54 protein-coding genes, 2 tRNA genes and 2 pseudogenes are annotated in these 54561 nt (G+C 71.6%); 20 read left to right on the top strand and 38 right to left on the bottom strand.

The features are described from left to right. Positions 1-79: 79 nt before the first annotated feature. On the bottom strand, positions 80-1042 hold the full coding sequence (locus G6W55_RS09950; RefSeq protein WP_175520429.1) for a GlxA family transcriptional regulator: 963 nt from the start codon (positions 1040-1042) through the stop codon (positions 80-82). Between the two features lie 94 nt (positions 1043-1136). Between G6W55_RS09950 and G6W55_RS09955 the strand changes: the two genes are divergently transcribed. Further along, the gene (locus tag G6W55_RS09955; RefSeq protein WP_085207574.1) at positions 1137-1586 is read left to right on the top strand and encodes a hypothetical protein; all 450 of its coding nucleotides are present in this window, start codon (positions 1137-1139) and stop codon (positions 1584-1586) included. A 134-nt stretch (positions 1587-1720) separates the two neighbouring features. On the opposite strand, the gene G6W55_RS09960 is transcribed toward G6W55_RS09955, so the two are convergent. Together G6W55_RS09960 and G6W55_RS09965 are read right to left on the bottom strand one after the other, a co-directional pair. Further along, complete coding sequence (locus G6W55_RS09960; protein ID WP_175520430.1) at positions 1721-3241, bottom strand: MFS transporter; 1521 nt, start codon at positions 3239-3241, stop codon at positions 1721-1723. A gap of 109 nt (positions 3242-3350) precedes the next feature. After that, the gene (locus G6W55_RS09965; RefSeq protein WP_175520431.1) at positions 3351-4667 is read right to left on the bottom strand and encodes a DUF445 domain-containing protein; all 1317 of its coding nucleotides are present in this window, start codon (positions 4665-4667) and stop codon (positions 3351-3353) included. Between the two features lie 236 nt (positions 4668-4903). Between G6W55_RS09965 and G6W55_RS09970 the strand changes: the two genes are divergently transcribed. Then, positions 4904-6229 (top strand): SGNH/GDSL hydrolase family protein, encoded by a 1326-nt coding sequence (locus G6W55_RS09970; protein ID WP_175520432.1) that lies wholly within the window; start codon positions 4904-4906, stop codon positions 6227-6229. A gap of 17 nt (positions 6230-6246) precedes the next feature. Here G6W55_RS09970 and G6W55_RS09975 read toward each other — a convergent pair whose 3' ends face one another. The 4 genes from G6W55_RS09975 to G6W55_RS09990 form a co-directional block, all read right to left on the bottom strand. Then, positions 6247-7044, bottom strand: coding sequence for a DUF1707 domain-containing protein (locus G6W55_RS09975; protein ID WP_175520433.1), 798 nt, complete (start codon positions 7042-7044; stop codon positions 6247-6249). A 9-nt stretch (positions 7045-7053) separates the two neighbouring features. Then, complete coding sequence (locus tag G6W55_RS09980; protein WP_244368460.1) at positions 7054-8076, bottom strand: ATP-binding cassette domain-containing protein; 1023 nt, start codon at positions 8074-8076, stop codon at positions 7054-7056. A gap of 12 nt (positions 8077-8088) precedes the next feature. Further along, positions 8089-8853 carry an ABC transporter permease gene (locus G6W55_RS09985; protein ID WP_175520512.1) on the bottom strand — a complete coding sequence of 255 codons (765 nt, stop codon included), beginning with the start codon at positions 8851-8853 and terminating at the stop codon, positions 8089-8091. A 67-nt stretch (positions 8854-8920) separates the two neighbouring features. Beyond that, complete coding sequence (locus G6W55_RS09990; RefSeq protein WP_175520434.1) at positions 8921-9721, bottom strand: ABC-2 family transporter protein; 801 nt, start codon at positions 9719-9721, stop codon at positions 8921-8923. A 276-nt stretch (positions 9722-9997) separates the two neighbouring features. On the opposite strand from G6W55_RS09990, the gene G6W55_RS09995 reads away from it, so the two are divergent. Next, positions 9998-12388, top strand: a complete 2391-nt coding sequence (locus tag G6W55_RS09995; protein ID WP_175520435.1) for a transglycosylase domain-containing protein — start codon at positions 9998-10000, stop codon at positions 12386-12388. A 17-nt stretch (positions 12389-12405) separates the two neighbouring features. Here the strand turns inward: G6W55_RS09995 and sugE are convergent, their stop codons facing one another. The 3 genes from sugE to G6W55_RS10010 form a co-directional block, all read right to left on the bottom strand. After that, the gene (sugE, locus tag G6W55_RS10000; RefSeq protein ID WP_030780191.1) at positions 12406-12726 is read right to left on the bottom strand and encodes a quaternary ammonium compound efflux SMR transporter SugE; all 321 of its coding nucleotides are present in this window, start codon (positions 12724-12726) and stop codon (positions 12406-12408) included. A 195-nt stretch (positions 12727-12921) separates the two neighbouring features. After that, entirely contained in the window at positions 12922-13224 is a 303-nt protein-coding gene (locus G6W55_RS10005; RefSeq protein WP_179123375.1) for a co-chaperone GroES, read from the bottom strand. Between the two features lie 106 nt (positions 13225-13330). Continuing rightward, entirely contained in the window at positions 13331-13660 is a 330-nt protein-coding gene (locus G6W55_RS10010) for a DUF3618 domain-containing protein (protein WP_175520436.1), read from the bottom strand. Positions 13661-13772: 112 nt separating this feature from the next. Between G6W55_RS10010 and bcp the strand changes: the two genes are divergently transcribed. Together bcp and G6W55_RS10020 are read left to right on the top strand one after the other, a co-directional pair. Then, positions 13773-14240, top strand: a complete 468-nt coding sequence (bcp, locus tag G6W55_RS10015; RefSeq protein WP_175520437.1) for a thioredoxin-dependent thiol peroxidase — start codon at positions 13773-13775, stop codon at positions 14238-14240. A 194-nt stretch (positions 14241-14434) separates the two neighbouring features. Further along, positions 14435-14519 (top strand) — tRNA-Leu (locus G6W55_RS10020). Between the two features lie 50 nt (positions 14520-14569). Here the strand turns inward: G6W55_RS10020 and rdgB are convergent. The 4 genes from rdgB to G6W55_RS10040 all read right to left on the bottom strand — a co-directional run bounded on the left by rdgB (position 14570) and on the right by G6W55_RS10040 (position 16879). Next, entirely contained in the window at positions 14570-15172 is a 603-nt protein-coding gene (gene rdgB / locus G6W55_RS10025) for an RdgB/HAM1 family non-canonical purine NTP pyrophosphatase (RefSeq protein ID WP_175520438.1), read from the bottom strand. 75 nt (positions 15173-15247) lie between these two features. Beyond that, positions 15248-15661 (bottom strand): hypothetical protein, encoded by a 414-nt coding sequence (locus G6W55_RS10030; protein ID WP_175520439.1) that lies wholly within the window; start codon positions 15659-15661, stop codon positions 15248-15250. A gap of 127 nt (positions 15662-15788) precedes the next feature. Beyond that, positions 15789-16526 carry a ribonuclease PH gene (gene rph / locus G6W55_RS10035; RefSeq protein WP_175520440.1) on the bottom strand — a complete coding sequence of 246 codons (738 nt, stop codon included), beginning with the start codon at positions 16524-16526 and terminating at the stop codon, positions 15789-15791. A gap of 119 nt (positions 16527-16645) precedes the next feature. After that, positions 16646-16879 carry a glucose PTS transporter subunit EIIB gene (locus tag G6W55_RS10040; RefSeq protein ID WP_030780209.1) on the bottom strand — a complete coding sequence of 78 codons (234 nt, stop codon included), beginning with the start codon at positions 16877-16879 and terminating at the stop codon, positions 16646-16648. A 187-nt stretch (positions 16880-17066) separates the two neighbouring features. On the opposite strand from G6W55_RS10040, the gene G6W55_RS10045 reads away from it, so the two are divergent. Both G6W55_RS10045 and G6W55_RS10050 read left to right on the top strand, forming a co-directional pair. After that, positions 17067-18359 carry a PTS transporter subunit EIIC gene (locus tag G6W55_RS10045; RefSeq protein WP_175520441.1) on the top strand — a complete coding sequence of 431 codons (1293 nt, stop codon included), beginning with the start codon at positions 17067-17069 and terminating at the stop codon, positions 18357-18359. A 218-nt stretch (positions 18360-18577) separates the two neighbouring features. Further along, positions 18578-19831 (top strand): PTS transporter subunit EIIC, encoded by a 1254-nt coding sequence (locus tag G6W55_RS10050; RefSeq protein ID WP_175520442.1) that lies wholly within the window; start codon positions 18578-18580, stop codon positions 19829-19831. A gap of 83 nt (positions 19832-19914) precedes the next feature. Here G6W55_RS10050 and G6W55_RS10055 read toward each other — a convergent pair whose 3' ends face one another. After that, complete coding sequence (locus G6W55_RS10055) at positions 19915-20667, bottom strand: MBL fold metallo-hydrolase (protein WP_175520443.1); 753 nt, start codon at positions 20665-20667, stop codon at positions 19915-19917. Positions 20668-20902: 235 nt separating this feature from the next. Here G6W55_RS10055 and G6W55_RS10060 point away from each other — a divergent pair, with 235 nt between their 5' ends. Further along, complete coding sequence (locus G6W55_RS10060) at positions 20903-21400, top strand: type II toxin-antitoxin system PemK/MazF family toxin (protein WP_175520444.1); 498 nt, start codon at positions 20903-20905, stop codon at positions 21398-21400. 12 nt (positions 21401-21412) lie between these two features. On the opposite strand, the gene G6W55_RS10065 is transcribed toward G6W55_RS10060, so the two are convergent. From G6W55_RS10065 to clpS, 7 genes are all read right to left on the bottom strand, one after another. Continuing rightward, complete coding sequence (locus tag G6W55_RS10065) at positions 21413-22363, bottom strand: PLP-dependent cysteine synthase family protein (protein ID WP_175520445.1); 951 nt, start codon at positions 22361-22363, stop codon at positions 21413-21415. Between the two features lie 15 nt (positions 22364-22378). Beyond that, positions 22379-22657, bottom strand: a complete 279-nt coding sequence (locus G6W55_RS10070; protein WP_057574449.1) for a MoaD/ThiS family protein — start codon at positions 22655-22657, stop codon at positions 22379-22381. 91 nt (positions 22658-22748) lie between these two features. Further along, positions 22749-22844, bottom strand: coding sequence for a putative leader peptide (locus G6W55_RS39530; RefSeq protein ID WP_323181625.1), 96 nt, complete (start codon positions 22842-22844; stop codon positions 22749-22751). A gap of 103 nt (positions 22845-22947) precedes the next feature. Continuing rightward, positions 22948-23370, bottom strand: coding sequence for a Mov34/MPN/PAD-1 family protein (locus tag G6W55_RS10075; RefSeq protein ID WP_175520446.1), 423 nt, complete (start codon positions 23368-23370; stop codon positions 22948-22950). Between the two features lie 79 nt (positions 23371-23449). Next, a complete protein-coding gene (locus tag G6W55_RS10080; protein ID WP_175520447.1) occupies positions 23450-24898 on the bottom strand; it encodes an amino acid permease in 1449 nt (482 codons plus the stop codon). Between the two features lie 331 nt (positions 24899-25229). Next, positions 25230-25838: a DUF2017 domain-containing protein gene (locus G6W55_RS10085; protein ID WP_175520448.1), complete on the bottom strand. Its 609-nt coding sequence runs from the start codon at positions 25836-25838 to the stop codon at positions 25230-25232. Between the two features lie 11 nt (positions 25839-25849). Then, on the bottom strand, positions 25850-26167 hold the full coding sequence (gene clpS, locus G6W55_RS10090; protein ID WP_030780237.1) for an ATP-dependent Clp protease adapter ClpS: 318 nt from the start codon (positions 26165-26167) through the stop codon (positions 25850-25852). A 56-nt stretch (positions 26168-26223) separates the two neighbouring features. On the opposite strand from clpS, the gene G6W55_RS10095 reads away from it, so the two are divergent. Then, positions 26224-27564, top strand: a complete 1341-nt coding sequence (locus G6W55_RS10095) for a nicotinate phosphoribosyltransferase (protein ID WP_175520449.1) — start codon at positions 26224-26226, stop codon at positions 27562-27564. An 847-nt stretch (positions 27565-28411) separates the two neighbouring features. Further along, complete coding sequence (locus G6W55_RS10100) at positions 28412-28996, top strand: nicotinamidase (RefSeq protein WP_030780261.1); 585 nt, start codon at positions 28412-28414, stop codon at positions 28994-28996. A 33-nt stretch (positions 28997-29029) separates the two neighbouring features. Here the strand turns inward: G6W55_RS10100 and G6W55_RS10105 are convergent, their stop codons facing one another. Both G6W55_RS10105 and G6W55_RS10110 read right to left on the bottom strand, forming a co-directional pair. Beyond that, a complete protein-coding gene (locus G6W55_RS10105) occupies positions 29030-29362 on the bottom strand; it encodes a hypothetical protein (protein ID WP_175520450.1) in 333 nt (110 codons plus the stop codon). Between the two features lie 145 nt (positions 29363-29507). Beyond that, positions 29508-31859, bottom strand: a complete 2352-nt coding sequence (locus G6W55_RS10110) for an immune inhibitor A domain-containing protein (RefSeq protein ID WP_175520451.1) — start codon at positions 31857-31859, stop codon at positions 29508-29510. A 352-nt stretch (positions 31860-32211) separates the two neighbouring features. Here G6W55_RS10110 and G6W55_RS38550 point away from each other — a divergent pair, with 352 nt between their 5' ends. Beyond that, positions 32212-32502 carry a hypothetical protein gene (locus G6W55_RS38550; protein ID WP_175520256.1) on the top strand — a complete coding sequence of 97 codons (291 nt, stop codon included), beginning with the start codon at positions 32212-32214 and terminating at the stop codon, positions 32500-32502. 45 nt (positions 32503-32547) lie between these two features. Here G6W55_RS38550 and G6W55_RS10120 read toward each other — a convergent pair whose 3' ends face one another. Further along, positions 32548-33213 (bottom strand): RDD family protein, encoded by a 666-nt coding sequence (locus G6W55_RS10120; protein ID WP_175520452.1) that lies wholly within the window; start codon positions 33211-33213, stop codon positions 32548-32550. A 1297-nt stretch (positions 33214-34510) separates the two neighbouring features. Further along, complete coding sequence (locus tag G6W55_RS10125) at positions 34511-35680, bottom strand: RDD family protein (RefSeq protein ID WP_175520453.1); 1170 nt, start codon at positions 35678-35680, stop codon at positions 34511-34513. A gap of 238 nt (positions 35681-35918) precedes the next feature. Between G6W55_RS10125 and G6W55_RS10130 the strand changes: the two genes are divergently transcribed. Continuing rightward, positions 35919-36395, top strand: coding sequence for an SsgA family sporulation/cell division regulator (locus G6W55_RS10130; protein WP_175520454.1), 477 nt, complete (start codon positions 35919-35921; stop codon positions 36393-36395). Positions 36396-36440: 45 nt separating this feature from the next. On the opposite strand, the gene G6W55_RS10135 is transcribed toward G6W55_RS10130, so the two are convergent. Then, the gene (locus tag G6W55_RS10135; protein ID WP_175520455.1) at positions 36441-37847 is read right to left on the bottom strand and encodes an FAD-binding oxidoreductase; all 1407 of its coding nucleotides are present in this window, start codon (positions 37845-37847) and stop codon (positions 36441-36443) included. A gap of 92 nt (positions 37848-37939) precedes the next feature. Between G6W55_RS10135 and G6W55_RS10140 the strand changes: the two genes are divergently transcribed. Next, complete coding sequence (locus G6W55_RS10140) at positions 37940-39361, top strand: tetratricopeptide repeat protein (protein WP_175520456.1); 1422 nt, start codon at positions 37940-37942, stop codon at positions 39359-39361. A gap of 21 nt (positions 39362-39382) precedes the next feature. On the opposite strand, the gene hppD is transcribed toward G6W55_RS10140, so the two are convergent. Next, entirely contained in the window at positions 39383-40528 is a 1146-nt protein-coding gene (hppD, locus tag G6W55_RS10145; protein ID WP_078633637.1) for a 4-hydroxyphenylpyruvate dioxygenase, read from the bottom strand. 123 nt (positions 40529-40651) lie between these two features. Here hppD and G6W55_RS10150 point away from each other — a divergent pair, with 123 nt between their 5' ends. The 5 genes from G6W55_RS10150 to G6W55_RS10170 all read left to right on the top strand — a co-directional run bounded on the left by G6W55_RS10150 (position 40652) and on the right by G6W55_RS10170 (position 44847). Continuing rightward, positions 40652-41128, top strand: coding sequence for an Lrp/AsnC family transcriptional regulator (locus G6W55_RS10150; RefSeq protein ID WP_030780285.1), 477 nt, complete (start codon positions 40652-40654; stop codon positions 41126-41128). Positions 41129-41149: 21 nt separating this feature from the next. Then, positions 41150-41797 carry an ABC transporter permease gene (locus G6W55_RS10155; protein ID WP_175520457.1) on the top strand — a complete coding sequence of 216 codons (648 nt, stop codon included), beginning with the start codon at positions 41150-41152 and terminating at the stop codon, positions 41795-41797. A 145-nt stretch (positions 41798-41942) separates the two neighbouring features. Beyond that, a complete protein-coding gene (locus G6W55_RS10160) occupies positions 41943-43043 on the top strand; it encodes a betaine/proline/choline family ABC transporter ATP-binding protein (protein ID WP_309243667.1) in 1101 nt (366 codons plus the stop codon). Further along, entirely contained in the window at positions 43040-43837 is a 798-nt protein-coding gene (locus G6W55_RS10165; RefSeq protein WP_175520458.1) for an ABC transporter permease, read from the top strand. The genes G6W55_RS10160 and G6W55_RS10165 overlap by 4 nt, the downstream gene beginning before the upstream one ends. 128 nt (positions 43838-43965) lie before the next feature. Next, the gene (locus G6W55_RS10170) at positions 43966-44847 is read left to right on the top strand and encodes a glycine betaine ABC transporter substrate-binding protein (RefSeq protein ID WP_175520514.1); all 882 of its coding nucleotides are present in this window, start codon (positions 43966-43968) and stop codon (positions 44845-44847) included. Between the two features lie 21 nt (positions 44848-44868). Here the strand turns inward: G6W55_RS10170 and G6W55_RS10175 are convergent, their stop codons facing one another. The 7 genes and pseudogenes from G6W55_RS10175 to G6W55_RS10205 form a co-directional block, all read right to left on the bottom strand. Continuing rightward, the gene (locus tag G6W55_RS10175) at positions 44869-45660 is read right to left on the bottom strand and encodes a S16 family serine protease (protein ID WP_175520459.1); all 792 of its coding nucleotides are present in this window, start codon (positions 45658-45660) and stop codon (positions 44869-44871) included. Positions 45661-45965: 305 nt separating this feature from the next. Next, positions 45966-46607, bottom strand: coding sequence for an IclR family transcriptional regulator (locus tag G6W55_RS10180; protein ID WP_175520460.1), 642 nt, complete (start codon positions 46605-46607; stop codon positions 45966-45968). A 368-nt stretch (positions 46608-46975) separates the two neighbouring features. Then, positions 46976-48778 carry a DEAD/DEAH box helicase gene (locus tag G6W55_RS10185; protein ID WP_175520461.1) on the bottom strand — a complete coding sequence of 601 codons (1803 nt, stop codon included), beginning with the start codon at positions 48776-48778 and terminating at the stop codon, positions 46976-46978. A 139-nt stretch (positions 48779-48917) separates the two neighbouring features. Beyond that, positions 48918-49319 (bottom strand): type II toxin-antitoxin system death-on-curing family toxin, encoded by a 402-nt coding sequence (locus G6W55_RS10190; RefSeq protein WP_175520462.1) that lies wholly within the window; start codon positions 49317-49319, stop codon positions 48918-48920. Positions 49320-49321: 2 nt separating this feature from the next. Then, positions 49322-49543, bottom strand: a complete 222-nt coding sequence (locus G6W55_RS10195) for a hypothetical protein (RefSeq protein ID WP_175520463.1) — start codon at positions 49541-49543, stop codon at positions 49322-49324. A gap of 44 nt (positions 49544-49587) precedes the next feature. Then, positions 49588-50820, bottom strand: a pseudogene (locus tag G6W55_RS10200) (MFS transporter); the annotation flags it as partial. Positions 50821-50838: 18 nt separating this feature from the next. Next, positions 50839-52083, bottom strand: coding sequence for an RNA-guided endonuclease TnpB family protein (locus G6W55_RS10205; RefSeq protein WP_175520465.1), 1245 nt, complete (start codon positions 52081-52083; stop codon positions 50839-50841). Positions 52084-52133: 50 nt separating this feature from the next. Between G6W55_RS10205 and G6W55_RS10210 the strand changes: the two genes are divergently transcribed. Next, positions 52134-52292, top strand: coding sequence for an Arc family DNA-binding protein (locus G6W55_RS10210; RefSeq protein ID WP_030309782.1), 159 nt, complete (start codon positions 52134-52136; stop codon positions 52290-52292). A gap of 26 nt (positions 52293-52318) precedes the next feature. Here the strand turns inward: G6W55_RS10210 and G6W55_RS38555 are convergent. Beyond that, a pseudogene (locus G6W55_RS38555) lies at positions 52319-52603 on the bottom strand (MFS transporter); the annotation flags it as partial. A 212-nt stretch (positions 52604-52815) separates the two neighbouring features. On the opposite strand from G6W55_RS38555, the gene G6W55_RS10215 reads away from it, so the two are divergent. Further along, positions 52816-52887 (top strand) — tRNA-Cys (locus G6W55_RS10215). Between the two features lie 80 nt (positions 52888-52967). Here the strand turns inward: G6W55_RS10215 and G6W55_RS10220 are convergent. Next, positions 52968-54245, bottom strand: a complete 1278-nt coding sequence (locus G6W55_RS10220; protein ID WP_175520466.1) for a tyrosine-type recombinase/integrase — start codon at positions 54243-54245, stop codon at positions 52968-52970. Positions 54246-54329: 84 nt separating this feature from the next. Then, positions 54330-54548 carry an excisionase family DNA-binding protein gene (locus tag G6W55_RS10225; RefSeq protein WP_175520467.1) on the bottom strand — a complete coding sequence of 73 codons (219 nt, stop codon included), beginning with the start codon at positions 54546-54548 and terminating at the stop codon, positions 54330-54332. Positions 54549-54561 lie beyond the last annotated feature (13 nt).

The raw sequence follows: 54561 nt of genomic DNA on the forward strand, positions 1-54561 counted from the left end.
CCGGCCCGGCCGTACCCCAGGTCGACTCGCGCTCGCCTTTCGGGCCGTGGCCGACCGGCAGGGGTGACTCAAGGCCCCGTCACATCGGCACCCGCCCCGAGCGGAAAGCCCTGCGGTATGTCTGCGGGCTCGTCCCCGTCACCTTGCGGAAGCGTTCGCGGAACGCCGTCGGGGAGCCGAAACCCGTGCGGGTGGCGATCAGTTCGACCGGGTGGGCCGTCGTCTCCAGGAGGTGCTGGGCGCGGCGGACGCGGGCCCGGTGCAGCCATTGCAGGGGCGTCGTGCCCGTCTGTTCGCGGAAGCGGCGGTTGAGGGTGCGGGTGCTCATGCCGGCGCGGTCGGCGATGCGGTCCAGGGTCAGGTCCTCGCCGCAGTTGTCCTCCAGCCAGGTCAGCAGCGGCTCCAGGGTCGCCCCGGCGGGGGCCGGCGGGATGTCGTGGGCGATGAACTGGGCCTGGCCGCCCTCCCGTTCGAGGGGCATCACCGCCATCCGCGCGGCCTGTGCGGCCACCGCCGAGCCGTGGTCACGGCGGATCATGTGCAGGCACATGTCCAGGGCCGCGGCCGCGCCCGCCGAGGTGAGGAACTGGCCGTTGTCGACGTAGAGGACGTCCGGGTCGACCGTCACCCTCGGGTAGCGCGCCGCCAGGTCCGGCGCGGCGATCCAGTGCGTGGTGGCGCGCAGCCCGTCCAGCAGGCCCGTCGCGGCGAACAGGAACGCGCCGACGCACACCGAGGCGATCCGGGTGCCGTCCGCCGCGGCCGCGCGCAGCGCCTCCGTGACGCCCGGCGGCAGCTCCGGCGGGGGCTCGGCGACCCCGGGCAGGACGATCGTGTCCGCCTCCGCGAGCGCCTCCAGGCCGTACGGGGCGCGGATCGTGAAGCCGCCCGCCCGCACCTCGCCCCCGCCGTCGGCCGAGCAGACCTTGACCCGGTACGCCTCACCGCCGTCCGGGAGGCGCGCCCAGCCGAAGGTGTCCACCGGGGCGGAGAGGTCGAAGGGGATGACTCCGTCGAGGGCGAGTACGGCCACCGTGTGCATCCCACGATCCTAGGCCGCCCCCTGGCGAGAATCCGTCGGACCCTGGCACTCCTGCCACTTCTGCCCTCCACCGGTGCCGCCTAGCGTCGGGGCCGTGACCAAACTGCTCCTCGCCCTCCATGTCCTCGCCGCGATCGTCGCGATCGGACCCGTGACCGTCGCCGCCAGCATGTTCCCGCCCGCCGCCCGCCGGGCCCTGGCCGCGCCCGACGACGAGCGGGCCCAAGGGACCGTGCATCTGCTGCACCGGATATGCCGGGTGTACGCCGGTGTCGGCATCGCCGTGCCCGTCCTGGGGTTCGCCACGGCGAGCGCGATGGGGGTGATGGGCGACGCCTGGCTGATCGCGTCGACCGTGCTGACGGTGCTGGCCGCCGGGGTGCTCCTGGTGCTGGTGCTGCCCCGGCAGGAGGCGCTGGCCGAGGGCGGCGGGGACGCGGCGGTGACCGTGCGGCTCGCCATGTTCACGGGGGTCTTCAACCTGCTGTGGGCGACCGTGACCGTGCTGATGATCGTACGACCGGGGTCCACGACCGGGGCCTGAGCGCCCCCCGGCCTAAGTCGCCCACCGGGGCCTGAGCCCCCCACCCCAGTCGACCACCGGGGCCCGAACACCCCCGACCCCACTCGCCCACCGGGGCCCGAGCGCCCCAAAAAAACACCCCGCCCCCGAAGTCCTCAGGCCCGGCCCCCCTCCGCCGAAGCCGAGGCCGAAGCCGCAGTCGCAGTCGAAGCCGCAGCCGGCGCCGGCGCCGCCGACAGCGGACGCGCCACGTCCTCCAGCGACCGCCGCTCCGCCTTGACCGCCAGGAACGCCGCCACCAGACCCGCCGCGCACATCAGCGTCGCGCCGATCTGGAAGGCGAGGACCGTGTCGCCGACCTTGCCCGTGCCGGTGAGGTCGGCGAAGAGCAGCGGGCCGCTGATGCCGCCGGCGGCGGTGCCGAGGGCGTAGAAGAAGGCGATGGACATGGCCCTGGTCTCCATCGGGAAGATCTCGGAGACCGTGAGGTACGCGCTGGAGGCGCCGGCCGAGGCGAAGAACAGCACCGCGCACCAGCAGGCCGTCATGGTGCTCGCGCTCAGCGCGCCCTGGTCGAAGAGCCAGGCCGTGAGGAAGAGCAGCACGCCGGACAGGAGGTACGTCGAGGAGATCATCACGCGGCGGCCCAGCGTGTCGAACAGCTTGCCCAGCAGCAGCGGGCCGCAGAAGTTGCCGATCGCGATGACGGCGAAGTAGTAGCCGGTGTTGCCGCTCGGGACGTCGAAGAACGTGGTCAGGATCGCGCCGAAGCCGAAGGTGATCGCGTTGTAGAGGAACGCCTGGCCGATGAAGAGGGAGAAGCCGAGCACCGCCCGCCTGCGGTACGTGCCGAACACGGTCCGCGCGATCTCGGCGAACGTCGTGCTCTCCCGCTGGTGGATCACCAGCTCGCCCTCGGCGCGCGGCAGGGGCTCGCCGCGCTCGGCCGTGACGCGTTCCTCGATCGAGGCGACGATGTCTTCCGCCTCCCGGTCCCGCCCGTGGATCAGCAGCCAGCGCGGGCTCTCCGGGACGTGCCGCCGTACGAGGAGGATCACCAGCGCGAGGACGGCGCCGAGCGCGAAGGTCAGCCGCCAGCCGACGTCCGCCGCGAAGAGGTCGGTGTTCAGCGCGACGACCGAGAGCAGGGAGCCGGCCACCGCGCCCAGCCAGAAGCTGCCGTTGATCATGAGGTCGACGCGGCCGCGGTACTGGGCCGGGATCAGCTCGTCGATCGCGGAGTTGATCGCCGCGTACTCGCCGCCGATGCCGAAGCCGGTGAGGAAGCGGAAGAGCAGGAACCACCAGGTGTCGAAGGAGATCGCGGTCAGCGCGGTGGCGCCCAGGTACACCGCGAGGGTGATCATGAACAGCCTCTTGCGGCCCCAGCGGTCGGTCAGCCGCCCCCAGAACAGGGCGCCGATACAGGCACCGGCCACATAGAGGGCGGCGGCGATACCGGTGACCTGGCCGGAGGTGATCGGCAGACCGCTGCCGGGCTCGGAGAGCCGGCCGGCGATGTTGCCGACGACCGTGACCTCCAGGCCGTCCAGGATCCATACGGTGCCCAGGCCGATGACGATGGTCCAGTGCCAGCGCGACCACGGCAGCCGGTCCAGCCGCGCGGGAATGTCGGTGGTGACGGTGCGGCCGGTCCCGGCCCGGGCGGTGGTCATGGGGCGCCCCTCCTCGTCGAGAGCGGAACGCAGACCAGGTTCCCCGGACCGGACCGATCACGCCCCCCGAGCCCCCCCGACGCCCCCGACACCATCGCCCTTCACACGTTCACGCCCCCAGCGCCCGCGCCACCGTATAGATCAGCAGCCCCGCCAGCGAACCGACCACCGTGCCGTTGATCCGGATGAACTGGAGGTCGCGGCCGATGTGCGCCTCGATCTTGCGGGTGGTGTGCTCGGCGTCCCAGCCGGCCACCGTGTCGGTGATCAGGGAGGTGATCTCCTTGCGGTACGTCGTCACGACGTGCACCGCCGCGCCCTCCACCCAGCGGTCGACCTTCTCCTGCACCTTGGGTTCGGTCGCCATCCGTGCCCCCAGGGAGAGCAGCGAGGCCCGTACCCGCAGCCGCAGCTCGCTGCGCTCGTCCTCCGCGGCGGCCACGATCATGGAGCGTACGGCGGTCCAGACGGAGGCGATCAGGTCCTGCACCTCGCCGCGGCCCAGCACCTCGCCCTTGAGCCGCTCCACCCGCGCCCGTGTCTCGGTGTCGGACTGGAGGTCGGAGGCGAAGTCGGTGAGGAAGCGGTCCAGGGCGGCGCGCGCCGGGTGCGAGGGCATGTCCCGCATCTCCGCGCTGAACCGCAGCAGCTCCTTGTAGACGCGCTCCCCGACCCGCTTGTCCACGAACCTCGGCGTCCAGCCGGGCGCGCCGCCCTGTACGGCGTCCATCACGGAGTCGCCGTGGAACACCAGCCAGTCGTGCGCCCGGGACACCACCAGGTCGACGGCCCTGCGGTGACCGCCGTCGGCGACGATCCGTTCCAGCAGCTTGCCGAGGCCGGGCGCGATCTCCTGGGCGTCCGCCCGGCGGGTGATCGCCTCGCCGACGACCGCCTGGACGTCGGTGTCGCGCAGCACGGCCAGGGCGCCGCGCAGGGCGGTCGCCAGCTCGGCCGTCACCCGGTCGGCGTGCTCGGGCTCCGCCAGCCAGCCGCCGAGCCGGCTGCCGATGCCGACGGTGCGCAGCCGCTGCCGTACGACGTCCCGGGAGAGGAAGTTCTCGCCGACGAACTCGCCGAGCGAGACGCCGAGCTGGTCCTTCTTGTTCGGGATGATCGCGGTGTGCGGGATGGGCAGGCCCAGCGGGTGGCGGAACAGGGCCGTGACCGCGAACCAGTCGGCGAGCGCGCCGACCATGCCGGCCTCGGCGGCCGCCGCCACATAGCCCGCCCAGGGGCCCGCGCCCTGGTGGGAGGCCCATTCGGCGAGGGCGTAGACGAGCGCCACGAACAGCAGCAGGCCGGTCGCGGTGATCTTCATACGCCGTACGCCGCGGCGTTTCTCCTCGTCGGCGGCGCTGAAGACGTTCATGGTGCGGGGCGCCCCCGCCACGGCGGGTTCGGCCTGCGCTTGCGTGCGTTCCATCGGTTCCACCCGTTCGACTCCACCCGTTCGACGCCACACGTTCCGGTGCCCGCGGGCGGTCCGCGGCCATTGTCCCCACTTGGGGTACCCCGTGAGGTACTCCATGAGGTCCCCACTTGAGCGACTCCTGGAACGAATCAGGAGTTCCCGACGTCTGTCAGACGGGGGCTCAACGGCGAACTCCTGATCTGTTCCCGGAGCCCACCGCTCCCCTCACCGAGGAGACCCGCACCCGCATGACCAGGCATCGCGGTGGTTATGCCCTGCTGTCCGCGCTCGTCGCCGTGATCGTGGCCGTGTCCGCCGGGATCTACGCCGCCGCGGACGCGGGGACGGCCCGCCCGGACACCTTCGCCGCGCCCCCCGCCCCGCACAACCCGGCCCAGCCCGCCTCCACCGGCGTCTGGGCCACCACCTGGGCCGCCGCCCCGGACGGCGCCGAACCCGGCACCGGGACCCTCGGCACGGCCGGCCGCACCGTCCGCAACCTCGTGCACACCAGCGTCGGCGGCACCGGCGCCCGGGTCACCCTGTCCAACCTGTACGGCACCCGCCCGCTGACCGTCACCCACGCCACGCTCGCCGTCGCGGCCGCCGACGACAGCCCGGCGGCGGCCGCCGGCACCCTGCGCCGGCTCACCTTCGGCGGGGCCGGCACGGTCGTCGTGGCGCCGGGCGGGCAGACCGTCAGCGACACCGTCGCCGTGGCGCTGCCGGCCGACTCCGACGTCCTGGTCAGCGTCTACACGCCCACCTCGGCCGGACCGGTCACCTTCCACCGGCACGCCCGGCAGACCGGCTACACCGCCGACGGCGAGCACACCGAGGACACGACGGGCGCCGCGTTCACCGCGGCCGGCACGCACTGGCGGTATCTGACCGCGCTGGACGTGCTCGGGCCCGAGGCCGACGGCACCCTGGTCGCCCTCGGCGACTCCATCACCGACGGGATCACCGCCACCGAGGGCGCCGACCGCCGCTGGCCCGACATCCTCGCCGAACGGCTGCGCGCGGCCGCCGCCACCGGCGCGGACGTGCCCCGCTACGGCGTCGCCAACGAGGGCATCAGCGGCAACCAGGTCCTCGCCGACGGCCGGGAACGCGGCGGCCCCAGCGGGCTCTCCCGGCTCGACCGGGACGTCCTTGGCCGGACCAACGTCAAGGTCGTCGTGATCGACCTCGGCGTCAACGACATCCTGCGCAACCAGCGGCTCGCCGACCCCGACGCGATCGTGACCGGCCTGCGCGCCCTGGTCGAGCGGGCCCACGCGCGCGGCGTCCGGGTGATCGGCACCACGCTCACCCCGTTCGGCGGCCACCGCGGCTACAGCGGCGCCCGCGAGGCCGTGCGGCAGCGGGTCAACGCGGCGATCCGGGACGGCGGGGTGTTCGACGCCGTCGTCGACTTCGACAAGGCGCTCCGCGACCCCTACGACCCGCGCAGCCTGCGCCCGGAGTACGACTCCGGCGACCGTCTCCACCCCAGCGACCTGGGCTACCGCAGGCTGGCCGAGGCGATCGACCTCACGAAGCTGAAGGGCTCGACGACGGCCGCGCTCTGACAGCGTCAGGGACCCGGTCAGTCCTCGTAGCGCGGCTCGTGCCGCCGTTCCTCACGCCGGCCGCGCAGCAGGTCCTTGTGGCCCTCCAGCATCCGGCGGTGGGCCTGCTGGACGTCGTCGCGGAAGTCGGCGTGCAGCTCGCGCAGCGCCGCCTTGCGGTCCAGCTTGGCCTGCCGTCGCGCCGCCTTCGTCAGCTTGCGCTCGACACCGACCCCGCCCCAGAAGGCGAACCCGGTGACCACCACGCGCGGCGCGCCCGGGTCGCCCGGGATCCCGGCCTCCCGCTGGTCGAAGCCGCCCATGACCCCGATGCCGCGGACGACGACCTCCACGCCCGGCGGCACCACGATCTGCATCCCGCCCATGATGGCGACGCAGTTGATGACGACCTCGCCGTCGGCGAAGTTCGCCTCGCGCAGGTCGAGTTCACCGCCGCCCCAGAAGGCGAAGCAGTTGAACCGCCGGGGCACCGTCCAGCGGCCCCGGCGCTGGAAGCCCGACATGACGGCGACGGCCCAGGTCGAGGAGCCCTCGCCGCCCACGATCCGGCCGCTCCAGTCGCCGTCCCGGCCGCCGTCCACGGCCGCGTCCTTGTACAGCGAGACCACCGGCGGCGGGGTCACCCCGGGGGCCGGCAGATCGCGGGTGATCGGGGTCAACTCCCCGTAGGTGCGCGCCTGGTACGTCTGCTCCAGACGCTCCTCGAACTCGGACATGTCGAGCCGGCCCTCGGCGAGGGCGTCGCGCAGGATGTCGGCGACCCGCTCACGGTCGGCGTCGGAGGCGCGGAGGTCCGCACGTGCGTCGTCGCTCATGGAAGCAGCCTACGAGCTGGGAGCGCCGGGCACTACGGTCTGCCGCTCCGCCGGAGGTTCGGGCGCCCCGCCGGTCACCGACAGCACCCGTGCGATCACGGCCTCGATGTCGGGCTCGCGGACGGAGAGGTCCAGCAGCGGGTAGTCGGCGGCGATCCGGGCGACCAGCGGGGCCGCCGACTCCGACGCCGGGAACGCCAGCCACTGCCGGGGCCCGTCCACCTTCACCACCCGGGCCGCCGGGCCCGCGTCGATCGGCGGCAGCTCCCGCTCCAGGTCCACCACCAGGGTCCGTTCGGCGCCGCCCACCTCGTGCAGCCCGGTGAGCGCGCCGTCGTAGACCATCCGGCCGTGGTCGATGACCATGACCCGGGAGCAGAGCTGCTCGATGTCCTGGAGGTCATGGGTGGTGAGCAGCACCGTGGTGCCGCGCTCGGCGTTCAACTCCCGCAGGAACTCCCGCACCCGTGCCTTGGAGACCGTGTCGAGGCCGATCGTCGGCTCGTCCAGGTAGAGGACCTCCGGGTCGTGCAGCAGGGCCGCGACGATGTCGCCGCGCATCCGCTGCCCGAGCGAGAGCTGCCGCACCGGTACGTCCAACAGGGCGCCCAGGTCGAGGAGTTCGACGAGCCGGTCGAGGTTCTCGCGGTAACGGGCGTCGGGGATGCGGTACATGCGGTGCATCAGCCGGTACGAGTCGATCAGCGGCAGGTCCCACCACAGGGTCGTGCGCTGCCCGAACACCACCCCGATCCGGTGGGCCAGCCGGGTCCGTTCGCGCGACGGGTCGATGCCCGCCACCCGCAGCCGGCCGCCGCTCGGGGTGAGGATCCCGGTCAGCATCTTGACCGTGGTCGACTTCCCGGCGCCGTTCGGGCCGATGTAGCCGACCATCTCGCCGCGCGCCACGGTGAAGGAGATCGAGTCGACGGCCCGTACCCGGCGCACCTCCCGGCGCAGGAATCCGGTCCTGCGGCGCACGTCGAAGACCTTCTCGACCCGGTCCACCTCGATGAAGCCACGTTCCGGCATGCCAAACTCCCTTCAGCTCCCTGTGCTTCGGTACGACCTGAGCCCCGCCCGCCACGCCAGCCCGGCCAGCGCGCAGCAGCCCGCCGCGACCAGCGGGGGCGCGAACGCCGTCCACTGCGGCAGCCCCAACGGGTAGGGGCGGCCCAGCACATGGGCCGCCGGCACCCAGTTCACGAAGGCCAGCGGCACGATGAACGTCACCCCGCGCACCAACTCCTTGCCGAACACCGTCGGCGGGTACTGGAGCAGCGTCTGACCGCCGTAGGTGAACGCGGCCTGCGCCTCCGAGGCGTCCTGCGCCACGAACTGGAACGCGGCGCCCGCCACGAACACCGCGCCGAAGATCGCCGCCCCGCTGACCAGCGTCAGCGGCAGCAGCAGCACCTTGGCCGGCGTCCAGTCGACGTCGAGGGCGAGCAGCGCGTACCCCAGCACCAGCGCGCCCTGGGTGACCCGGCCGAGCCGGCGCAGCGCGAACCGGTCGGCGGCGGCCTGCGCCAGCACCGGCGCGGGACGCACCAGGAGGGTGTCCAGCGAGCCGTCCCGCACCCGCCGGCCCAGCCGCTCGGCCGAGCCGATCAGCAGGTCCGCGATCCCGAAGGAGGTCGCCGACAGCCCGTACAGGAACGCCACTTCGGGCAGCGTGTACCCGCCGAGCACGTCCACCTGCGCGAACATCAGCAGGATCGCGACGAAGTCCAGCCCGGTCACGACCAGTCCGCCCAGCGCCGTCAGCGCGAACGACACCCGGTAGGCCAGCGTGGAGCGGATCCACATGCCGGCGATCAGCCCGTAGGCGCGCACCCCCTCAAGCGCCCGCACCCCGTTCTCCCGCACCCCGTTCTCAGCCACCCTGGACCACCACCCGCCGGGTCGCCGCCGACTGCACCAGCCGGCCCACCGCGAGCAGCGCCACCGCCCACCCGGCCTGGAAGGCGAGCACGGACGCCCAGTCCGCCTCCCCCATCAGCAGATCCGCCGGCATCTGGAGCAGCGCCGCCCACGGCAGCAGCCGTACGACCTCCCCGAGCGCCCCCGGGAACGCGTTCAGCGGCAGCGCCATCCCGCCGCAGAACATGCCCGTGACCATCAGCACCTGCGAGGCGCCCGTGCCGTCCAGCAGCCAGAACGCGCTCAGCGCCACCAGGAAGCGGATCGCGAAGCTCACCACCATCGCCAGCACCACGGCGACCAGGAACAGCAGCCAGCGCACCGGATCGTCCGGCAGCGCCGTCGGGAAGAACAGCACCCCGAACGTGAACGGGATCACCCCCCGCCCGATGAGCTGGAAGAGCGAACGCCCCAAGTCGGCGGCCAGCCACCACACTTGGAGATCGGCCGGCCGGTACAGATCGGTCGCCACCTCGCCGGTGCGGATCCGCTCCATGAGTTCGGCCTCGAAACCGCCGCCCTGGATCGCCAGCGTCGCGTACAGCGCCTGCCCCAGCCAGACGAACGTCACCGCCTGCGCCTGGTCGTAGCCGCCCAGGTGAGGGCGCTCGTCCCACAGCGCGATGTACGTGTAGACGAGGATCAGCCCGAAGACGGTGTTGGTGAACACCCCCGCGGCCGTGGCCGCCCGATATGTCGCGTACCGTCTGAAACCCCCCGCCGCGACGGCCGTGTACAACCGCGCCGAACCCACCGCAACCTTCCTCCTCGCCCGCTGGTCTCCCTCTGCGACAGCGCGTGCGCGGAAAGACACGCACCCCACCGAAGACCCGAAAGACACCGAAGCGCAGGAGCCTAATGCGCGACCGCGGCGGCCTGCCACGCGTTTTCCCCGCAACGCGTGCCGCTCGCCGGGAACGGAACGCTTGGTGCGAGAGTCTTCAACAGGGGGCGCAGAACGCGTACGAGACGTACCGCACCGTACGAGACGTACGGGACGCACAACGCGAAACGGGAGTCCGAGCAGCACATGAGCGACGAGCCACAGCCGCAGCAGCCGACCGAGGGATCGGCACCGGGTGCGCCCGAGGCCGCGGGCACGAAGCCGAAGCGGGTCAGGCGCACCGGATGGCGGCGGCTGATCCCCACCTGGCGCATGGTGCTGAGCACCTTCGTCCTGGGCTGCCTGCTCCTCGCCGGCCTGTTCTTCCTCGGCTACTCCATGGTCAAGATCCCGCCGGCCAACGCGATCGCCACCAAGCAGTCCAACGTCTATCTGTACGCCGACGGCACCGAGATCGCCCGCGACGGCCAGATCAACCGCGAGTCCGTCGGCCTCTCGCAGATCTCCAAGGACGCCCAGCACGCCATCCTCGCCGCCGAGGACCGCGACTTCTACACCGAGTCCGCGATCGACCCCAAGGCCATGCTGCGCGCCGGCTGGAACACCGCCCTCGGCAAGGGCAAGCAGTCCGGCTCGACGATCACCCAGCAGTACGTCAAGAACTACTACCTCGCGCAGGAGCAGACCGTCACCCGCAAGGTGAAGGAGTTCTTCATCGCGATCAAGCTGGACCGCGAGAAGTCCAAGGCCGACATCCTGGAGGGCTACCTCAACACCAGCTACTTCGGCCGCAACGCCTACGGCATCCAGGCCGCCGCCAAGGCGTACTACGGCGTCGACGCGCTCGCGCTCACCCCCGCCCAGGGCGCCTATCTCGCCGCGCTCGTCAACGCGCCCAGCGAGTACGACGTGACCGCCCACCCCGAGAACAGGCGTGCCGCGGAAGCCCGTTGGAACTACGTCCTGGACGGCATGGTCACCAAGGGCTGGCTGACCGCCTCCGAGCGCGCGGGCATGAAGTTCCCCACGCCCAAGGAGACTTCGGGCGCCGACACCGGCATGTCCGGCCAGCGCGGCTACCTCGTCACCGCGATCAAGGACTATCTCAAGACCAACAAGATCGTCACCTCCGAGCAGTTGGAGGCCGGCGGCTACCGCATCACCACCACGCTGGAGCGCAAGAAGCAGAAGGCGTTCGTCAAGGCCGTCGACGACAAGCTGATGAGCAAGCTCGACAAGAAGAACCGCAAGGTCGACACGTACGTGCGCGCGGGCGGCGCCGCCGTCGACCCCAAGAACGGCGAGGTCCTCGCGCTCTACGGCGGCATCGACTACATCAAGCAGTACACGAACAACGCCACCCGCCGGGACTTCCAGGTCGGCTCCACCTTCAAGCCGTTCGTCCTCACCTCCGCCGTCGAGCACGGCTCGGAGACCCAGGACGGCCGCCCCATCACCCCCAACACGATCTACGACGGCACCAACAAGCGCCCCGTCCAGGGCTGGCCGGGCGGCGCCTACTCCCCCGCCAACGAGGACGACGTCAACTACGGCGACATCTCCGTGCGCACCGCCACCGACAAGTCCGTCAACTCGGTGTACGCGCAGATGGCCGTCGACGTCGGCCCCGAGAAGGTCAGGAAGACCGCCGTCGCCCTGGGCCTGCCCGCCGACACCCCCGACCTCCAGCCGTACCCCTCCATCGCCCTGGGCACGGCCACCGCCAGCGTCCTCGACATGGCCGAGGCGTACGCCACCCTCGCCAACCACGGCAAGCACGGCACGTACACGCTGGTCAAGAAGGTCACCAAGGACGGCGACTCGGTCGTCGACCTGCCCTCGCCGAAGTCCTCCCAGGTCATCAGCCGCGAGGCCGCCGACACCACCACCGCCGTCCTGCGCAGCGTCGTCCAGAACGGCACGGCGACCGCCGCCCAGGCCGCCGGACGCCCGGCCGCCGGCAAGACCGGCACCGCCGAGGAGGACCAGGCCGCCTGGTTCGCCGGCTACACCCCCGACCTCGCCACCGTCGTCGCCGTCATGGGCCAGGACCCCGAGACCGCCGCCCACAAGTCCCTCTACGGCGCCATGGGCCTGCCCCGGATCAACGGCGGCGGCGCGCCCACCGAGATCTGGGCCCAGTTCACCAAGGACGCCCTCAAGGGCACGCCCGCCACCGACTTCAGCCTCCAGCTCCAGGACGGCGCCGAGGAGTCCGCCTACCCGTCCGCGCCCCCGGCCTCGCAGTCGCCCAGCCAGAGCCCGGACGCCGACGCCACCACGGGCGGCCAGACCGACCAGGGGCAGACCACCGACGGCCAGACGCAGGGACAGACCCAGGGCCAGACCGGCGGCGCCACGGACGGCGGCACGCCCACCGCCAGCGCGGGCACCACCACGGGCGCCACCGACGGCTCCACCGCCGACGGCGGTACGGCGGCCGACGGCGGCACCACCGGCGGCCCCGGCTCCACCACCGACGGCGGCACCACGATCGAGGGCACGTCCGGCGGCCCCGGCGGCAACGGGGCGACGACGCTGGGGACGGGACCGCTGAGCGCCGTACGGGAGGAATGAGGCCGGGCCGGGGCCGCTCAGTGGCCGCCGGTCGCCTTGAGCCCGATCACGGCGACCAGCAGCAGGGCCACGAAGAAGATCCGCGCGGCGGTGGCCGGCTCACCCAGCACCACCATCCCGACCACCGCCGCCCCGGCCGCCCCGATCCCCACCCACACGCCGTAGGCCGTGCCGATGGGCAGCGAGCGCGTCGCGTACGACAGCAGCAGCATGCTCGCGACGATGCCGGCACCGGTGAACAGGCTGGGCACGAGCCGGGTGAAGCCGTCGGTGTACTTCATACCGACGGACCAGCCGACCTCCAGCAGACCGGCGACGACGAGCAGAACCCAGGCCATGGGGCACCTCCGGGACGGTTCGGAACGGGGTGCGTCGTCTTTGCGTCTGTCGTGTCGCTCGGCTACCCGGTACGGCGCGTCTCGTCGGGCTGGCTCCGCTTTCAACCTAGCAAAGAAAAGCCGTAGAGGCTGGTGACCATGGTCACCAGCCTCTACGGACGATCAGAACCGTCGATCCACAGGTTCTCGCAGGTCCTACAGATACAGCCCGGTGGTGTCCTCCGAGCCCTCGAAGCGGTCCGCGGCCACCGCGTGCAGATCGCGCTCCCGCATCAGCACGTAGGCCACGCCCCGCACCTCCACCTCGGCCCGGTCCTCCGGGTCGTACAGCACCCGGTCGCCCGGCTCGACGGTCCGCACGTTCTGCCCGACCGCGACGACCTCCGCCCAGGCCAGCCGACGGCCCACGGCCGCCGTCGCCGGGATCAGGATGCCGCCGCCGGAACGCCGCTCGCCCTCACTGGCGTCCTGCCGCACCAGCACCCGGTCGTGCAGCATCCGGATGGGCAGCTTGTCGTGCTGGGGACCGCTCTGCTCGCTTCTCTTACCGCTCACGCCTCGAACCTACCTGCCTTCGCCGTCCACGGACGCGCCGGGCCGACGCTCAGGACCTGCGGCGCCGGCCGCTCAGCGCGAGCAGCCCCACGACGCCGACGACGGCGAGCGCGACCGGCACGATCCGCTCCAGCCGGGGCGCGCCGTCCTCGTCCACGAACTTCGACCGTACGTCGGTGACGGCACGGTTGACCTGCACATAGGCGCGGCCGAGGGTGTGGTCGACGTTGGCGACGACCTTGGCCTTGGCGTCCCCGACGATGGTCTTCGGGTGCACCCGCACCCCGATCTCGTCCAGCGTCTCGGCCAGGGCCGTCCGGCGGGCCCTGATGTCCGCCTCGATCTGCGCCGGGGTTCTGGTGTCCGACGTGTCCGCCACGGTGGGGCCTCCGAAGTGAGCCGGTGCTTGTCTGCTGTCGGTTGTCTGTCCCGGACAGTCTGTCAGCTCTGCCCGCGATCGCACTGTCAGGACCCCCGGTTACGCTGGAGCGATGAGCGAGCGACTCCAGCCCGGGGACGTGGCCCCCGCCTTCACCCTCCCCGACGCCGACGGCAACGAGGTGTCCCTGTCGGACCACAAGGGCCGCAAGGTCATCGTCTACTTCTACCCCGCGGCCCTCACCCCGGGCTGCACCAAGCAGGCCTGCGACTTCACCGACAACCTCGACCTCCTGGCCGGCGCCGGGTACGACGTCATCGGCATCTCGCCCGACGCCCCCGAGAAGCTGGCCAAGTTCCGCGAGAAGGAGTCCCTGCGCGTCACCCTCCTCGCCGACCCCGACAAGACCGTCCTCGACGCGTACGCCGCGTTCGGCGAGAAGAAGAACTACGGCAAGACCTACCAGGGCGTCATCCGCTCCACGATCGTCGTCGACGAGGAGGGCAAGGTCGAACACGCCCTCTACAACGTCCGAGCAACCGGCCACGTGGCCAAGCTCATCAAGGACCTCTCCATCTGACCGCCCCCTTTCCCCCCAGAGAACGGCCCGCGCCCGGCACACACCGACGCGGGCCGCTCCCGTTCCCGGAGTGCCCCAACTGGCAGGCGCCGGCGCAGACGTGGTGTCACATGAAGTGAAGAGTTCCACTCGCCCGGTGAGGCGACGGGCCCGTACACTGAGGGCCGCCGGTCGAGCGCGATGACCGTTTTTGAGCGGCCGTGATGGAATTTGGCAGTCATGCTGGGTTTAGGTCCCAGTGGGTTAACACCCGTGTGGGTTCGAGTCCCACCGGCCGCACGCACGACACAGAAGGGCCGCCCCTCGGGGCGGCCCTTCCCCGTGTCGGCTCAGCTCAACAGCTCCCGGATCACCGGGACCAGGCCGCGGAAGGCCTTGCCTCGGTGGCTGATGGTGTTTTTTTCTGTGGGGGTCAGTTCGGCGCAGGTGCGGGTTTCGCCGTCGGGCTGGAGGATCGGGTCGTAGCCGAAGCCGTTGGTGCCCGTGGGGGTGTGGCGGAGGGTGCCGCGGAGGCGGCCCTCCACGACGCGTTCCGTGCCGTCCGGGAGGGCGAGGGCGGCCGCGCAGGCGAAGTGGGCGGCGCGGTGTTCCTCGGCGATGTCGGAGAGTTGGGCGAGGAGCAGGTCGAGGTTGGCCCGGTCGTCGCCGTGGGTGCCGGACCAGCGGGCGGAGAAGATGCCGGGGGCGCCGCCCAGGACGTCCACGCACAGGCCGGAGTCGTCGGCGACGGCCGGCAGGCCGGTGGCGCGGGCGAGGGCGTGGGCCTTGAGGAGCGCGTTCTCGGCGAAGGTGACGCCGGTTTCCTTGACGTCGGGGATCTCGGGGTAGGCGTCCGCGCCGACGAGGTCGTGGGGCAGACCTGCGTCGGCGAGGATCGACCTGAGTTCGGTGATCTTTCCGGCGTTGCGGGTGGCGAGGATCAGGCGGGTCATGGGGTTCAGTATCCCGCCCGGTCCCGTGCCCCGGCCCCCGCACCCCGGCCCCCGCGCCCCGGCGGCCCGTGTCCGTTACGGCGTGCAGACCTTCGTCAGTTCGCCCGCCGCGTCCGTGATCGGGCTGAGGTCGGGGGTGTTGTCGCCGTTCTGCACGGCCGTGCGGACGTTCGCGACGGCGTCCCCGAGGTTCTCGACCGCCTTGTTGACGTCGGCGTTGTCGGTCTTGTCGCCTATCTCGTCGAGGTTCTGGTCGATGGAGTTGAGGGACTCCTCGAGCTGGGTCGGGTCGTTCGAGGCGTTCTCGACGGCCTGTTGGAGGTCGGTGACGCTGTCGGCGATCGCGTCCGCGGTCTGGACGCAGTCCAGCGCCTTGCTGACGGCGTCGCAGCCGGTCACCGTGAGCCCCAGCGTGAGCGCGACGGCCGTGGCGGCGACCGCGGCGGTACGGCCGCCCCGGCGTCGGACCCGGCTCCCGAACTTGGCCATGGCTGTGTTCCTCCCTCTGTCAGGCCCCCAGGGAGGCCCCCCGTCGGCGTGCTGCCCTGCGTACTGGCCAAGACGCCGGGGCGCGCGCCGGGGTTGCCCCCGCGCGGCACCCTTCTTTGTGCGCTCTTTACTTTCCGAGGACGGTATCAAGCGCGGCCCGCTGGAGGGAGGCCAGTTCGGTGCATCCGGAGACGGCGAGGTCGAGCAGGGAGTCGAGTTCGTCGCGGGCGAAGGGCTCGGCCTCGGCGGTGCCCTGGACCTCGACGAAGCGGCCGTCGCCGGTGCAGACGACGTTCATGTCGGTGTCCGCCTTGACGTCCTCCTCGTAGCAGAGGTCGAGGAGGGGGACCCCGCCGACGATGCCGACGGAGACGGCGGAGACGGTCCCGGTGAGCGGCTGGCGGCCCGCCCGGATCAGCTTGCGGCCCTGGGCCCAGGTGACGGCGTCGGCGAGGGCGACGTAGGCGCCGGTGATGGCGGCGGTGCGGGTGCCGCCGTCGGCCTGGAGGACGTCGCAGTCGAGGACGATGGTGTTCTCGCCGAGCGCCTTGTAGTCGATGACGGCGCGCAGGGAGCGGCCGATCAGCCGGGAGATCTCGTGGGTGCGGCCGCCGATCTTGCCGCGGACGGACTCGCGGTCGCCGCGGGTGTTGGTGGCGCGGGGCAGCATGGAGTACTCGGCGGTGACCCAGCCTTCGCCGCTGCCCTTGCGCCAGCGCGGGACGCCCTCGGTGACGGAGGCGGTGCAGAAGACCTTGGTGTCGCCGAAGGAGACGAGGACGGAGCCTTCGGCGTGCTTGCTCCAGCCGCGTTCGATGGTGACGGGGCGGAGCTGTTCGGGGGTGCGGCCGTCGATGCGTGACATGGCGTCGAGCCTAGCCGCAGGAACGGAAGGGGCTCCTCCCCGGTCGGGAAGGAGCCCCTTCGAGTGAGCCCCCTGGACTCACACCCGGCTCACACCGGCTCACACCGACTCGCGCCGGTTCACATCATGTCTTCGATCTCCGCGGCGATGGGGTCCGCGTCGGTGCCGATGACGACCTGGACGGCGGTGCCCATCCGGACGACGCCGTGGGCGCCCGCGGCCTTGAGGGCGGCTTCGTCGACCAGGTCGGGGTTGGAGACCTCGGTGCGCAGGCGCGTGATGCAGCCCTCGATCTCTTCGATGTTGTCGAGTCCGCCGAGCCCGGCGACGATCTTCTCAGCCTTGCTGGCCATGTTCGGTCTCCCTGAATTCCCTGGTGCGAACCGCTTTGTCGCAGTAACCCACAGTTGGCCCAACTTCGCGAGCGGTCCTGTCGTGTGTACCGAAGGATGGCGACACGACGGCGGAACCGTCCCCGCGACTGGTCTACACCACCGGGCGGACGGTCGCCAAGCCAGCTTCCCCCGCGGAAGGATGCGGATGAGTGCCGACAGTGCGGTGAGTCCCGCCCGGGCCCGATGGAACTCCCTGTTCCAGGGGTTGCAGAAGATGGGCCGCAGTCTTCAGCTCCCGATCGCCGTGCTGCCCGCGGCCGGCATCCTCAACCGACTGGGGCAGCCGGACGTGTTCGGGGACGACGGTCTGGGCTGGACGGACATCTCGAAGGTGATGGCCGGCGCGGGCGGCGCGCTGCTCAACTCGGAGCTGGGCCTGCCGATGCTGTTCTGCGTGGGCGTGGCCATCGGCATGGCGAAGAAGGCGGACGGCTCGACCGCGCTGGCGGCGGTGGCCGGATTCCTCGTCTACTACACGGTGTTGCGGCAGTTCCCGGAGGACTGCCCCTCGGGGTCGGAGGCGATCCCGAACATCGGCTGCATGGCGACGGTCGACCAGACCGTGGTGGCGTTCACCTATCAGAACCCCGGGGTCTTCGGCGGCATCGTGATGGGTCTGCTGTCGGCGTTCTTCTGGCAGCGCTACCACCGCACCAAGCTGGTGGACTGGCTGGGCTTCTTCAACGGGCGGCGGCTGGTGCCGATCATCATGTCGTTCGTGGCGATCGGCTTCGCGGCGCTGTGTCTGTGGGTGTGGCCGCCGATCGGTGACGGTCTGGAGAGCTTCAGCGACTGGCTGAGCGATCTGGGCGCCTGGGGTGCGGGCATCTTCGGTCTGGCGAACCGGGCGCTGCTGGTGATCGGTCTGCACCAGTTCCTGAACGTGCCCATCTGGTTCCAGTTCGGCAGCTACACCAAGCCGGACGGCACGGTGGTGCACGGTGACATCAACATGTTCCTGGCGGGCGACCCGGACGCGGGACAGTTCACCTCGGGCTTCTTCCCGATCATGATGTTCGCGCTCCCGGCGGCGGCGCTGGCGATCACCCACTGCGCGCGTGCGAACCGGCGCAAGGAGGTCGGCGGGCTGATGCTGTCGGTGGCGCTGACGTCGTTCGTCACCGGGATCACCGAGCCGATCGAGTACTCGTTCCTGTTCGTGGCGCCGCTGCTGTACGTGGTGCACGCGGTGCTGACGGGTGTGTCCATGGCGGTGACCTGGGGGCTCGGGGTGCACGACGGGTTCAGCTTCTCGGCCGGTCTGATCGACTACGTCATCAACTGGAACCTGGCGACGAAGCCGTGGGCGATCATTCCGATCGGGCTGTGCTTCGCGGCGGTGTACTACGTCATCTTCCGTTTCGCGATCACCCGGTTCGATCTGAAGACACCGGGGCGGGAGCCGGAGGAGGAGCACGAGGACGTCACCAAGGCCTGACGCCGTACGGCTTCGAAGGCCCCCGGAGCGTGATTCCGGGGGCCTTCGGCGTGCCCCGGGCATTCCGGGCGAACGTCCAAGATCCGGTCCAAGATCGGGCACGGAGTGTAGTGCTCCGGTTGCAGATCTGACGGGTTCCTTATATCGCCTTCACCGTGCTAGAACATGGTCTACACCACTCAGGGATTGGTGTAGACCAGCACCGATGGAGGAAGTCTATGAGCACCGCCACAGCGCCACCGGCGGCCCCTGCGAAGAAGTGGGGATCCGGCCTTTTCCAGGGCCTCCAGAAGGTCGGCCGCAGCCTCCAGCTCCCGATCGCCGTACTGCCGGCGGCGGGCCTGCTGCTGCGTCTCGGCCAGCCCGATGTGTTCGGCAAGGACGGTCTGGGCTGGGGCAAGGTCGCGGACGTGTTCGCCACCGCCGGCGACGCGGTCTTCGCCAACCTGCCGCTGCTGTTCTGTGTCGGCATCGCGATCGGCTTCGCCAAGAAGGCCGACGGCTCGACGGCGCTGGCCGCCCTGGTCGGGTTCCTGGTCTACAAGAACGTGCTGACCGCGTTCCCGATCAGCGAGGCGAAGGTCACCGAGGGCGCGGACGTCGCCGCCACCTACAACGACCCCAAGGTGCTCGGCGGCATCGTCATGGGTCTGATAGCCGCCGTCACCTGGCAGCGCTTCCACCGCACCAAGCTCCCCGACTGGCTGGGCTTCTTCAACGGCCGCCGTCTGGTGCCGATCCTGATGGCCTTCATCGGCACCGCCGTCGGCGTCTTCTTCGGTCTGGTGTGGGAGCCGATCGGTGACGTGATCACCAACTTCGGCGAGTGGATGACCGGCCTCGGCGCCGTCGGCGCGGGCATCTTCGGCGCCATCAACCGCGCGCTGCTCCCGGTCGGCATGCACCAGTTCGTCAACACGGTGGCCTGGCAGGAGATCGGCTCCTTCAAGGACGCCTCCGGTGCGGTGTGGCACGGCGACCTGCCGCGCTTCTTCCACGGCGACCCGACCGCCGGCCAGTTCATGACCGGCTTCTTCCCGATCATGATGTTCGCGCTGCCGGCCGCCGCCCTGGCGATCACGCACGCGGCCCGTCCCGAGCGCCGCAAGGCCGTCGGCGGCATGATGATCTCCCTCGCGCTGACCTCGTTCGTCACCGGCATCACCGAGCCGATCGAGTTCGCGTTCATGTTCATCGCCCCGGCGCTGTACGTGATCCACGCCCTGCTCACGGCGCTCTCGATGGCCGTCACCTGGGCGCTGGGCGTGCACCACGGCTTCAGCTTCTCGGCCGGTGCGATCGACTACTTCCTCAACTGGAACCTCGCCACCAAGCCCTGGCTGATCATCCCGATCGGTCTGGTCTTCGCGGCGATCTACTACTCGGTCTTCCGCTTCGCGATCACCAAGTGGAACATCCCCACCCCGGGCCGTGAGCCCGAGGAGGAGGTCGAGGACCTCACCAAGGCGTGAGTCCTCGCGTGCCTCCCCGCACGCACGACGAAGGCCCCCGGAGCGATCCGGGGGCCTTTCTCATGCCGTATGCCGTACGGCGGTCAGATCTCGTACGTCACCCTCGGCCTCGCCAGTTCCACCGGGCCCGCGTAGACCGCTCGCGCGTCGGTGAGGTTGATCTCGGGGTCGGTCCACGGGGGGATGTGGGTGAGGACCAGGCGCCGGGCGCCGGCCCGGGTCGCCGTCTCGCCCGCCTCGCGGCCGTTGAGGTGCAGGTCGGGGATGTTCTCCTTGCCGTGCGTGAAGGCGGCCTCGCACAGGAACAGGTCGGTGTCGCGGGCGAGTTCCTCCAGCGCGGGGCTCGGACCGGTGTCACCGGAGTAGGTGAGCGAGCGGCCGCCGTGTTCGACGCGGATGCCGTACGCCTCCACCGGGTGCGCGACGCGTTCGGTGTGGACCGTGAACGGGCCGACGTCGAAGGTGGAGGGTTTGACCGTGTGGAAGTCGAAGACCTCGCTCATGGAGGAGGCCGAGGGGGTGTCGGCGTAGGCGGTGGTCAGCCGGTGCTCCGTGCCCTCGGGTCCGTAGACCGGGATCGGGGCGCAGCGGCCGCCGTCGTGCCGGTAGTAGCGCGCCACGAAGTACGCGCACATGTCGATGCAGTGGTCGGCGTGCAGATGACTCAGGAAGATCGCGTCGAGGTCGTAGAGACCGCAGTGGCGCTGCAACTCGCCCAGGGCGCCGTTGCCCATGTCGAGAAGCAACCTGAAGCCGTCGGCCTCGACGAGGTAGCTCGAGCAGGCCGATTCCGCGGACGGGAACGACCCCGAGCAGCCGACGACGGTGAGCTTCATAAAGCAGAAACCTCCGCTGGCGGGAAATCGAGAGATGGGGGGCGACGGGGGTCGTGCGGTTCGTCGAGCGTAAGGCGCGAAACGCCGGGTCGCTCCTCCGCCAAGGGCTGTTGTGGGCGAACTCACCTGTGCTGTCACCGGTTCGGCTGGAACCGGGGCGCGGCGTGGAACATGAGGGCGCGCGTGGTCAGAAGTAGGCGCGCGTCGCCGTGCGCGCGCCGGTAACGTCGTCCTCATGGACACGTCCTGGTGGCTGGCGCTCGCGGCGGTGGTACTGCTGGCGCTCGTCGCCGCGCTCGTGGACGGCTGGGGGCGCGGCCGTCGTCCGGCGGGGCGCAGGTCCCGGCCGCCGGGACGGGCACCGGGCCGGCCCAGGGGCAGGGCGCCCTCCCGGCCGAGGGGCAGGGCTCGGGGTGCGGTGGGGCGGCCGCAGCCGGCGGAGATCTGGTGGGCCGACGTGCCGTTCGAGGACGGGCCGGGGGCCAAGGACCGGCCGTGTCTGGTGCTGGGGGTGCGGGGCGACCGGGCGACGGTCGCGAAGATCACCAGTAAGTACCGCGACGAGCGGGCCGGGGTGATCCCGCTGCCGCCGGGTGCCGTCGGTGACGCGCAGGGGCGGCCGAGTTTCCTGGAGACCGACGAGCTGCGGCAGGTTCCGCTGGGCGGATTCCGGCGCCGGGTGGGGGTGGTGGACCCGGTCCTGTGGGACCAGGTCCGTCACCTCGCGACGTAGTTCCGGCCGGGCTCAGGCCCAGAGCTGGCCCTGGAGGGTCGCGATGGCGTCCTCCGTGGTGGGGGCCGTGTAGACGCCGGTCGACAGGTACTTCCAGCCGCCGTCGGCGACCACGAACACGATGTCGGCGCTCTCGCCGGCCTGGACGGCCTTGCGGCCGACGCCGATCGCGGCGTGCAGGGCGGCGCCGGTGGAGACGCCGGCGAAGATGCCCTCCTGCTGGAGCAGCTCACGGGTGCGTGTGACCGCGTCCGCCGAGCCGACCGAGAAGCGGGTGGTGAGGACGGAGGCGTCGTACAGCTCGGGGACGAAGCCCTCGTCGAGGTTGCGCAGACCGTAGACCAGGTCGTCGTAGCGCGGCTCGGCGGCGACGATCTTGACGTCCGGCTTGTGTTCGCGCAGGTAGCGGCCGACGCCCATGAGGGTGCCGGTGGTGCCGAGGCCGGCCACGAAGTGGGTGACGGACGGCAGGTCGGCGAGGATCTCCGGGCCGGTGGTGGCGTAGTGCGCGCCGGCGTTGTCGAGGTTGCCGTACTGGTAGAGCATCACCCAGTCGGGGTGCTCGGCGGCGAGTTCCTTGGCGACGCGCACGGCGGTGTTGGAGCCGCCGGCGGCCGGGGAGGAGATGATCTCGGCGCCCCACATGGCGAGCAGGTCCCGGCGCTCCTGCGAGGTGTTCTCGGGCATCACGCAGACGATGCGGTAGCCCTTGAGCTTGGCGGCCATGGCGAGGGAGATGCCGGTGTTGCCGCTCGTCGGTTCGAGGATGGTGCAGCCGGGGGTGAGCCGGCCGTCCTTCTCCGCCTGCTCGACCATGTGCAGGGCGGGGCGGTCCTTGACCGAGCCGGTGGGGTTGCGGTCCTCCAGCTTCGCCCAGATACGGACGTCGGGGGACGGCGAGATCCGCGGCAGGCGCACCAGAGGGGTGTTGCCCACCGCGGCCAGCGGGGAGTCGTAACGCATCGTCGGTCAGCGGGCCTAGGCCATGCCGCCGGCCACGGCCGGCAGGATCGTCACGGTGTCGCCGTCGGTCAGCTTGGTGTCGATGCCGTCGACGAAGCGGACGTCCTCGTCGTTGAGGTAGACGTTGACGAAGCGGCGCAGCTTGCCGTCGTCCACGATCCGGGCGTGGATGCCCGCATGCCGGGTCTCGAGGTCGGTGAACAGATCGGCGAGGGTCTCGCCGCTGCCCTCCACCGCCTTCTGACCGTCGGTGTACTGGCGGAGGATGGTGGGGATGCGGACCTCGATGGCCATGGTTGCGGACTCCTGTCGGGTGGGTCGGGTCTGTGGATGCGCGGCGGCGGCACACGCGCCGCGGCTCACGGCCGTACGGCGGCAGGGAACGTCAACAGATGGCGCTGTTCAGCCTGCACAGGTCGACGTGCAGCCGCGCCACGAGCACGGTGCCCGGCGCCTTCTCGCTCACGTCGTTCAGAACCATGGGCTCATCGTATCGATTCCCGGCCCGGGTCCCGAGATGTGATCTCGCATGCTGGATGAATACCGCCCGGGGAGCGAGATCGGCGCGACATCGGCACCCGAGATCAGTAGGAGTCCACGACCTTGACCTCCTCCTCGGTGACCTCCCCTTCCACGATCCGGAACGAGCGGAACTGGAAGTCGCCGCCGCCGTCGGTGTCGGCGGTCGAGACGAGGACGTAGTGGGCGCCGGGCTCGTTGGCGTAGGAGATGTCGGTGCGGGAGGGGTACGCCTCGGTGGCGGTGTGGGAGTGGTAGACGATCACCGGCTCCTCGTCCCGGTCGTCCATGTCCCGGTAGAGCCGCAGCAGGTCACCGGAGTCGAACTCGTAGAACGTCGGCGACATGGCGGCGTTCAGCATCGGGATGAACCGCACGGGCCGGTCCGACCCCGCCGGCCCCGCGACGACGCCGCACGCCTCGTCGGGATGGTCCTTGCGAGCGTGGGCGACGATCTGGTCGACGAGCTCCTGGGTGATGGTCAGCATGCCGGCCAGGATAAGCAGAGGGACCGCCCCGTACCGAGGCGCGGTACGGGGCGGTCCACATCGCAGACAGTCAGGAGGGTCAGCCGACCTTCTCCAGCTCCGGGTCCGGGCCCGTCGGGGCGGCCGGGGTCCGGTTCTTCAGGATCGTCCAGCCGACGGCGAGGGCCGCCGCCCAGCCCGCCATGACGTACAGACAGACGCGGGAGTCGCGGTCGTAGGCGATCAGGCAGGTGACGAAGAGGAGGAAGGCGATGGCGATCCAACTGCACACCGCGCCGCCGGGGGCCGGGAAGGAGGAGGCGGGGAGGCGGCCCGCGACGACCGCGCGGCGGTAGAGGACGTGGCTGATCAGGATCATCAGCCAGGTCCAGATGCCGGCCGCGGTGGCGACGGAGGTGACGTAGCCGAACGCCTTGTCCGGGACGATGTAGTTGAGGACGACGCCGATGCCCATGAAGAGGACCGAGACCGTGATGCCGAAGGCGGGCGTCTTCGTGGCGGAGAGCTTCTTGAAGGCCGCCGGGGCCTCGCCGCTGTCGGCCAGGTTGCGCAGCATCCGGCCCGTCGAGTACATGCCGGAGTTGCAGGAGGACAGGGCGGCGGTGAGGACCACGAAGTTGACGATGGCCGCGCCGGCCGGGATGCCGATCTTGGCGAAGGCGGCGACGAACGGGCTCACGCCGGGCGCGAACTCGGTCCACTTGACCACGCAGAGGATGACGGTGAGCGCGCCGACGTAGAACAGCGCGATCCGCCACGGAAGCGTGTTGATGGCCTTGGGGAGGGTCTTCTCGGGGTCCTCGGACTCACCGGCGGTCACACCGACCAGCTCGACGGCGAGGTAGGCGAACATCACGCCCTGGAGCGTCATCAGGGACGAGCCGACGCCCTTGGGGAAGAAGCCGTCGAAGGCCCACAGGTTGGAGACGGCGGCGGTGTCGCCGGCCGAGCTGAAGCCGAAGGTCAGGACGCCGAGGCCGATCACGATCATGCCGATGAGCGCGGTGACCTTGACCATCGAGAACCAGAACTCCAGCTCCCCGAAGACCTTCACCGAGATCAGGTTGACCCCGAAGAGGATCACCAGGAAGACCAGGGCGGTCACCCACTGGGGGATGTCCGGGAACCAGTAGTGGACGTAGATGGCGGCGGCGGTCAGCTCGGCCATGCCGGTGACCACCCACATCAGCCAGTACGTCCAGCCGGTGAAGTAGCCGAAGAACGGGCCGAGGAACTCGCGCGAGTACTCCGCGAAGGAACCCGAGACCGGGCGGTACAGCAGCAGCTCGCCGAGCGCCCGCATGATGAAGAAGACGATCGCGCCCGCGAGGGCGTACATCAGGATGAGGCTGGGACCGGCCTTGGCGATGTTCGCCCCGGCTCCCAGGAAGAGGCCGACGCCGATGGCGCCGCCGATCGCGATCATCTGGACCTGACGGCTGCCGAGGCCGCGCTCGTATCCCTCTTCGGACGTCTGACCGGACGTCCCTCCGGACGTCTTCTCCGTGTCGACCTGAGCGGAGGTCATGTGGTGGTGCGCCTTTCTCCATGCCGACCCGGGCCTCTCGTCGGCCTCGGATCGGGTTTCGATCCCCCCGGATTGATGGAGCGATGCCTGGCCGGCGGTCACCGGCTCGGTGGCGCACCCGGCGGAACAGTGGGTGGTGTTCGCCGGGCGGTCGTGAAGATTTATCACGGCCGCAACAAGGCCCGAGGGCACGACATGTGGCCCGGACCACAAGAAAAAGGGGATGAACGAAGAACAAAGAGGACACTCCCGGCGATCACGGTGACGTGATCGTTATCCGGATTTGAGTGTCCTCTGAGCGAACGAAGTGCTAGGGCGGACGCCGTACGTACTACGGCATAAGGGTCGTCACCAGGGTCTCCTGGAGCCCTCCGAGCCACAGGTACGCCATCACCATCGGCTTGCGCGGATCGTCGTCCGGCAGCCGGTAGAGCACGTCGGTGTCGTCCTCGTCGCCGATGTCCAGCCGGGCGCCGATCGCGAGCCGCAGGTCGTTGAGCGCGCCGAGCCACTGCCGGGAGTCCTGCGGGGTCAGCTCCAGCACGGCGCCGCCGTCACCGCTCGCGTCCAGGGCGAGGGCGTCCAGCGAGCGGACCACCGCGAGGGCGCTCTCCCGCTTGCCGGCCCGCAGGTCGTTCTCGGTGTAGCGGCGGAACTCGGCCGAGTGCTCCTTCTGCTCGTCCGCCTCCTTCGGCCCCGGCGTGCCCTCGGGGTCGGTGTACGCGTCCGGGAAGAGCCGGCGCAGCACCGGGTCGGCCGGCGGCTCGGTCGGACCGTCGGCGAACAGCTCCGCGAGCGGGTCGTCCGGGGCGTCCTCGGCGGGGCCGGGTCCGATCAGCTCCAGGAGCTGCACGGCCAGCGAGCGGATGATGGAGATCTCGACGTCGTCGAGCGCGACGGCCGCGCCGCCGCCGGGGAGCGGTTCGAAGTGTCCAGGCATCAGTGAGGAGGCTACTTCCGGTCCTGCTGGAGGGTGGCCCACAGTCCGTAGCCGTGCATGGCCTGCACGTCGCGTTCCATCTCCTCGCGGCTTCCGCTGGAGACGACCGCGCGGCCCTTGTGGTGGACGTCGAGCATGAGCTTGGTGGCCTTGTCCTTGGAGTAGCCGAAGTACGTCTGGAAGACGTACGTCACGTAGCTCATCAGGTTGACCGGGTCGTTGTGGACGATCGTGACCCAGGGGACGTCCGGCTCGGGGACGGCGAAGACCTCCTCCGCCGATTCGGTCCGTTCGATCTCCAGGGGCGCGGGTGACGTCACACGGCCCATGCTGCCACGCCACAGGGAAATCGTCACACTGACGAAAATAGGCTACGATGCTTGCCATGAACACAGCGGACCTTGGGCTGCCGGTGGATGTTCCCTCTACGGCGCTCTTCACTGACCAGTACGAGCTGACCATGCTGCAAGCCGCGCTGAAGGCCGGCACGGCCGAGCGGCGCAGCGTGTTCGAGGTCTTCACCCGGCGGCTGCCGGAGGGACGGCGCTACGGCGTGCTCGCGGGCACCGGGCGGGTCCTGGACGCCGTCGAGAACTTCCGCTTCGACGCGGACGTCCTCGGCTTCCTGCGCGAGCGGGGGATCGTCGACGAGGAGACCCTCGACTGGCTCGCCGGATACCGCTTCTCGGGTGACATCTGGGGCTACCCCGAGGGCGAGGTCTACTTCCCCGGCTCCCCCGTCCTGCGGGTCGAGGGCTCCTTCGCCGAGTGCGTGCTGCTGGAGACCGTGATCCTGTCGATCCTCAACCACGACTCCGCGATCGCGGCCGCCGCGTCCCGGATGTCCTCGGCCGCCGGTGACCGGCCGCTGATCGAGATGGGCGCCCGCCGCACCCATGAGCTGGCCGCGGTCGCCGCCGCCCGCGCCGCCTACATCGGCGGCTTCACCACCACCTCCGACCTGGCGGCCGGCTTCCGCTACGGCATCCCCACCGTGGGCACCAGCGCCCACGCCTTCACCCTGCTGCACGACACCGAGCGGGACGCCTTCCGCGCCCAGGTGGACTCGCTGGGCGAGGGCACCACCCTGCTGGTGGACACCTACGACGTCGCCGAGGCGGTCCGTACGGCGGTGGAGGTGGCCGGGCCCGGGCTGGGCGCGGTCCGCATCGACTCCGGGGACCTGCTGCTCGTCGCGCACCGGGTGCGCCAGCAGCTCGACGCGCTGGGCGCGACGGGGACCCGGATCATCGTCACCTCCGACCTCGACGAGTACGCCATCGCCTCGCTGGCCGCGGCGCCGGTGGACGCGTACGGCGTCGGCACCCAGCTCGTGACCGGGTCCGGGCACCCGACCTGCTCGATGGTCTACAAGCTGGTCGCGCGCGCCGAGTCCGCCGACCCGAAGGCACCGCTGGTGCCGGTGGCGAAGAAGTCGACCGGCGGGAAGACCTCCGTCGGCGGCCGCAAGTGGGCCGCGCGGCGGCGGGACGCGGACGGGGTCGCCGAGGCCGAGGTCGTCGGCACCGGGGCGGTGCCCGCCGCGCTGGCCGACGATCAGCTCCTGGTGGAGCTGGTCAAGGGCGGCGAGGTCGTCGCCCGCGAGCCCCTGGACACGGTCCGCGACCGCCACCGGGCCGCTCGCGCGAACCTCCCGCTGTCCGCGACCCAGCTCTCCCGAGGCGAACCGGTCCTCCCGACCGAGTACGTCCACGTACGGCCATGACGTCCGGCCCGATGCGAACGTCCCGCCGTCCGCCCGGCGGGGCACGGCGGGCCGGGGACAGACTTCCGTGCGGGGCGCACCCGGGCCCGCGCCCGGTACCGCCGACGGGCCCCTCCCGGCAGCGGGAGAGCGCGCCGAGCATCCCCGGACGGGCCCGCCTGCGAAGGCCGAGCCCGGTGCGGAGGTCGCGCCGTCCGCCCGGCGGGGCGCCACGGACCGGGAGCCGGCTCTCGTACGGGGCACACCCCGGCCCGCGCCCGGAACCGCCGACGAACCCCGCTGGGCGGCGGCGGGAGAGCGTGCCAGGCGTCCCCGGACAGGCCCGACGGCGTCCGCGACGGGCCCCGGGACGCGCCCGCCTGCGAAGGCCGAGCCCGGTGCGAAGGTCCCGCCGTCCGCCCGGCGGGGCGCCACGGACCGGGAGCCGGCTCTCGTACGGGGCACACCCCGGCCCGCGCCCGGAACCGCCGACGAACCCCGCTGGGCGGCGGCGGGAGAGCGTGCCAGGCGTCCCCGGACAGGCCCGACGGCGTCCGCGACGGGCCCCGGGACGCGCCCGCCTGCGAAGGCCGAGCCCGGTGCGAAGGTCCCGCCGTCCGCCCGGCGGGGCGCCACGGACCGGGAGCCGGCTCTCGTACGGGGCACACCCGGGCCTGCGCCCGCAACCGCCCACGGGTCCCTCCCGGCGGCGGGAGAGCGTGCCCGGCGTCCCCGGACCGGCCCGACGGCGTCCCCTGCGGGCTCCGGGACGTGTCCGTCTCTCGGCCCGGACCGGGACGCCCCCTCCCGTACAGGCCGGGAACTCTCTAGGCTTGTTCACTTCAACCATCGTCGAAGGACACCGCCCATGCGCCGCGCCTTGATCGTCGTAGACGTGCAGAACGACTTCTGCGAGGGAGGCAGTCTCGCGGTGTCCGGGGGTGCCGACGTGGCCGCCGCGATCACCGAGCTGATCGGGCAGGCCCCCGCCGGATACCGGCACGTGGTGGCCACCCGGGACCACCACATCGCCCCCGGCGGACACTTCGCCGACAACCCGGACTTCGTCCACTCCTGGCCCGCGCACTGCGTCGCCGGCACCGAGGGCGTCGGGTTCCACCCGAACTTCGCGCCCGCGGTCGCCTCCGGCGCCGTCGACGCCGTCTTCGACAAGGGCGCCTACTCGGCCGCGTACAGCGGTTTCGAGGGCACCGACGAGAACGGCGTGGCGCTGGGCGACTGGCTGCGGGAGCGCGGGATCGACGAGGTGGACGTGGTCGGCATCGCCACCGACCACTGTGTGCGCGCCACCGCCCTGGACGCGGCCCGCGAGGGCTTCCGCACCCAGGTCCTGCTGGACCTCACGGCCGGGGTGGCCGAGGAGACCACCGAGCGGGCCCTGGAGGAGCTGCGCGAGGCGGGTGTCGCCCTGTCGGGCAAGCCGGTCGTCTGACCGCCGGGCCCGCCGGTCGGACGACCGTGGGGCCTACGCCGCCGCCGGGCGCAGGAGGGCGCGGATCGGGCGCCACAGCTCCGGGGCCGTGGGGGCGACCCGGAGGTCGGGGGTCGTGCGCCATATCAGGCCGTCCGGATGGTGCAGGACGGCGGTGATCTCGTCCGGGGTCGGCGGGGCCGCGTTGCCGCGGAGGTAGACGGCGCGCAGGCCGAGGTTGCGGAGCCTGGTCAGGGCCCGTGCCCGGTTGTGCGCGTGCACCAGCACCCGGACCCCGTGGGCGGGGTCGGCGGCGGTCGGGCGGGGCAGGTTCAGGGCCACCACCACCCGTCCGTCCGGCAGCTTGCAGAAGCCTCCTGTGGCCATGCGGTCACACCCCCGTGTTCGTCGGTGCCGGGGCCGGTGCCCAGGCCGATGTCAATAAGAGAGCCACAGGACGCACCTAAACACGACCGGCGGCAACCCGCCAAGGGGTTGCCGCCGATACGCTTCTGACCTGCGAAGACGCTGACTACTTCTTCGAGGGGCCGACCTTCACCGTGATCGTCGAGCCGTCACGCGGCTCCTTGACGATCTTGATCGAGGTGTTGGTGTCAGTGACCTTGACACCCGCGAGCGGGGTGGCCGGGTCGTAGTAGCTCGACTTGCCGTCGTCGAAGACCGAGACACCCGGACGGGACTTGATCTTCACCGCGACGTCCGCCCGGTGCAGCGTGATCGCGTCCGTGCGGTAGGTGCTGAACGGCGAGTCGAAGCTCTGGATCCGGGCGTTCATCACCGTGCCGTCGGCCCACTTCAGCGGCGTCGGGTGCGAGTCCACCGGGAGGATCAGGCCCTCACCCGGGTGCTGGCTGGTGTTGTCGTCCGCCTGGGAGGTGTCCCACTTCCAGATCAGCAGACCGTTCTGGTACGGGTAGTGCTCCACCCAGTCCGGACGGGTCGTCGAGAAGCCGAAGTTGTACGGGCCGACCTTGAGGGTCTTGTCGTACGACACGTACTGGCGGTTCTCGGCGATGTAGTACTGCGCGTAGTCGTCCGTGATGGACGCGCCGATGCGCGAGAAGCCCTTCGCCGTCCACGCGGCGTCCGCGCTCTCCGCGTTGTCGGAGAACAGCGTGGCGCCGTCCGCCGTCACGGTGATCTGGTCGGCCGCGAAGCCCTTCTGGGCCACGCCGCCGTCGGTGGCGTAACGGAAGCGCAGGCTGATCTGCTGACCCGCGTAGGCGTCCAGCGGGAACGTCAGCTTCTGGTAGGCGTCCACCGTGCCGGTGAGGGCCGGCTTGCCGCTGCCGTCGCGCGGGATCGCGGTGCCGTCGGCGAGCGTGCCGTCGATCGGCGTGTAGCTGGCGCCGCCGTCCGTGGACACCTCGGTGTAGAGGTAGTCGTAGTCGGTCTCGATGTCCCACCAGCCGTCGAGGGACAGGGACGCCGACGACTTGCCGGTCAGATCGACCGAGCGGGTCAGGGTGTTGCGCAGATCGTCACCGCTGCCGCTCCACCACTGCGTGGCACCCTGCGCCGGGGTGACCACCTCGGTGGTGACCTCCTTCTCCGGCAGCTCGACCACGAGGGCCTGGGCGTTCTTGGTGTTGTACTCCGCGACGCCCAGCTTGTGGGTGGACTTGCGGCCCGCGCGGGCGACGTCGTAGTCCAGCCAGCCGAGCTGGAGCTTGTCCCAGGCGTTCATGTCGCCGGGCAGGTCGCCGATGGACTGCTTGCCGGTGCCCAGCCAGGAACCGGAGGACATCAGGGTCCAGAAGCCGGTGGAGTTCTCGCCGCCGCCGGAGGTGTCGTACTCGTCCGGCAGACCGAGGTCGTGGCCGTACTCGTGGGCGTAGACGCCGAGTCCGCCGTTCTCCGGCTGGATGGTGTAGTCGCCGACCCAGATGCCGGAGTCGCCGATCTGGGTGCCGCCGAGCTTGTTGGCGTCCGGGCCGGTGGCGCCGGCGTCGGTGCCGAAGGCGTACCAGCGGTGCGCCCAGATGGCGTCCTCGCCCTGTGCGCCGCCGCCCGCGGACTCGTCCTCACCGGCGTGCACGATCTGGAAGTGGTCGATGTAGCCGTCGGGCTCGTTGAAGTCGCCGTCGCCGTCGAAGTCGTAGCGGTCCCACTGGTCGAACTCGGCCAGCTCCGCCTTGATCTCGGCGGGCGTGGCGCCCGCGGCCTCGCGCTGGGCGACCCAGGCGGTGACGCCGTCCTGGACCGCGTACCAGGCGCCGGTCGGGGCGTCGTTGGAGCCGTAACGGGCCTCGTTGTAGGGGACCTTGACCCAGTCGGTCACTTCGCCCTCGACCGAGTAGCGGCCCGAGGACTGCTTCTCGTAGTACTTCTTCAGCGACTCGGTCTTCTTGCCGGTGCCGAAGTAGAGGTCCTGGAAGTGCTTCTGGTCGTAGTCCGCCTGCCAGGCCGTGGAGTTGTCCTTCTTGCGGTCCGGCTTGGCTATCTGGTTGTGCAGCGGGCCGGGCGTGCCGCCGTAGCGGGGGTCGACCTGGTCGCCGAACTCGACGAGGATCGTGAAGATCTTGTCGGTCTTCTCCCGGCCCAGCTCGACGTACTTGCTGTCGCCCTTGCGGCTCTTGAGCTGGACGACCTTGGAGCCGTTGCGGTTCTTCACCGACGCGTTGCCGGATATCACCTGGCGGAGGGCCTCTTCGCGCTGGGCCTCCTGCCTCTTGCTGAGCGGGCCGTCGAAGTCGTGCTCCTTGGCCTTGGCCGGCTGCGGGTCCTGCCGGTCCACCGCTGCCGGCTGGCGCGAGCCGTTCTCTTCGGCCTGCGCCACGGCGAACGTGGAGAACGTCGCCGAGGCCGCCGCGAGGGCTACGACCGTCGCGGCGGTTCTGAACGTCCAGGTTCTCTGGGTCACTTGAAGCCTCCCCCACGCGCTCGTCCGCGCGGAATGGAGGGATCCCTGTCAAGGATGGTCCGCGCGCTGTTATACGCGTGTAGTCAAGTGACGCCATTTGACTACTGGTTGGAAAGAAAAAACAGACCTTGACTTGGACAGGTCAACTGCATTATTGAGAGCCGCTGTTCGGATTGCGGACGTGTGACGGTTCGGTGAAGGGCGCGCGGATCGGTCCGGTCGGTGGACTCCATGACTCCGTGCGCCCCCTGTGCACCGGCACCGTGTGTTAGGTCACGCTTACCGTTCGTTCCGCTCGGGCATGCACGCCAATAGAGTCGAGATCTCCCCCGTATCCGAGGACACGATTGCCATGCCTCGTCCGACTGTCGCACAGCTCACGTACGGTTCCTGCACCGTCATCTTCTCGACGCTGGCCATGCTGCTGCTGTCGCAGACGAGTTCCGGCCCCGGGGTCGCGGTCATCGCCATCGCCGCGCTCGGACTGGGCCTGCTCGTCGCGATGACGGTGCCGGTACCTCGCCCGTCGCCGGCGTCCGCGTCTGCCTCTGCGTCCGCGTCCGCGCCACCGGTCCGGCAGCAGGCGCAGCCCGAGCCGGTCCCGGTGCCCGTCGCCTCCGTCCGGGAGCCGACGGCTTCCTGACACCTGTGGGGGGCTCGTGCCGCAGCGCACGGGCCCCTTTCGGCGTCAACCGACCCCCACGACGACGGTCTTGGCGGCCTTGTCGTGCAGCCCCTGCTTGTACGGCTTGTCGAAGAAGCTCCAGCCGCCGGCGATCGCCGTCCACACACAGGCGCAGCAGAAGGCGAACGGCACCCAGAGCACGAGGGCGCGGATCAGTGAGGTCTGCACGGAGGGCGTCGAGCCGTTGTCGAGGTTGGCCACGCGCATGCCGAACCACTTCTTGCCGAGCGTCTGCCCGTGCCGGGCCGTCAGGACCGTGTCGTACGCGACATAGAGGATCGCGGTGATCAGCTCCCGCCCGAAGGTCTTGCCGAACTCCAGCTCGTCGGCGTCGACGGTGTACTGATCGACCCGGAAGGCCCAGGCGAGCAGGGCGACGACGATGTACACGAGGATCATGTCGACGATCCGCGCCAGCGTGCGCTTCCCGCTGTCGGCGAGCGGCGGCATCCCGGCCAGCGGATCGGCGGGATACCCCCCGTGGTACTCGGGCCCCCCGCCCCCCGAGTACGGCGGAGGCGGCTCCCCGTCGTACGGCCTGTCATAGGGCGAGCCACCCTGCGAGGGCGGCGGCTGCTGCGGGGGCGGCTGCTCCGACGGGGGCGGCTGCTTCCGGAACGGGTCGTCCTCCGGCGGCCCCCCGGCTCCGGAGGGCGGTTCACTGCTCATGCCCCGAGTCGACCCCGATCCCTTCTTGTCCGCATCCGGCGAGGGTCCGTACGGGGTACAGGGTCCCTCCGGGTGGGCGGCAGGTGCGGGTGTCTCCCGAGGGCCGTGCCGCCGACAACCCTCGGCACGGGCACGGGCCGCCCCCGAGGGGCGGGAGTCGGAGTCCTCCGGGAAGGACGGGCACACGGCACTGGTGGCCCCGGGCGGGGACGGTCGCCGGCGCAGCCCTCGGCACGGGCGCGGGTACGGTTCGCCGCCCAGGGACGAGCGTTGGGCCCCCTGGGGCAGGTACGCGGTCCGGCCGGCGCGGCAAGGGCACCGACATCCCTCGACACGGGTGCGAGGCGCCCCGAGGAGCGGGAGTCGGAGTCCTCCGGGAAGGACGGGGACACGGCACTGGTGGCCCCGGGCGGGGACGGTCGCCGGCGCAGCCCTCGGCCCGGGCGCGGGTACGGTTCGCCGCCCAGGGACGAGCGTTGGGCCCCCTGGGGCAGGTACGCGGTCCGGCCGGCGCGGCAAGGGCACCGACATCCCTCGACACGGGTGCGAGGCGCCCCGAGGAGCGGGAGTCGGAGTCGACCGGGAAGTACAGGAACACAGCCCCGGAGGCTCGGGCGGGGACGGCCGCGGGCGCCCCTCCGGGGCGAGGGCGTGGACAGCCGTCGGGACGGGCCGGCAGCTCGGTACGGGTACGGGGCGCCCTCAAGGAAGGGGGAGCGTCGGACCCCTCCGGGAGGGGGGATGTGCGTGGCCTGTTCAGTGCGACAAAGGCGCCGGCAGCCCCCGGCACGGTGCGAGGTGCCCGGGCGGGCGTTGGTCCCCGGGAGAACACGGGCGCGGCCCCATCGGGCCCGGCACGGGCGTGGGTGCCTTCCGGCCCCGGGTGGAGTGCGCGGCCTCTCCCGAACCCGTGGCTGCTGCGAACGCCCGGCGCCCCCGGCCGCCATCGCCGAGCAGACCGAGCGCGGGCCTCCGCCCCGGACCGTGCACGCGGCAGGCAGCCCCGGTTCCGACGCGGGCGAACTCCCGCCCCGGGGGCGGCGCGAGGCAGGCCCTGGGACCGGCGCGGGGCGAAACGCCCCTGGGACCGGCGCGGGGCGGAATGCCCCCGGGGACCGGCGTGGGGCAAACGCCCCCGGGGACCGGCGTGGGGCGAACGCCCCCGCGTCCGTGCGCGAGACGGGCACTTCAGTGCCCCCAGGGGCAACCATGCGGGCCGCTGGAAACCGCGCGGGGCGCACGCGGGCCCCTGGGAACCGCGCGGGTGCGCGCACCCAGGGACCGGGCCCGTCTCAGGTCAGCCCGCGACGAAGGTGTGGGCCGCCTTGTCGTGCCAGCACTGGCGCCAGGGTTTGTCGAAGAGGCACCAGAGGATGCCCAGGAGGCCGATGCCGAGGAGGGTGGGGAGGGTGTAGACGAGCCAGCGGCGGAGGGCCGCGCCGAAGGTCGGGGGTTCGTGGGCCTCGATGTCGCGGACGTCGAGGCCGAACAGCTTCTTGCCCAGGGTGCGGCCCCAGCGGGCCGTGGGCAGGGCCTCGTAGAGGATGCCGAAGACCAGGAGCACGCCGACGACGATGCCCAGGTACACGGACGTCGTGCCGTCGAGCAGCCAGACCGTGACGGTCCGTCCGCTCAGCTTGGCCGCGTCGATCTTGTCGTTGACGTGGTCGAGGGCCTTCACGCCGAGCGGTACGGCGGCGGCCCCGGTGACCGCCGCGAGGACCAGCGTGTCCACCAGCCGGGCGCCGAGCCGCTTGCCGAGGGACGCGGGACGGGCCGCGGCCTGGCGGCGGGCGGCGGCCTGGAAGACGTCGTCGACCGGCGGCTTCCACGGCGCGACCGGTTCGTCGCCGCCCGCGAGCCGGTGCACCTGCTGGGCCCAGGACGACTGCCCGCCGCCCAGCCCCTGACTCATCGGCGCGGGACCGGGACCGGAGGACTGCGGGGGGACCGCCGGGGTGGCGGCTGGCGTGCCGGAGAGCGCCGTCGCCTGACCCGCCGCGGGCGGGAAGCCCTCGGCACCGCCGGCCTGCACCGCCGCTGCCTGGTCCGCGGCCGCCTTCCCGGCCCCGAAACCGGGCTTGGCGGGAGCGGGAGCGGGGTCGGCGGCGGGCTCGGCCGGCTCCGTCGTCCCGAGTCTCGGGTCCGCGCCCCATGACACCCGGCGGTCCTGGTCGCCGCCGAAGCCCGACTGGCGGGCCCGGTCGGCGCCCCACGCGGACGCGGGCTCGGACCGGCCGTCGTTCTGCTGTACCGGACTCGGGTCCTCGTCGAAGAAGTGCGGGCCGGTCTCCTCGACGGAGGCCGCCGGAGGCGTGAGCGGTTCGCCGGCCGAGGGGGCCGGCCGGCTGGTGCCGGGCACCCAGGCGGAGCCGTTCCAGTACCGGACGTATCCGGGGATGGACGGGTCCGGGTAGAACCCTTCGCGGGGCCGGTCGTCGCCGGGGGCCGGGGTTGGGGCGCTCATGTCCGTCGTCCCGTATCTGTCGGAGGTGGCCAGGGGGCTCCACATCTATCAGACCGGCGCAACCCCCACCCCCACTCCCGCCGTACCGGCCCCTTTCCGGGCAACCCCGTGCACGCCCTTCACACGTTCGGAACCGTCCGCCGCGCCCCGCGGAAAAAACTTCTCCGAACCCGCGTAATGCTCCGCCTCCTTCTCGCTCTCTCCGTCCGTACACATCCGTGCCGAGAGGAGAACGACCATGCACCACACCGTGGTGGAGCGCGAACTGGAACTCAGGCTGGTCCTGTCGCCGGAGCGCAGCATCCCCGTCCCGGCCCGGCTGAGCTACCGCAGCGACGACCCGTTCGCCGTCCACATCGTCTTCCACATCGACTCCGAGCACCCCGTGCACTGGACGTTCGCCCGCGAGCTGCTGGTCGAGGGGGTGTTCCGGCCGTGCGGGCACGGGGACGTACGGGTGTGGCCGACGAAGGTGGACGGCCGCAGCGTGGTGCTGATCGCGCTCAGCTCGCCCGACGGGGACGCCCTCCTGGAGGCGCCCGCCGCCCAGGTCTCGGCCTGGCTGGAGCGCACGCTGCGGGTGGTGCCCCCGGGGACCGAGGGTGAGCAGCTCGGCATCGACGACGGTCTGGCCGAACTGCTCACCCCCACCCCCGCGGACGACGCCTGGCTGCGCGATCCCTGGCCCACGGACGACTCGGCGGAGGGGGAATGACATGAGTCTCCGCCGGCCCGAAAAGAGCAGCCCACCCGGTTCCGGTCAGAACAGCTTGCCCGGATTGAGGATGCCCAGCGGGTCGAAGACCTGCTTGATGCCCCGCTGCATCTCCACCCCCACCGGTCCGATCTCACGCGCCAGCCACTCCTTCTTCAGCACCCCGACCCCGTGCTCACCGGTGATCGTGCCGCCGAGTTCCAGACCGAGCGCCATGATCTCGTCGAAGGACGCCCGGGCGCGCCGCGACTCGTCGGGGTCCTGGGCGTCGAAGCAGACGGTGGGGTGGGTGTTGCCGTCACCCGCGTGGGCGACGACCCCGATGGTCAGCCGGTGCCGCTCGGCGATCCGCTCCACGCCCTCGATCATGTCGCCGAGCCGCGAGCGCGGCACGCACACGTCGTCGATCATCGTCGTGCCCGTGACGGCCTCCAGGGCGACGAGCGACGACCGCCGTGCCTGGAGCAGCAGTTCGGACTCGGCGGCGTCCTCGGCGGGGACCACCTGGGTGGCGCCGGCCGCCTCGCACAGCGCGCCGACCGCGGCGAGGTCGGCGGCCGGGTCCGGGGTGTCGAAGGCGGCGAGCAGCAGCGCCTCGGTGGACTCCGGCAGGCCCATGCGGGTGAGGTCGTTGACGGCCTTGACGGTCGTACGGTCCATCAGTTCGAGGAGCGAGGGCACATGCCCGCCGGCCATGATCCGGCAGACGGCGTCGCAGGCGGCGGCCGCCGAGGCGAACTCCGCGGCCAGCACGAGCTGTTGGGGCGGCCGGGGCCGGAGCGCCAGGACGGCCCGTACGACGATACCGAGCGAGCCCTCGGAGCCGACGAACAGCCGGGTCAGGTCGTACCCGGCGACGCCCTTCGCGGTGCGGCGGCCGGTGGTCATCAGCCGGCCGTCGGCCAGCACCACGTCGAGGCCGAGGACGTACTCGGCCGTCACCCCGTACTTCACACAGCACAGCCCGCCCGAGGCGGTGCCGATGTTGCCGCCGATGGTGCAGGTCTCCCAACTGGAGGGATCCGGCGGGTAATAGAGGCCGTGTTCGCCGACCGCGCGGGACAGCGTGGCGTTGACGACGCCCGGTTCGACGACGGCGATCCGCTCCACCGGGTCGATCTCCAGGATGCGGTCCATCCGGGTCAGGGAGAGGACGACGCAGCCGTCGGAGGCGTTGGCTCCGCCGGACAGGCCGGTGCGCGCCCCCTGGGGGACGACGGGGACGCGCAGCTCGGTCGCGGTGCGCATGACGTGCCGGACCTGGTCGACCGTGCGGGGCAGCACCACGACGGCCGGGGTGCCGGCCGGACAGAAGCCGGCCATGTCGTGGGCGTACGAGACCGTGACGTCGGGGTCGGTGAGGACGGCCTCGGCGGGCAGGCCGGCGAGCAGACGGTCGACGAGGCTGCCCGTGACGTGGTCGTGCGGCGCTTCGATACGGCTCATGATCACAGCCTGACACCCGGGGCCATCGGTGTGAACCCCGGCCGCGGGAGCCGTCACCTGCCCGGGTGCGGCCGCCGCGGCGACGCAGAGTGAGCGCCATGGAGAACGAAGCGGGCACCGCCCCGGACGTGGCATCCCGACAGCCCTCCTGGTACCGCCGGCCGCGTGTCGTCGGCCCGCTGGCGGGGTGCGTGGTGCTGGGCGGCGTGCTGCTGCTGTGGCCGTCCGGCGGGGGCGGCGGGGGCGGGGCGGCCGCCCCGGCGCCGGGGGCGCGGGCGCAGACGGCGGTGCGGGCCGGGGCGACGGCGGCGCTGCCCGATCTGGCGGCGCTGATCGAGGAGCGCGAGGGCCGGGTGCGGGAGCGTCCGCGGGACGCCCGCTCCTGGGCGGTGCTCGGCACGGCCTACGTCGAGCAGGGCCGGCGCACCGCCGACGCGACCCGGTTCCCGAAGGCGGAGCGGGCGCTGCGCACCTCGCTGTCGGTGGCGCCGCGCGGCAACGCCGAGGCGCTGGGCGGGCTGGCGGCGCTGGCCAACGCGCGCCAGGACTTCCGGGCGGCGAAGACCTGGGCGGAGAAGGCGCGGGCGGCGGCACCGGGGCGCTGGACGTCGTATCCGCAGCTCATCGACGCCTGCACCGGGCTCGGCGACTACAAGGGGGCGCAGGCGGCGCTGGAGCGGATGCTGCGGCTGGGGTCCGGTCCTGCGGTGCTGGCGCGGGCGGCGGACGTGTACTGGGAGCGGGGGCGGCCGGAGGACGCGCAGGCCGCGCTGTCGGACGCGGCGGCGGGCGCCGGTTCCCCCGCCGAGGAGGCGGCGTGGCGGGAGCGGGCCGGGCGGCTGGCGTTCGAGCGCGGGGAGCGTGAGGAGGCGCTGCGCTCCTTCGAGGAGGCGGTGCGGCTGGACCCGGACCAGCGGGCCGCGCTCGCCGGGCAGGGGCGGGCGCTGGCGGCGCTGGGCCGCACGGAGGAGGCGCTGAGCGCGTACCGGGCGGCGCTCGACGGGCAGCCGCTGCCGCAGTACGCGCTGGAGCTGGGCGAGCTGTACGAGGCGCGGGGGCTGGCGGGGCCCGCCGCCGAGCAGTACGGCCTGCTGCGCGAGCGGGTCCGCGAGGACGCGGCGGGCGGTGTCGACGGGGCGCTGGTGCTGGGCCGCTTCGAGGCCGACCACGGCGATCCGGCGGCCGCGGTACGGCGGCTGCGGGCGGAGTGGCGGCGGCAGCCGGGGACCGCCGTCGCGGACGCGCTGGGCTGGGCGCTGCACCGGACGGGCGCGCACGAGGAGGCGCTGCGGTTCGCCGCGATCGCCACCGACCGGGTGCACGGCGGGGCGGTGCGCAGCGCCCCGTACGTCTACCACCGGGGGATGATCGAGCGGGCGCTGGGGAAGTCCGCGCCCGCCCGACGTCATCTGGCGGAGGCCCTGCGGCTCAACCCGTACTTCTCCCCGCTGCACGCCCCGGTGGCGCGGGCCGCGCTGGCGGGACTGGGAGAGCTGCCGGACGTCGAGCCGCCCGAGTGACCGGCGACGGGCAGCGGCGGGCTACAGGTTGCCGCGCTTCTCCTGCTCCCGCTCGATCGCCTCGAAGAGGGCCTTGAAGTTGCCCTTGCCGAAGCCCATCGAGCCGTGCCGCTCGATGATCTCGAAGAACACGGTCGGACGGTCCTGGACCGGCTTGGTGAAGATCTGGAGCAGATAGCCGTCCTCGTCGCGGTCGGCGAGGATCTTCAGCTCGCGCAGGGTCTCCACCGGCACCCGGGTGTCGCCGACCCACTCGCCGAGGGTGTCGTAGTACGAGTCGGGGGTGTCCAGGAAGCGGACGCCGGCCGCGCGCATGGTGCGGACCGTCTCGACGATGTCGTTGGTGTTCAGCGCGATGTGCTGGACGCCGGCGCCGCCGTAGAACTCCAGGTACTCGTCGATCTGCGACTTCTTCTTGGCGATCGCGGGCTCGTTGATCGGGAACTTGACCTTGAGCGTGCCGTCGGCGACGACCTTCGACATCAGGGCGGAGTACTCGGTGGCGATGTCGTCGCCCACGAACTCCTTCATGTTCGTGAAGCCCATGACCTTGTTGTAGAAGCCGACCCACTCGTCCATCCGGCCCAGCTCGACGTTGCCGACGCAGTGGTCGACCGCCTGGAAGGTGCGGTGGGCGGGCGGCTCGACCAGCGGGTCGGCGGCGGCGAAGCCCGGGAGGTAGGGGCCGTCGTAGCCGGACCGCTCGACCAGGGTGTGGCGGGTCTCGCCGTAGGTGGCGATCGCGGCGAGGACGACCGTGCCGTGCTCGTCCTTCAGCTCGTACGGCTCGGCGACCGAGCGGGCGCCGTGCTCGATCGCGTAGGCGTACGCGGCGCGGGCGTCCGGGACCTCGATCGCGAGGTCGATCACGCCGTCGCCGTGCTCGGCCACGTGCTGGGCGAGGAAGTGGCCCCAGGTGGTGGCGGGCTTGATGACGGAGGTGAGGACGAAGCGCGCCGAGCCGTTGGTGAGCACGTACGAGGCGGTCTCGCGGCTGCCGGTCTCCGGACCGCTGTACGCGACCAGCTTCATGCCGAACGCGGTGGAGTAGTAGTGCGCCGCCTGCTTGGCGTTGCCCACGGCGAAGACGACCGCGTCCATTCCCTTGACCGGGAAGGGGTCGGCCTGCCGGGCGGTGTCGGGAGTGTGGTGTGTGGTCTGCGTCATAGGCGGAAGCCTCGCCCCGGCCCGCAAGGTGCGCAATAGTTCGCTCCGCCGCCGGACAATCTGTTCAGCGCTACGGCGGTGTCGGCGGACTTTCTGTACAGGGTGACCATCTCGGAGGCGGTCGTGGCGATCGATCATCTGGACGGACGCATCATCGTGCTGCTGGCCCGGGAGCCGCGGATCGGGGTGCTGGAGATGTCCCGGCGGCTGGGGGTCGCCCGGGGCACGGCGCAGGCGCGGCTGGACCGGCTTCAGTCGAATGGCGTCATCCGCGGTTTCGGCCCGGACGTGGATCCGGCGGCCCTCGGCTACCCGGTCACCGCGTTCGCCACGCTCCAGATCCGGCAGGGCCAAGGGGCCGACGTACGGGCCCACTTGGCGACCGTGCCGGAGGTCCTCGAACTGCACACCACGACCGGCAGCGGGGACATGCTGTGCCGGCTGGTGGCCCGCTCCAACGCCGATCTCCAGCGGGTCATCGACCTGGTTGTCGGTTTTGATGGGATCGTCCGGGCCTCCACCGCGATCGTGATGGAGAACGCCGTACCGCTGCGGATCATCCCGCTGGTGGAGCAGGCGGCCCGCGACCGGGAGACCTAGAACCTGGGGCGGTGAGCGCGTGTGAGCTTCTGGGAGTACCTGGCGGGCCGGCATCAGCAGTTGCTCACGGACGCCTGGCAACACGCCAGCGCCGTCTTCCAGTGCACGGTCCTGGCCACCGTCCTCGGGGTGCTGATCGCGCTCGCCGCCTACCGCAGCGAGCGGGCCGGGGCGCTGGCCACCACCGCCACCGCGACCGTCCTGACCGTGCCCTCGCTGGCCCTGATCGGTCTGCTGATCCCGGTGGTGGGGCTCGGCGTGCCGCCGACGGTGATCGCGCTGACCCTGTACGGGCTGCTGCCGGTCGTACGCAACGCGATCGTGGGCCTGCGCGGGGTGGATCCCGCGCTGGTGGACGCGGCCGAGGGCATCGGGATGTCCCGGACGGCCCGGCTGCTGCGGGTCGAACTCCCGCTGGCCTGGCCGCCGATCCTCACCGGGATCCGGGTCTCCACCCAGATGCTCATGGGCATCGCGGCGATCGCCGCCTACGCCTCGGGGCCCGGCCTCGGCAACGAGATCTTCCGCGGCCTGGCCTCCCTGGGCAGCGCGAACGCCCTCAACCAGGTCCTCGCCGGCACGCTCGGCATCGTCGCGCTGGCGCTGCTGTTCGACGCCGGGTACGTGCTGCTCGGGCGGCTGACGATTCCGAGGGGGATCCGTGGCTGAGTCGCCGGTGGTGGCAGGCGTGCGGCGGGTTGGGACGGGGCCACGGCCCGGGCCGCGGCCCGGGGCCCGGTCGCACGGCGCGCGGATCGGCCTGGAGAACCTCAGCAAGCGGTACCCGGGCGCCTCCGGGCCCTCCGTGGAGGACGTGAGCATGGAGATCGGGGCGGGCGAGACCGTCGTCCTGGTCGGACCGTCCGGCTGCGGGAAGTCCACCACCCTGAAGATGATCAACCGGCTGATCGAGCCGACCGGCGGCCGGATCCGCATCGACGGCGAGGACGTCACCGCCATCGACCCGGTACGGCTGCGCCGCAAGGTCGGGTACGCGATCCAGTCCTCCGGGCTGTTCCCCCATATGACCGTCGCCCAGAACATCGCCCTGGTCCCCCGCATGATCGGCTGGTCCGCCGCCCGGATCCGGGACCGGGTGGAGGAGATGCTCGACCTGGTCGGGCTCGACCCGGGCGAGTTCCACGACCGCTATCCGCGCCGCCTCTCCGGCGGCCAGCAGCAGCGGGTCGGCGTGGCGAGGGCGCTGGCCGCCGATCCGCCGGTCCTGCTGATGGACGAACCGTTCGGCGCCGTCGACCCGATCACCCGCGACCACCTCCAGGACGAGCTGATCCGGCTCCAGCGCGAACTGCGCAAGACGATCGTGTTCGTCACCCACGACTTCGACGAGGCGATCAAGCTGGCCGACCGGATCGCGGTGCTGCGCGAGCGCTCGCACATCGCCCAATTCGACACCCCGGAGGCGATCCTCACCCATCCGGCGGACGACTTCGTGTCCGGGTTCGTGGGCGCCGGGGCCGCGCTGAAGCGGCTCAACCTGACCCGGGTGCGGGACGTACGGCTCGTCGCCCACCCGACGGTGTCCGTCGACGACACGCTCCCGGACGTCGTCCGGCGGCTGGACGCCGACGGCCGCGACGAGGTTCTCGTCCTCGACCTGAGCGGCCGGCCCCGCAGATGGCTGCGCCGCACCGACCTGCCGGACTCCCCCGGCCCGCTGGACGGCGCCGGGACACCGGTGGACGGCACCACGGTGAGCGAGGACGCGACCCTGCGGGACGCGCTGGAGGCGGTGCTGACGAACGGCTCCGGCCGGATCGCGGTCACCGGACCGCGGGGCGAGTACACCGGGGTGGTGGACGTGGGGACGCTGATGGACGCCGTACACGAACTGCTGGAGGCGGACCGGCTGCGGGCGGGACGGGACACGGACGGTCAGGGGTGGGAGGGATGACCGCGCTCGACGTCGAGGAGACCGGGACCGCGCAGGCGCCCACGAGAGGCCGGGCACCGCGGATCGGCCTGCGGAAGCTGACCGTCCTGCCCGCCTGTCTGGTGGCCCTGATGCTGGCGACCTGGCTGTGGTTCCGCCAGGCCGAGCTGGACGTCGTCTCGGAGAACGCCCTCTCCCACGGCCAGGTCTCCAAGGCGCTGTGGCAGCACGTCGAACTGACCCTGCTCTCCACCTTCTTCGTGCTGATCCTCGCGATCCCGCTGGGCGTCCTGCTGACCCGCCCCCGGTACGGCCGGGCCACCCCGTTCGTCATGGCCTTCGCCAACGCCGGCCAGGCCACGCCCGCGATCGGTCTGCTCGCGCTGCTGGTGATCTGGCTCGGCACCGGGATGACGGCCGCCCTGATCGGCATGGTCGCCTACGCCGTGCTGCCGGTCCTCGCCAACACCGTCACCGGGCTGCGGGCCAACGACCCGACGCTGCTGGAGGCCGCCCGCGGCATCGGGATGTCCCCGCTGGACGTGCTGCGCCGGGTGGAGCTGCCGCTGGCCGTCCCGCTGATCCTGGCCGGGGTCCGCACGGCCCTCGTCCTCAACGTCGGCACGGCGACCCTGGCCGCCTTCGGCGGGGGCGGCGGCCTGGGCGTGCTGATCACCGCCGGGATCACCAACCACCGGATGCCGGTCCTGGTCCTCGGCTCTCTCCTCACCGTCGCCCTGGCCCTGCTGGTGGACTGGCTGGCCTCGCTGGCCGAACTGCTGCTGCGGCCCCGGGGGCTGGAGACGGAGCGGTGAGGGGGCCCGCGCCGGGGCGCGCGCTGTCCGTACGGTCCGGGCCGGCCGTACGGTCCGCGCTGGCCGTCCTGTCCGCGCTGGCCCTGCTCTCCGGCGTGTCCGGCTGCGGGCTGAGCAGCGGCTCGCCGATGGCCGACGACGTCTCCCCCGGCACCATCGGCCAGGGCAGGCCGCTGACCGGCGCACGGCTCACCGTGACGTCCAAGTCGTTCACCGAGAACCTCGTCCTCGGCGCGATGACGGGCATCGCCTTCCAGGCGGCCGGAGCGGAGGTCGTCGACCGGACCGGCATCCAGGGGTCCATCGGCCCCCGCGAGGCGGTCCGCAAGGGCGAGGCCGACGCCATGTACGAGTACACGGGCACCGCCTGGATCTCGTACCAGGGCAACAGCGAGCCGCTCCCCGACGCGCAGGCGCAGTGGAAGGCCGTGCGCGACGCCGATCTGAAGAACGGTGTGACCTGGCTGCCGCCGTCCCGGCTGGACAACACCTACGCCCTTGCCATGAACCGGGATCTGCACAAGCGGTACGACACCCACAACCTCTCCCAGGTGGCGGCCCTCGGCACGGCCATGCCGAGCGCGGTGACGCTGTGCGTGGAGGGCGAGTTCGCCAACCGCGCGGACGGGCTGCCGGGGATGCTGAAGGCGTACGGGCTGAAGGTGCCGGCGTCCCGGATCACCCAGATGGACACCGGGATCATCTACACCGAGGCGGCGAAGGGCCGGTGCACGTACGGGGAGGTGTACACGACCGACGGCCGGATCGCGTCCATGGACCTGGTGGTGATGGCGGACGACCGGACGTTCTTCCCCCACTACAACGCGGCCCCCGAGGTCAACTCCAAGACGCTGGAGAAGTGGCCGGCCATCGCCGACGTGCTGGCGCCGCTGACGGCCAAGCTGGACAACGAGGTGGCGCGGACGCTGAACGCGCGGGTGGACGTGGACGGGGAGGATCCGCACCAGGTGGCGCTGGAGTGGATGAAGGAGCAGGGGCTGGTGCGGTAGGAGGTTGGGGGTGGGGCGCCGTCAGCAGGCCGGGACCGCGCCCTTGCCCGACTCCAGGGCCACCAGCGCGTCGACCGCGCCCTTCAGCGTGGTCACCGGGATCAGCCGCAGGCCCTTCGGCAGCTCGGAGCGGGCGTCGGAGCACTCCGCCTTCGGCACCAGGAAGACCGTCGCGCCGTCGCGCCGGGCGGCCTGTGTCTTCAGGGCGACCCCGCCGACGGCGCCGACCTTGCCGTCCGCGTCGATGGTCCCCGTACCGGCGATGGTGCGGCCGCCCGTCAGCTCGCCGTCGCTGCCGTCGCCGTCGAGCTTGTCGACGATCCCGAGGGAGAACAGCAGCCCGGCGCTGGGGCCGCCGACGTCGGCCAGCTCCAGGTCCACCTCGATGCCGTCGTCGGTACGGCCGAGGTAGCGCAGGGCGGCCTCGGTCGCCGCGTCCTGGGACTGCTCCATCTGCTCGGTGTTGTGCTTCTCGATCTCCTCGGTGTCGCCCCCGCCGGGATACACCGAGTCACGCGGCATGATCGCCTGGTCGGTGCGGAACCAGCCGTCGATCAGATCACCGAGCCGGACACTGGCGTCCGGGCCGGTCGCCTCGATGGTCGTCATCCGGAGCTGGCCCGTGGTCGGGCGGACGGGGGCGCCGGAGATCGTGATGACGGGCGTGCCCCGGTCCTCGCCGAGCACGTTCGCCGTCATCCCGGGCTGCGCCACCGAGAACGGCAACGGCGCGACGGCCGCCGTGACCAGCAGGGCCACCAGGGGCACGGCACAGACGGCGACGGCCCTGGGGCGCGTGAGACGAGAGAGCACGGGGCCAATGTAACCGGCGGACGCGAAACGCTCCCCCGGCAGGTGCGCCGGCTCGGGCCGCGGGGCCTTGGGGGCGGGCTCGGGTGAGGGTGCGAGTGAGGGCTCGGGTTCGGGTGCGGGCGGGCGCCTGGGTCCGCCGGGTGCCCGCTTCGCGGCGTGGCCGGGCCCGGCCCAGTGGCGGCCACCAGGCAGCGCCTCTCCCGCTCGGCCGGGGGACCGAACAGGGCGACGGCAGCCCCGGCGTACGCGGCGTGCACCGCCCCGCCCGCATGGGCGAGGCCGTGCAGCAGCGGGCGCGCCCGGCGTCAGCGCAGGGCCTCGGCCACTTCTCTTGCCGCGTCCACGACCCGTGGGCCGACGCGTTCCGGGACCGCGTCGGCGAGCATCACCACGCCGACGCTGCCCTCGACGCCGGTGACGCCGAGCAGCGGGGCGGCGGCTCCGCTCGCGCCCGCTTCCAGTTCGCCGTGGGTCAGGGTGTAGCCGGGTTCGTCGGGCAGACGGCGGCGGGCGGCGAGGATCGCGCGTCCGGCGGCCCCCCGGTCCAGCGGATGCCGGAACCCGGCCCGGTAGGCGACGTGGTAGTCGGTCCAGGTCGGTTCGACGACGGCGACCGCGAGGGCCTCCGCGCCGTCGACCAGCGTGAGATGCGCGGTCGCCCCTATGTCCTCGGCGAGCGAGCGCAGCGCGGGGAGCGCCGCCTCACGCACCAGCGGATGGACCTGCCGGCCCAGCCTGAGCACCCCGAGCCCGACCCGGGCACGTCCGCCCAGGTCACGTCGTACGAGTGCGTGCTGTTCCAGCGTGGCGAGCAACCGGTACACGACGGTCCGGTTCACGCCCAGCTTCTGGGAAAGTTCGGTGACGGTCAGCCCGTGGTCCGTATCGGCCAGCAGTTTCAGGACCTTCAGGCCCCGGTCGAGCGTCTGGGAGGTCTCCGCGGTCACGACGCCCACTCCTTAAGTGGTGAGGTCGGCGGCCCCCTCGCGGCGGATGCGACACCGAGTCCCGTCAGTGACGCGCTTCAGAGGCCGCCGATCGGCAGATGGGCACGGCGTGTCCGGGCCCAGTCGCTTCACGGCTGCGCTCCGCGGCGGCGCTGCCACGGGGCGTGTGCGTAGCGGGACAGTAGCCGGGCTGGTTCGCTGAGCGGAAGGCTCCGTCCAGAATCCGGTCAATGGCCGGTAGGGAGTTCCTGTGTTTGTCCCGATACGTACGGGGCGCAGCATGCGGCTGCGCGCCCCCTTCCTGGCCCCCACCGACGTCCGCGTACGGCGTGCGCGGAGGGCGTCCGCGTACGGCGTGCGCGCGGACGTCACTTCATCCGGGTCGCCCACTCCTGCACCTTGGCGATGCGCTGTCGCAACTGCCCGGCCGTCGCCTCCGCGCTCGGCGGCCCGCCGCACACCCGGCGCAGCTCGGTGTGGATCACCCCGTGCGGCTTGCCGCTCTGGTGGACGTACGCGCCGACCATCGTGTTGAGCTGCTTGCGCAGCTCCATCATCTCCTTGTGCGAGACGACCGGCCGTCGCTCGGCCGGCAGCTCCAGCAGGTCGGCCTCCGCGTCCGGCTTCTTGCGGCTGTGCGCGATCTGCTTGGCCTGCCGCTTCTGGAGCAGCAACTGCACCTGCTCCGGTTCGAGCAGCCCGGGGATGCCGAGGTAGTCCTGCTCCTCCTCGCTGCCCGGGTGGGCCTGCATGCCGAACTCGGCGCCGTTGTACATGACCCGGTCGAAGACGGCCTCGGACTCCAGCGCCTCGAAGGCGAACTGCTCCTGTTCGCCGGTGTCCTCGTCCTGCTCCTTCTCCGCCTCCGCGAGGAGCTTGTCCTCCTCGGCGTAGGGGTCCTCCTCGCCGTCCTTCTTCGGCTTGTCGAGGGCGTGGTCGCGCTCGACCTCCATCTCGTTGGCGAAGGTCAGCAGGTCGGGGATGGTCGGCAGGAACACGGACGCGGTCTCGCCGCGCCGCCGCGACCGCACGAAACGCCCGACGGCCTGCGCGAAGAACAGCGGCGTCGAGATGGTGGTGGCGTACACGCCGACCGCGAGGCGCGGCACGTCGACGCCCTCGGACACCATCCGTACGGCGACCATCCACCGGTCGTTGCCGGCGCTGAACTCGTCGATCCGGCCGGACGCGCCGGCGTCGTCGGACAGCACGAGCGTGGCCTTCGACCCGGTGATCTCACGGATCAGCTTGGCGTAGGCGCGGGCCGACTCCTGGTCGGAGGCGATGACGAGGGCCCCGGCGTCCGGGACGGCCTTGCGGACCTCCGTGAGCCGCTGGTCGGCGGCGCGCAGCACGCTCGGCATCCACTCGCCGCGCGGATCCAGCGCCGTACGCCACGCCTGGCTGACGGCGTCCTTCGTCATCGGCTCGCCGAGCCGCGCGGCGATCTCGTCGCCGGCCTTGGTGCGCCAGCGCATGTTGCCGCTGTAGGAGAGGAAGATGACCGGCCGCACGACATGGTCGGCGAGCGCCGAGCCGTAGCCGTAGGTGTAGTCGGCGGAGGAGCGCCGGATGCCGTCCGCGCCCTCCTCGTACGCCACGAAGGGGATCGGGTTGGTGTCGGACCTGAACGGCGTACCGGTGAGCGCGAGCCGCCGGGTGGCCGGCTCGAACGCCTCCAGGCACGCCTCGCCCCATGACTTGGAGTCACCGGCGTGGTGGATCTCGTCGAGGATGACGAGCGTCTTGCGCTGCTCGCTGCGGTTGCGGTGCAGCATCGGGCGGACGCCGACGCCGGCGTAGGTCACGGCGACGCCGTGGTAGTCCTTGCCGAGCGGTCCCGCGCTGTACTCCGGGTCGAGCTTGATCCCTATCCGCGCCGCCGCGTCCGCCCACTGCTTCTTCAGGTGCTCGGTCGGCGCGACCACGGTCACCTGCTGCACGACGTGGTGGTGCAGCAGCCAGGAGGCGAGGGTGAGCGCGAAGGTCGTCTTGCCGGCGCCGGGGGTGGCGACGGCGAGGAAGTCGCGCGGCTGCTCCTGGATGTACTTCTCCATCGCCCCCTGCTGCCAGGCCCGCAGTTTGCTGGCGGTGCCCCAGGGGGCGCGGCCGGGGAAGGCGGGCGAGAGGTGGTGGGAGTGGGAGGTGGAGGTTGCGGCGGTGGTAGTCACGGTCTCCGGGTTCGGGGGTCGGGCGGCTCGGTTCTCGCTGCTGATCACTCGGCTACGTATGACAACCGGGCCACCCTACCGGCGGCCCGGCACCGTCATCGCGCGAACGGGGCCGGGTCGCCGCCGGGTGGGACTGACGTCACAACGCCCGCAGCCGCGCCGCGATCACCGCGATCTCGGACTCCGCCCCGGAGGCCACGTCAATGACCAGGCCGTACGCCGCGTCCTGGTCACAGGCGGCGAGATCCGTACCGTGCAGCGCCAGAAACGTGGCGGCGGCGAGCCAGGCGGCACGCTTGTTGCCGTCCACGAGGGGGTGGTTCGCGGCGATCCCGTGGAGCAGGGCGGCGGCCTGCTCGTAGGGGTCGGTGTAGGCGGCGGTGCCGAACATACGGGCGCGGGGGCGGTGGACGGCGGAGGAGAGGAGGGAGGGGGCGCGGGTCTCGGGGACGGGGTTTTCAGGGTCGCCCGGCCCGGAGAAGGCGATGCGGGCGATGTCCGTCACCTCGGAGACCGTGAGGAACCTGGTCGGGGCGGCCATGGTCACTCCCCCAGCTTCCGCAGCAGCCCGGCGTGCGCCAGCGCGAGCCGCTCGGCGGCCGCCCGCACCCGCGCCTCCTCGCCCCGCACCCATGCCTCGACGGCGTCCCGCGCGATGTCCTCGGGGCGGCGACCGGTGGCGTCGGCGAGATCGTCGAGGGCGTGCCGCAGGGCCGGGTCGAGGGGGACGGTGAGCGGGGCCGTGACCGGCGCGGGCTGTCGCATGCGGCGAGGCTAGGAGACGGACAAGGCTCCTGGCCAGGTATTTTCTACTGCCGTCGCTCGTGGACGCGGGTGGTCACCCAGGCCCCGAAGAGGGCGACGGCGGCCATCGGGAGGAAAACGACGGCGAAGGCGGCCGGATGGGACGACGACGCTCCCTCGACCGCGGTGCCCGCGTGGGCGACGGCCCCGCCGCCCAGCGCGGCGAAGGCGGCACCGCCGGCGGCCAGCAGCAGGACGTTCGCGAGTCCGTCGGACATCTGGAGGGCGGCCGAGTTCGTGCCGGCCTCCTCCGGCGCGGAGAGCCGGAGCAGCAGCACGCTGGTGGAGGCGATCACGAGCCCCATCCCGAAGCAGCCGAACCCCCAGGCCACGGCCAGGGTCCACACCGGCACGGAGTGCAGGAGCACGGCCGGCGCGGCGGCGATGGAGAGGGCGACGAGCACCATCCCGGACGTCATCAGCCGCTCCCGGTACGGTTCCACGCGCGGCCGGGACTGCACCCAGGACCCCAGCGCCCAGGTGGCTCCGCTCGCGGCGAGCGAGAACCCGGCGAGCGTGGGGCTCAGCCCGCGCTGGGTGACAAGCATCAACGGCACGAAGGACTCGGCCGAGATGAACGCCCCGGCGGCGACACCGCGCAGCAGCACGACGGACGGCAGCCCGCGGGCGGCCCGCCAGGTGCCGCGCGGCAGCAGCCCGAGCACGGCGGGCACGAGCAGGGCGAGCCCGAGGACACCGGGCAGCACGGAGAGGGGCCGCAGGTCCTGGGCGGCGTACTGGAGGAGCCCGGCCCCGCAGGAGATCCCGAGGGCGAGCCGGATCCGCCGCCGCCCGTCGGTCCGGGGTCGGGAGTCGACGGTGCCGGGGACGGGGCCTCCGGCCCGCACCCGTATCTGAGGCAACGCGAGGGCGAGCGGCAGCACCACCAGCACCGGTATCCCGAGGAACACCCACCGCCACCCGAGATGCTCGGTGACGGCCCCGGCGGCCAGGGGTCCGACGACCGACGGCAGCACCCAGCAGGCGGCGAACGCGGCCATGATCGCGGGCCGCAGCCGCTCGGGGTAGGCCCGCCCGACGACGACGTACAGCGCGACGATGACCAGCCCGCCGCCGAGCCCCTGCACGGCCCGCCCGAGGATGAACACCCACATGCCCCCGGCGGTCCCCGCCACCACGAGCCCGGCCCCGAAGGCCGCGATCCCACTGCCCAACGGCCCGAGCGGCCCCCGCCGGTCGGACCACTGCCCGGCGAGCACCATGCCGAAGAGACTGGTGTTGACATCCTCCCCGCCCTAAAGGACGGGGATTCCTGGCTCACGTCGGCTGGGGACCAGCGGTCCACCGGCTCTTACACGATCAGCACCAGCCGGGTTGAGACCAGCCCGGACGAGCATCACGCGGGCGGAGTTCTTGTCCCTGGGGGAGACGGCTCCGCACGCGGTGCAGGTGTAGGTACGTTCGGAAAGAGGAAGTGCGTGCTTGGTTCTCGCTCCGCACTGCGCGCAGTCCATGGTGGTGTGCGCGGGATGCACGAGACGGATGTCCCGTGTGTGTTTGCGGCCCATCTCGACAAGGGCCGTCCTGGTGGCGCTGATCGCCGCGTCGGCGGCTTTACGGGCCATGGTGGTCTTGGCGAGGAACTTCGGCCGGAAGTCCTCGACGGCGATGGCGTCGTGGCCGCGGACGACGGACTTGGCCCATTTGCGGGCGGTGTCCTGGCGTTGCCGGGCGACCTTCTTGTGCACCTTCGCGGTCAGTGCCTGCGCTTCGCGGTAGCCCTTGGACGCGGCTTGTCCGCGCGCGGGGCGACGTCGGGCCATCATCCGCTGGTAGCGGGCGAGGCGCTGCGCGGCCTTCTTCCCGTGCTCGGCGTGCGGGAGGTCGTGGGCGTCCGAGGTGGTGGTGGCGGTCTCCTTGACGCCCCAGTCCACACCGAGCACACGGCCTGTCTCCGGGAGGGGCTGTACCTCGGTCGCGACGACGAACGACGCGTACCAGTGCCCGAGGCTGTCCTGGTAGACCCGCACCGAGGTGGGCGGGGCCGGGAGGTCACGGGACCACACCACGGTCAGGGCGACGCCGCCCGCGATGTGGAGGCGGCCGTCCTTCAGCCGGAACCCGCGCCGGGTGTAGTTCATGGTGGGCAGCGCGTCGCGCTTGCGTCTGATGCGGGGCATCCCGGCGCGCTGCCCGACCGGAACCTTCGCCTTGATGTCCTTCAGTGCTTTGGCGCGGGACTTCGCGAAGTCGCGGATGGCCTGCTGCTGCGGCACCGATGCGCCCTGGCGCAGCCACGACATCGCGGTGCGGGCCTCGGTCAGCATCTTGTCGAGCTGCGCCGGACCGCACGTCGCCTTCTCAGCCGCGTCCCGGTTCGCGGTGTGGACCTTGCGGGACATGGCCACGCATTCGTTCCACACCCACCGGCAGCGCGCCCACTCGGCCATCAGGCCCGCGCGGGCGGTCGACGACACACGGAGCCGGTAGGTGTACCGGGCATGCCCGGCATCCCCCGAAACCTTCTCTCGTGTCGCCATGACACCACTCTAACACTGGATGGCCACTTGAAACCCACTACTCTGGAGTCATGGATGAAGAGAAGCGCATCACGCTCCGTCTGCCCGCCGACCTGCACGAATGGCTGGCCGCTCAGGCCAGGTCCGCCCGCAGGTCCCTCAACTCCGAGATCGTCTACCGGCTGGAGGTCGAGCGCGACGCCGCCGTGGCAGACGCCGAATCACCCTGACGGCGATTCGGCTTTCCCCGCCCTGCTCCGCAGGAGTCCGATTCCTCCCCGGCATGAACGCCGGGGCATCCTCGGAGGAACCCGGTGAAGTACCCGGAGAAGGCGAAGGCGTAGAGAGAAACCCCGTCCAACTCCCGGGCCGCGACCGGCATTGCCGTTCCTACTGCCGTGGCCTCGAAGGCAATCAGTAGCACGACGGACACGATCCCGACACTGAGCGCCCTGAACGACTTCCCGAGCACGGACTCACCGTGCTCGGGGGCTGCTGCCGTGACGCCGATGTCACGCGGACGCGGTTCCTGGACTGCCATGCCGGCCAGCGTAAGGTCCGCCACTGACAATGACCCCTGTCAAAAGTAGGTCCCGCCCCTCAGCCCTTGGTCGTACACCCGGCCCCCTTTCATGAACGCCGTATGGCAGTCCCGTTGCACCCCCACGGATGCCCTTGAGCCCCACGCCACCCCACCCGTACGGTCAAGTCACCAAGTCCGGAGCGGGATCATCCCCGCCTCCGGACGGACTTGGCCGTGTGCCCGAGTGGCTTAGGGACTCGCCTGCAAAGCGAGGTACGTGGGTTCAATTCCCGCCACGGCCTCTGGTGTATGACCAGGGAAAACAGAAGGGCGGCACCCTCCGAGGGTGCCGCCCTTTTGGTCGTCCGTCTCAGTTCCCGTCTCAGTTGGCCGGTACGAGGGCGCCGGCCGCGCCGTCGTCGCCGTCCGGCCGGTCCGTCTCGGGCTTCCAGATCAGACCGTCGACCTGCCTCGCGATGTCCGTCCGTACCGCGTCGACCATGTGCTGATACCGGGCGGCCATGGCGGTCGTCGACCACCCCATGAGCCCCATGACGGCACGCTCGGGGACACCGAGGATGAGCAGCACCGTCGCGGCCGTGTGGCGCGCATCGTGCAAACGCCCGTCCCGGACCTTTGCCTCTGTCAGAAGAGCCTTCCACTCGGCCCAGTCCCGGCGGTGGGATGGACTACGGCCGTGCTCGTCCGGGAAGACAAGGCCGTTGTCCTCCCATCGCTTCCCGGCCCGTTCCCGCTCCGCTTCCTGCGCCTTGAGGTGCGCACCGAGTAGGTCAACAAGCTGTTCGGGGAGACCGACCGCACGACGGCCGGCGCGGGACTTGGTGGCGGACAACTCCGGGTTGGTTCGCCGACGCTCCGGGCAGTACCCGGCCGCCTTGCGTCCGCAGGGCTTCGCGCACCCGTGGGCGTACTGCGGCCGGTGGCGACTACGGCGGACAACGAGGAACCCACCCTCAAGGTCCACGTCCTCCCACTTCAGCCCCAACACCTCGCCCTGGCGCAGTCCGAGGGCGAGAGCGACGGCCCACCGCGCGGAGTTGCGATGCTGGTCAGCGGCCTTGAGCAACCGCTGTACCTCTTGGACGCTGTAAGGCTCCACCTCGTACTCACCGGTCTTTGGAGCCTTGGCCAACTGAACCGGGTTCTTGCCGAGATGCCCTCGCCGTACGGCTTCGTTGAGGGCGGTACGGAAGGTGCGATGAACCTGGTGGGCGGTGCCGGGCTTGCTGCCCTTGGCCTGCATGTTCGCGTAGAACACCTCAATGTGCTCGGGCTTCAGCCTGTCGAGACGGTGAGCCCCCAAGCCGGGAATCAGGTGCCTCCGCACAGCGACGCTGTACCCCACCATCGTGTTGTCGTTGACCGCGAGGGGCGCAACGTTCTCGATCCAGTGCGTCAGCCATGTCTTGACCGTCCACGCCTTGCCCGGTTTCCGCACCGTCTTGGCGTCGCGCTGCTTCTCCAACTCACGTACGGCGGCCGTCACTTCGGCGCGAGTCTTCCGCTCGACATGGCGCCGGTCTGGCGTGCCGTCGTCTCGGATGCCGACCGTGACGCGACCGTGCCACTTGCCGTCTTTGCCCAGGTAGATAGAGCTACGGCCGTTGGGCTGGCGGGTGCGCTTCTGTTCCTCTGCCACAGGCAGACTCCTGATTCTCGATGCCGGGATGGGAACCGGGGCGGCGGGTTGTCCTGTCCGGGAGCGCCGCCGCCCCGGACGTCGTCAAGCGGCGCGGTGGGCGGTGCGGAGACGGGCCGCGTACGCGGCCGGCGCGTCGACCGGGACCCTGCGGAGACCGCCGACCATGACGGACTCCAGTTCGCCGGTGCGGATGAGCGCGAAGCATGTGGTCCGGCCGATGCGGAGTCGGCGGGCGGCCTCTTCGACCTTGAGGAAAACGAGGGTCGGGTCGTCGTCGGTGGGGGTGGCGTGTTCGTCCAAGGCTCACTCCGTG

This window comes from Streptomyces sp. CAI-85 (assembly GCF_013363615.1).
Lineage (GTDB): Bacteria > Actinomycetota > Actinomycetes > Streptomycetales > Streptomycetaceae > Streptomyces > Streptomyces antibioticus_B.

Excerpts from the sequence above, each read along its gene's own strand:
- G6W55_RS09950 (WP_175520429.1), bottom strand. The coding sequence starts at position 1,042 with ATGCACACGGTGGCCGTACTCGCCCTCGACGGAGTCATCCCCTTCGAC.
- G6W55_RS09960 (WP_175520430.1), bottom strand. The coding sequence starts at position 3,241 with ATGACCACCGCCCGGGCCGGGACCGGCCGCACCGTCACCACCGACATT.
- G6W55_RS09965 (WP_175520431.1), bottom strand. The coding sequence starts at position 4,667 with ATGGAACGCACGCAAGCGCAGGCCGAACCCGCCGTGGCGGGGGCGCCC.
- G6W55_RS09970 (WP_175520432.1), top strand. The coding sequence starts at position 4,904 with ATGACCAGGCATCGCGGTGGTTATGCCCTGCTGTCCGCGCTCGTCGCC.
- G6W55_RS09975 (WP_175520433.1), bottom strand. The coding sequence starts at position 7,044 with ATGAGCGACGACGCACGTGCGGACCTCCGCGCCTCCGACGCCGACCGT.
- G6W55_RS09980 (WP_244368460.1), bottom strand. The coding sequence starts at position 8,076 with ATGCCGGAACGTGGCTTCATCGAGGTGGACCGGGTCGAGAAGGTCTTC.
- G6W55_RS09985 (WP_175520512.1), bottom strand. The coding sequence starts at position 8,853 with ATGTGGATCCGCTCCACGCTGGCCTACCGGGTGTCGTTCGCGCTGACG.
- G6W55_RS09995 (WP_175520435.1), top strand. The coding sequence starts at position 9,998 with ATGAGCGACGAGCCACAGCCGCAGCAGCCGACCGAGGGATCGGCACCG.
- sugE (WP_030780191.1), bottom strand. The coding sequence starts at position 12,726 with ATGGCCTGGGTTCTGCTCGTCGTCGCCGGTCTGCTGGAGGTCGGCTGG.
- G6W55_RS10005 (WP_179123375.1), bottom strand. The coding sequence starts at position 13,224 with ATGCTGCACGACCGGGTGCTGGTGCGGCAGGACGCCAGTGAGGGCGAG.
- bcp (WP_175520437.1), top strand. The coding sequence starts at position 13,773 with ATGAGCGAGCGACTCCAGCCCGGGGACGTGGCCCCCGCCTTCACCCTC.
- rdgB (WP_175520438.1), bottom strand. The coding sequence starts at position 15,172 with ATGACCCGCCTGATCCTCGCCACCCGCAACGCCGGAAAGATCACCGAA.
- G6W55_RS10030 (WP_175520439.1), bottom strand. The coding sequence starts at position 15,661 with ATGGCCAAGTTCGGGAGCCGGGTCCGACGCCGGGGCGGCCGTACCGCC.
- rph (WP_175520440.1), bottom strand. The coding sequence starts at position 16,526 with ATGTCACGCATCGACGGCCGCACCCCCGAACAGCTCCGCCCCGTCACC.
- G6W55_RS10040 (WP_030780209.1), bottom strand. The coding sequence starts at position 16,879 with ATGGCCAGCAAGGCTGAGAAGATCGTCGCCGGGCTCGGCGGACTCGAC.
- G6W55_RS10045 (WP_175520441.1), top strand. The coding sequence starts at position 17,067 with ATGAGTGCCGACAGTGCGGTGAGTCCCGCCCGGGCCCGATGGAACTCC.
- G6W55_RS10050 (WP_175520442.1), top strand. The coding sequence starts at position 18,578 with ATGAGCACCGCCACAGCGCCACCGGCGGCCCCTGCGAAGAAGTGGGGA.
- G6W55_RS10055 (WP_175520443.1), bottom strand. The coding sequence starts at position 20,667 with ATGAAGCTCACCGTCGTCGGCTGCTCGGGGTCGTTCCCGTCCGCGGAA.
- G6W55_RS10060 (WP_175520444.1), top strand. The coding sequence starts at position 20,903 with ATGGACACGTCCTGGTGGCTGGCGCTCGCGGCGGTGGTACTGCTGGCG.
- G6W55_RS10065 (WP_175520445.1), bottom strand. The coding sequence starts at position 22,363 with ATGCGTTACGACTCCCCGCTGGCCGCGGTGGGCAACACCCCTCTGGTG.
- G6W55_RS10070 (WP_057574449.1), bottom strand. The coding sequence starts at position 22,657 with ATGGCCATCGAGGTCCGCATCCCCACCATCCTCCGCCAGTACACCGAC.
- G6W55_RS39530 (WP_323181625.1), bottom strand. The coding sequence starts at position 22,844 with ATGGTTCTGAACGACGTGAGCGAGAAGGCGCCGGGCACCGTGCTCGTG.
- G6W55_RS10075 (WP_175520446.1), bottom strand. The coding sequence starts at position 23,370 with ATGCTGACCATCACCCAGGAGCTCGTCGACCAGATCGTCGCCCACGCT.
- G6W55_RS10080 (WP_175520447.1), bottom strand. The coding sequence starts at position 24,898 with ATGACCTCCGCTCAGGTCGACACGGAGAAGACGTCCGGAGGGACGTCC.
- G6W55_RS10085 (WP_175520448.1), bottom strand. The coding sequence starts at position 25,838 with ATGCCTGGACACTTCGAACCGCTCCCCGGCGGCGGCGCGGCCGTCGCG.
- clpS (WP_030780237.1), bottom strand. The coding sequence starts at position 26,167 with ATGGGCCGTGTGACGTCACCCGCGCCCCTGGAGATCGAACGGACCGAA.
- G6W55_RS10095 (WP_175520449.1), top strand. The coding sequence starts at position 26,224 with ATGAACACAGCGGACCTTGGGCTGCCGGTGGATGTTCCCTCTACGGCG.
- G6W55_RS10100 (WP_030780261.1), top strand. The coding sequence starts at position 28,412 with ATGCGCCGCGCCTTGATCGTCGTAGACGTGCAGAACGACTTCTGCGAG.
- G6W55_RS10105 (WP_175520450.1), bottom strand. The coding sequence starts at position 29,362 with ATGGCCACAGGAGGCTTCTGCAAGCTGCCGGACGGACGGGTGGTGGTG.
- G6W55_RS38550 (WP_175520256.1), top strand. The coding sequence starts at position 32,212 with ATGCCTCGTCCGACTGTCGCACAGCTCACGTACGGTTCCTGCACCGTC.
- G6W55_RS10120 (WP_175520452.1), bottom strand. The coding sequence starts at position 33,213 with ATGAGCAGTGAACCGCCCTCCGGAGCCGGGGGGCCGCCGGAGGACGAC.
- G6W55_RS10125 (WP_175520453.1), bottom strand. The coding sequence starts at position 35,680 with ATGAGCGCCCCAACCCCGGCCCCCGGCGACGACCGGCCCCGCGAAGGG.
- G6W55_RS10130 (WP_175520454.1), top strand. The coding sequence starts at position 35,919 with ATGCACCACACCGTGGTGGAGCGCGAACTGGAACTCAGGCTGGTCCTG.
- G6W55_RS10140 (WP_175520456.1), top strand. The coding sequence starts at position 37,940 with ATGGAGAACGAAGCGGGCACCGCCCCGGACGTGGCATCCCGACAGCCC.
- hppD (WP_078633637.1), bottom strand. The coding sequence starts at position 40,528 with ATGACGCAGACCACACACCACACTCCCGACACCGCCCGGCAGGCCGAC.
- G6W55_RS10165 (WP_175520458.1), top strand. The coding sequence starts at position 43,040 with ATGACCGCGCTCGACGTCGAGGAGACCGGGACCGCGCAGGCGCCCACG.
- G6W55_RS10170 (WP_175520514.1), top strand. The coding sequence starts at position 43,966 with ATGGCCGACGACGTCTCCCCCGGCACCATCGGCCAGGGCAGGCCGCTG.
- G6W55_RS10190 (WP_175520462.1), bottom strand. The coding sequence starts at position 49,319 with ATGGCCGCCCCGACCAGGTTCCTCACGGTCTCCGAGGTGACGGACATC.
- G6W55_RS10195 (WP_175520463.1), bottom strand. The coding sequence starts at position 49,543 with ATGCGACAGCCCGCGCCGGTCACGGCCCCGCTCACCGTCCCCCTCGAC.
- G6W55_RS10205 (WP_175520465.1), bottom strand. The coding sequence starts at position 52,083 with ATGGCGACACGAGAGAAGGTTTCGGGGGATGCCGGGCATGCCCGGTAC.
- G6W55_RS10210 (WP_030309782.1), top strand. The coding sequence starts at position 52,134 with ATGGATGAAGAGAAGCGCATCACGCTCCGTCTGCCCGCCGACCTGCAC.